Source organism: Achromobacter mucicolens (assembly GCF_902859725.1).
GTDB classification, from domain to species: domain Bacteria; phylum Pseudomonadota; class Gammaproteobacteria; order Burkholderiales; family Burkholderiaceae_B; genus Achromobacter; species Achromobacter mucicolens.
This window is the reverse complement of the sequence record NZ_CADIJP010000028.1, coordinates 1-55,811: the sequence shown is the minus strand read 5'-3', so window position 1 is coordinate 55,811 and position 55,811 is coordinate 1. Positions and strand designations below refer to the sequence as shown.

The following is a 55,811-nucleotide window of genomic DNA, read 5'->3' as shown; positions in this document are numbered from 1 at the left end:
GGGCGCGGCGGCCGGCACGAACGGCGGCGGACTGCTGGGCGGACTGGTGGGCGGCGTGAGCGTCGGCGCGGGCGCAGGGGCAGGCGCAGGCGCGGGTGCGGGGGCCACGACGGGGACGGGAGGAGCCGGCGGATCGGCGGGTGGCTCGGCCAATGGCGGCGGGTTGCTGGGCGGACTGCTGGTCGGGGTGACGGGCGGCGCGTCGAGCACCACCACGGGCGGCGCCGCCAACGGCGGCTTGCTGGGCGGACTGCTCGGCGGCCTGGCCGGAAAGAAGTGATTCCCCGCAACCGTCAGGAAAACCCATCATGCTGCAACAACAGACCTACTCTCATCACGAACCCATGACCGGCATGGCCGACTCCCCCAAGAGCGGCCGGCGGTCCGGCATGCTGGACGACATCGTCCAGCTGCTCGGCCGGCAATTTGCCGCCAGCCACGCGGCATGCCAGTCGGCACTGGCGGAAAACCTGGGCATGCCCCTGGCGGACCTGAAGGCGCTCGAGCTGGTCATGGCGTTCGATGCGCTGCCGACGGGGCATCTGGCGCGGCTGATGGGCATCAGTTCCGGCGGCGCGACGGCGTTGATCAACCGGCTGGAAGCCGCCGGCTACGTCGAGCGCGGCAGGCATCCGCTGGACCGCCGGGTCATCGTGATCCGGCCGGTCGAGTCGCAATGCCGGATGATCGCGAAGGAGCGGCAGTGGATCGCCGACGCCATCGCGACGACGTCGTGCGGCTATGACACCGCGGAGCTGGAAACCGTGCACGCGTTCCTGACGCGTTGCGGCCGCGGCGTAAAGCGCGACGCGCTTGAGTGGCTGGAAATGGGCGGCGCCCATCATCCGGGCCACCATTGCACGCATCACGCCGAGTGAACGGCGGCGGGGCCCAGCCCCGCCGCCGCTTGAACCGGATCAGGCCGCTTCGGGCGGCCCGAAGTGCAAGCGCGGCACCGCGGCCAGCAGGCGGCGCGTGACTTCCTGGCGCGGCGCCAGCAACACGGCCTCGGCCTGTCCCAGTTCGACAATACGGCCCTTGTCCATGACCGCGATGCGATCCGCCAGGTATTCGACCACCCCGAAGTTGTGGGTGATGAACAGATAGGCGATGCCCAGTTCGGCCTGCAGTTCGCGCAGCAGGTCCAGGATCTGCGCCTGCACCGATACGTCCAGCGCCGATGTGGGCTCGTCGCAAATCAGCACCTTGGGTTCAACGGCCAGCGCGCGGGCGATCGCGATGCGCTGGCGCTGTCCGCCCGAGAACTCGTGCGGATAGCGCGTGAGCGTGTTGGCCGGCAACCCCACCCGCTCGATGAGCTGCGCGGCGTGCTTCTCGCGGTCCGGCCGGCTCATGCCGCGCTTGAGCGACGCCAGCCCCTCGTCCAGGATCTCGCCGATGCGCATGCGCGGGTCCAGCGACGCATAAGGGTCCTGGAACACGATCTGGATGTCCTGGCGCAGGCGCTGCAACTGGCGCCGGTCGGCGGTAAGAAGGTCCTGGCCTTGCAGCATGGCGCGGCCCGACACGCGCGCGCCGTCGATCAGCCGCAGCAACGCCTTGCCGGTGGTGGTCTTGCCGCAGCCGGACTCGCCCAGCAGGGCCAGGGTTTCGCCCGCGCGCAACGTGAAGGTCACGCCGTCCACGGCCTTGACCCACGACACGATGCGGCGCAGCGGCCCCTTGCGCACCGGGTAATGGACTTTCAGGTCCTGCACGTCCAGCACCACGCCGCCCGCCTTGGCCGGTTCGCCCCGCGCGCGCTCCTGCGCGGCCGCGGCGCGACCGTGTTCGGTCAGCGGCACGCCGCGCTTGTCGAACGTGGGGATGGCTTCGAAGAGCTGCTTGGCGTAGGGATGACGCGGCGCGCGGAAGAATTCCTCGGCGCTGGCGCTCTCGACGATTTCGCCGCCGCGCATCAAGGCGACGTGGTGCGCCACGTTCTTGACCACGGCCAGGTCATGCGTGATCAGCAGTACGGCCATGCCCATTTCCTGCTGGATGGCGGCCAGCAGGTCCAGCACCTGCGCCTGCACCGTCACGTCCAGCGCAGTGGTGGGCTCGTCCGCGATCAGCAGCAGCGGCTCGGCCGCCAGCGCGATGGCGATCATGACGCGCTGCTTCTGGCCGCCGGAAAACTGGAAGGGATAGTCGTCGATGCGGCGCTCGGGCTCGGGGATGCCGACCCGGCGCAGCCAGTCGATGGCCCGCGCGCGCGCGGCCGCCACGCGCAGGGGCGTGTGCGCGGTCAGCGTCTCGATGATCTGGTCGCCCACCCGCATGACCGGATTCAGGCTGGTGGAGGGTTCCTGGAAGATGATGCCGATGCGCCCGCCGCGCACGCCGCGCATGGCGCTCTCGGGCAGGCGGTTGAGGTCTTCGCCGTCCAGTTCGATCTGCCCGCCCACAATGCGGCCGGCATCCGGCAGCAGCCGCAACAGAGCCAGCGCGGTCATGCTCTTGCCGCAGCCCGATTCGCCCACCAGCGCGAAGGTCTCGCGTTGGGAGATGGCCAGCGCCAGGCGCTTGACCGCGTGGGTGATGCCGGTCTCGCCCGCGACGTCGACATCCAGGCCCTGCACTGTCAGCAAAGGGGTGCCGTCGCTCATGGCGCCTCCCCGGTCTTGGAGGCGCGGCCGTCGGCCGCCAGCATGGCTTCCGGACGGCGGCCCATAAAGCCCAGGCGCGCGAGGCGGCTGGGCTTGTAGCGGCGTGTGCGCGGATCGAACGCATCGCGCACCGCGTCCGCAAACAGGTTGGCGGCCAGCACCAGCGCCAGCATGAAGATGAAAGCGGTCATCAGGTTCCACCAGATCATGGGATCGCGCGACATTTCCAGGCGCGCGCCGTCGATCATCGAGCCGAAGGAATTCATGCTGGGATCCACGCCGATGCCCAGATAGGACAGCACGGCTTCATACAGAACGAGCCCCGAGAATTCCAGCACCACGGTGATCAGGACCAGATGCGCCACGTTGGGCAGCAGGTGGCGCGTCATGATGCGCCAGTGCGAAACGCCAAACGCGCGCGCGGCCTGCACGTATTCCAGTTCGCGCAGCTTGAGGGTCTCGGCGCGCAGCAGGCGGCACAGCCCCGCCCAGCCCGTCAGCCCGAGAATCATGCACAAGAGGAACAGCCGCAGGTCGGCGCGCGCGGCGGACGTGTCGAAGAGATCGGAATGGTTGTCGATGTACACCTGCATCATCAGCGCGCAGGCCGCCACCAGCAGCACGCCGGGAATCGACGTGATGGTGGTGTAGAGGTATTGGATGGCGTCGTCGACCTTGCCCTTGAAATACCCGGCCGCGATGCCGAAGACGATGGCGGGCGGCAGCATCGCCAGCGTGGTGAGACTGCCGATGACGAGCGCCGTGCGGATGCTTTTCAACGCCTGCCACAGCACGTCGTTGCCGATGCGGTCGGTGCCCAGCGCGTGGTAACCGCTGGACAGGCCGGCCAGCGCACCCACGGACAGACATAACAGCGCGAAGGTGATCGTCATGGCGCGCCACGGGATGTCGGCCCGGCCGGCCAGCAGCTCCTCGGCGGCGTGGGACGCCGAACCGGTGGCGCGCGTCAGGCACGCGAAGAGCAGGACCGCGCCCGCCAGCGCGACGGCCAGCCCGGCGGCCAGGCCCCAACCCAGCCGCATGGCGATGTCGCCCGCGCGCTCCTTCTCCGGATCGGTCAGGTGCAGCGCCGCGCCGCGCAGCCGCGGAAAGTCGCGCACCGGCTTGTCATCGACCAGCATGGTCTCTTTGGTGAACTGATGCGCGGCCAGCGGCTCGGAATAGGTTTTTTCCGGGCGGGTCAGCACGGTGCCCGCCAACAGGCCGTCCAGCGCCGACCGCACCGCCGGCGCATACACCGGCGGAGCATCGGCGGCTGCGCCCGGCGCGGGCGGCAGCAGCGGACGGTAGTGCACGGAATCCAGCAGGCCGATCACCGAAAACGCGACCAGAATGACGGCCGAGCACATGGCGGGGGTGTCGCGCGCCACACGCGCCCAGGTCGCGCGCAGGTTGGGACTGCGGCGCACGCGCCAGACGTAGGCCAGCGCGCCGGCCACCATCAGCCACAGCGCGATATCGGTCCAGAGAAAGACGAACTTGGGCATGGCGGCTACTCGAAACGCACGCGGGGATCGGCCAGCGTGTAGGAAATGTCGGCCAGGATCAGCCCCACGATGTACAGGGCCGCGCCCAGGAACACCATGGCGCGCACGATCGAGAAATCCTGCGCATTGATGGCGTCGATGGTGTAGCTGCCCAAGCCGGGAATGCCGAAGAACGACTCGGCGATCAGGCTGCCCATGAACAGCAGCGGCAGCGCGGCCACGGTGCTGGTCAGGATGGGCAGCATCGCGTTGCGCAGCACATGGCGGAACAGCACCACACGTTCGGCCAGCCCCTTGGAACGCGCGGTGCGCACGTAATCCTTGCCGATCTCTTCAAGAAACAGCGTCCGGTAAAAGCGCGCCTCCGGCCCCAACCGCGAGACGATCGCCACCAGCACCGGCAGCGCCAGGAACTTGACCACGTCGAGGCCGCCCGAATAGCCCGAGAACGGCACCAGCCGCAAGAGCTTGGCGAACAGCCATTGGCCCGCAATGATGTAGAACAGGCTGGATATCGAGAGCAGCATCACGCACAGCACGACGCCCCAGAAATCCAGCCGCGTCGCCCGGAAGTACACCAGCGTGAGCGAAAACACGATGCTGGCGAACAGGCCCAGAAAGAATGTGGGCACCGCCAGCGCCAGGCTGGGTCCCATGCGCGTCTTGATCTCGCGCCCGATGTCGCGGCCGCCGTCGGAGGCGCCAAAGTCCATGACCAACAGCGGCACCGAGCGGCGGTAGAACACCGTGTCTGTCAATTGCGCCGTGCCCTGGGCCTGGGCGTTGAAGAACAGCGGCTTGTCGTAGCCGCGCTCGGCCTTCCATTTTTCGACGGCATCCTGGCTGACGCGCTGTCCGCCGATGGCCAGCCGCGCCATGTCGTCCGGCGTGTTCACGGCGAAAAACAGGATGAAGGTGAAGAGATTGACGCCGATCAGAATCAGCACGCCATACAGCAGCCGGCGGATCACATAGCCGATCATGATTGATGCTCCTTGCGTTCGGGCGGCACGAATGCCGTCTGGCGTTCACGCCGCTTGAGCGCCACGTACGAAGGCCAGATCGCCAGCGCCAGCAGCAGGATGAACACGCCGATGGGCCACCAGATGGGCGAATTCCATTCGTCGATCTTCTGCTGGCGCAAGGCCGGATCGATCTTCATGTACTGCAGCGTGTTGCGCACCATCTGCGTGGGCTTGGCGTTGCCGACCCACTGCTGGTAGGCCCCGCCCGACATCGGAAAGTAGCCGAACATCCACGGCGCATCGCGCTGGACGACGGCGATCATCTGGGCGATCAGTTCGGCCTTTTCGGGGCCGTCGTCCAGGAATTTCATCTGCTCGAACAGTTTGTCGAATTCCGGGCTGGCGTAGTTGGCCGCGTTTTCGCCGCCACCCTTGGCCTTGGCGTTCGGGCCGTAGAGCAGGAAGAGGAAGTTCTCGGCGTCGGGGTAGTCGGCGTTCCAGCCCCACAGGAAGATCTGCGCGGCGCCGCGCAGCATCTTGTCCTGGAAGCGGTTGTAGTCGGTGGCGCGCACGTCGAGCTGCACGCCGATCTTGGCCAATTGCCGGCGCATCCAGTCGAACTGCGGGTTGGACCCGCCGCCGCTCATCGAGTCGAAATACAGCACCAGCGGCGCGCCCGTCTGCGCGTTGCGGCCATCGGGGTAGCCGGCCTCGGCCAGCAAGCGCTTGGCCACGTCGATGGGCTTGCGCACGGGCTTGCCGTCGACCAGGTCATACACCACCGGATTGATGCCTTCGGGCGGGTCGCGGTAGCCCAGCACGCCGGGCGGCACCGGGCCGTACGCGACGGACGCCTGGCTGTTCTCGAACACGGCCACGTATTCTTCCCAGTCAAAGGCAATGCTGATCGCCTGGCGCAGCTTGCGGTTGCGCTCCTGTTGTTCGGGCGTGTCGCCCTTGCCCACCACCGGATCCAGCCAGTTAAACCCCATGTACCAGTTGGCGGTCTCGACCGTGGTGGGCAGCTTGATGCCGTGTTCCTGGTATTTGCGGGCCTTGTCCTGGCTGTCGCCGGCCGCCACCAGCATCGCCACGCCATATTCGCCGCGCTCGATTTGCGGCACGTCGTAATAGCCCTGCATGAACTTGCCGGTCAGCGGAATGGCTTCTTTTTCGACGCTGAACTCGGCGCGGTCGATGAAGGGCGTGGGCTTGCCGCAGTCGGCCAGAAGGCCTGCGGCCTTGTCGCCGGGCTCGCCTTCGCAGGGATAGGGCTCGCCGTGGTAATTGGGGTTGCGGCCCAGCACGTGGCGGCGGTTCTGCAGCGACTCGACCAGCATGTACGGGCCGGTCCCCACCGGCCAGGTGTTCAGCGACAGGTCGTGCGCGGCCATGCCGGGCTGGCTGTAGAAGCGGTCCGCCTCCCACGGAATGGGCGCGGTGAAGGTCATGGCCAGCCAGTACTTGAACTGCGGATACTTGCCGTCGACGCGGATGCGCAGCGTGTGGTCATCCAGCGCCTCGACGCCCTTGAAGCCGTTGTCCTCGCGCAGATCCAGCCAGGGCAGCGTGCCGCTGCCGCCCGGCACGTCGCGCCGCAGATCCTGGTCGCGCTGGCGCAGCCGGTCGCCGTAGTCCTTCAGACCTTGCACATGCTCGGCCATGAGCGAATAGATGGGCGACACCACCCGCGGGCTGGCCAGGCGCCGGAAGGCGTAGACGTAGTCGTGGGCGGTGAGCTCGCGGGTGCCTGTCAGGGGGAAATCGGGAATGTAGAACTTGTCGTCCAGTTCGCCCGGGGCGAGCGGATAGTAGGCGTAGCTGCCGTCCTGCTTGCGGGCAAAGGCCGGGTGCGGCGCAAAACGTATCCCGGGACGGATCTTGATGTCATAGACGCTTTGCGCGATCTGCTCACCCGGCGCGTCCTGGGGCAGCGGGTTGCCCGCCTTGTCCAGGTAGACCGGCGGATCGATCGACGCCGCCGCGCGCGGCACCAGCTCGTAGGGCCGCTTCAGGTAGTGATACCCATAAAGCGGCTCATAGATGTTGTAGGTGTAGGGCGTCTCGTCGCCGGAATAGGAGCTGGCCGGGTCCAGGTATTTGGGCGAGCGTTTGACGAAAGCGGAATACAGCGTGTTCTGGCTTTCGGCGCCGGATGGATAGGGGCTGTTGATGGGGCTTTCCTGCGAGCAGCCCGCCAACGCCAGCGACAGCAGCATGGCCGACGCCCAGAGCCGCTTCAGTACACCCATGGAAACCTTCCCGTCGTTTCGTAGCGACAGAGGATAGCAAAAGGGGGGCCGATGAAGTACCCCGGCATCCCCCTAGGGACGAAATACGGGGCGGTTGCGGCCTTCAGCCGCACTGGCGCTGGCGCCAGCAGTCGTAGCGCCATTTCCAGGGCTGCACGGGGTCAGGACGCGCCCACAGCCCGCGGCCAGCCGCCTTGGCCTGGCGCTGCAGGTCCGGCATGGCCTTGTCGCGCAGGTAATCGCCCTTACGGGCCGTGTAGGCCCAGGCGTAGCCGGCTTCGACCTGCACGCGGTTGGCCGAGCGGCCGTCGGCCAGGATCAGCGCGCAGACATCGCGGCCATATTGGTCCTGCTCGTAGCACTGCGCCGTGAGCGTCTTGCCGGCCACCAGATCTGCCAGGTGCTTGCGCGACGCCTCGGCGTCGGGCTGGCCGGGCTGGTCCGTGCCGTGGCCCTCCTCCGGCGCGTCGATGCTGTCCATCCGGATACGCCGCTGGCCGTCAGGCGCCCGCAACGTCACGGTATCGCCGTCCGCCACGTTCACGATCGTGCCGGTCAGGGTGAAGCTCCCCGGCGGCACACCACCCGCAGGCGCCACGGCCGACGGTTTGCCTCCGCCCGGCGCCGAGGGCTTGCCGCTTGCCGTCGGCCCCGGGCGCTGTGGGGCCGAATCCTGCGGTTCAAGCCAGTTCACGATGGCACCCGCCACCGCCAGAACCAAGGCAACGACAAGCGCGGTCAGCTTGCTGCCGCCACGAAAGGGAGATTTGCGGCGCATCACAACCAGCCGGACTTGCGGAACCGCCAGTACAGCACCGAGCAGATGGACGCGATGACGCCCAGCGTGATCGGATACCCCCACGGAGACTTCAGTTCGGGCATGAATTCGAAGTTCATCCCATAGATGCCCGCGATGGCGGTAGGCACGGCCAGGATGGCGGCCCAGGAGGCCAGTTTGCGCGTGGTGTCGTTCTGCGCCGCCTGCCCGATCATCAGGCTGGCTTCGAAGGCGAACGCCAGCGACTCGCGCAGTGAATTGAACAATTCATCCACGCGCAGCACACGGTCGGCCACTTCGCCGAAGTAGGGCCGCGCGTGCTCGTCGACGGCGGACATTTCGACCCGCGCCAGCCGGCGGCAGATCTCGGCCAGCGGCGAGACCACCGTATGGATGCGCAGCAGGTCGCGGCGTTGACGGTACAGCCTGCGGATATCCGAGTCCTTGGCGCCGCGGATCAGGAGCTTTTGCTCCGCGCCCTCGACGACGCTCTCGATCTTGACGGCCGCCGAGACATAACGGTCCACCAGCCAATCCAGCAATTCGGACGCCACATAATCGCTGCCGCGCTTGAGCAGGTCGGGCGAGGCCTCCAGGCGCTCGCGCAGCGGGCTGTGGCCCGCCGTGGCGCCGCGCCGCACCGTGACCAGAAAGCCGTCGCCGATAAGGAACTGCGTTTCGCCGAAGATGGGGCGTTCAGCCTCGACCTCGACCGTGATGGCGACGATCAGGATCATGTTGCCGTAGTCGATGATCTTGGGACGCCGGTGGGTTTCCAGCATCTCTTCCTGGTTCTTGTCGCAGGCGCCCAGTTCGCGCGCCACCTTGGCAAGCGTTTCGGGGCTGGGGTTGCGCAGGCCGATCCACAACATGCTCTGGCCCTGGCGCCGGGCGACGTACTGGCCGGCTTCTGCAATGGGGACCTCGCGGTCCCGCCGTCCGTTCACGTAGGCGATCGATGCCACGACCTCGCCCTTGGGCGCGTCGGCGGCTTGTGCTTCAGTAGACATAGACTTCCTCGGACAAATCGATCCCTGCCGCGCAGCGTGTGGTTATCGGCCGATGATAGCCCAGCCCGCTGACGGGCCGCTGGCTCAGAAAAGGCTGCGCACCCGCTTGGCCACGTCGATGCGCGGGGCCTGCGGCTCGCGCGGCTCGGCCCGTCCGGGCGGCAGGTCGGGCAGCTTGGGCAGGTGGTCAAAGAGCGGCAGCATCGCGTTGGTGATGAACCGCGTGCGCGACCCATAAACGTGGCGGTCGCCCATGCCCGTCTGCTGATGCACGTAAAAGCGCTGCGGCACGACGAGCTGAAGCCGTTCCTTGGCCCGCGTCATGGCCACGTAAAGCAGCCGGCGCTCTTCCTCGATCTCTTCGGCGGTGCCCGTGCTCATGTCCGACGGAATGCAGCCGTCCACGACATTCAGCACATACACCGCCTTCCATTCCTGGCCCTTGGCCGAATGGATGGTGGACAGGATCATGTAGTCCTCGTCGCGCAGCGGCGCGCCGGATTCGTCACTGGTGGCGTCGGGCGGGTCCAGCGTCAGCTCGGTCAGGAAGCGCTCGCGCGACGGGTAGCCCGACGCGATGCGCACCAGCTGGTCCAGATCGGTCTTGCGCACGCGCGCATCGTCGTACAGGCGCTCGAGCTGGCCGTTGTACCAGCGCAGCGCCAGGTCCACGTCGGCGGGCCACTTCAGGGTGGGGTCGCACAACGCGGCGTAGGTGTCGGCAAAAGCGCCCCACTCATCCTGGGCCGCCGCGCCGGGCTTGAATTCGCGCAGCGTGCGCAGCGGCTCGGCCGACGCGGACATGGCGTCCATCAGCTTGCCCGCCGTCGCTGGCCCAATGCCCGGCATCAGCTGCGCAACCCGGAACCCCGCCATGCGCCCGCGCGGATTCTCGGCCCAGCGCAGGATCGACAGCAGATCCTTCACGTGCGCCGCTTCCAGAAAGCGCAGCCCGCCAAATTTGACGAAGGGGATGTTGCGGCGGGTCAGCTCCAGTTCCAGCGCGGCGCTATGGCTGGCCGTGCGAAACAGCGCCGCCTGCGACTTGAGCGTCGCGCCGCCCTCGCGCTGCGCAAGCACCTGGTCGGCCACCCAGCGCGCCTGGCCGGCTTCGTCGCTGACCGTCACCAGCTCGGGCATCTGCGAGGACTTGCGATCGGTCCAGAGGTCCTTGGCGTAGCGTTCGGTGGCCTGCGCGATCACCGCGTTCGAGGCGTTCAGGATGGGTTGCGAGGACCGGTAGTTGCGGTCCAGCGTGATGACGCGCGCCGGCGCGGGAAAGAGGTTGGGAAAGTCCAGGATGTTGCGCACCGTGGCCGCGCGGAACGAATAGATGGACTGTGCGTCGTCGCCCACCACCGTCAAGCCCCGGCCGTCCGGCTTCATGGCCAAAAGAATGGCCGATTGCAGCCGGTTCGTGTCCTGGTATTCGTCAACCAGCACGTGGTCGAAGCGCGCGCCCACGTCGGCCGCGATTTCCTCGTCCGACATCATTTCGGACCAGTACAGCAGCAGATCGTCGTAGTCCAGCACCTGCTGGTCCTGCTTGGCCGCGACGTATGCGCGGAACAGGTTCTTGAGCTCGTCCTCCCATTGGGCGCACCACGGAAACGAGGTCTTGAGCACGTCGCCCACGGGCGTCTGGCTGTTGACCACGCGCGAATAGATCGCCAGGCACGTCCCTTTGAGCGGAAAGCGAGATTTGGTGGAGGACAGGCCCAGCTCATGGCGCACCATGCCCATCAGGTCCTCGGCATCGCCGCGGTCGTGGATGGTGAAGGCCTCGGACAAACCGATGCGTTGGGCACAGTCGCGCAAGAGCCGCGCGCCGATCGCATGGAAGGTGCCCGCCCACGGCAGCGCCGGCGCCTGCTGCGACGCGCGCAGGTTCATCACCCGCTGCAGCACCGATCCCACGCGCCGCTCCATTTCCAGCGCCGCGCGGCGCGAAAACGTCAGCAGCAGCATGCGCTGCGGGTCCGCCCCGTTCAGGATCAGGTGGGCCACGCGATGCGCAAGCGTGTTGGTCTTGCCGGACCCCGCCCCCGCGATGACCAGCAGCGGGCCATCGTTGCCGGGCGCGCCGGTCACGCCGAATTCGGCCGCCTCGCGCTGGGCGGGATTCAGGTCGGCCAACGGATCGGGCCGCTCGGCCGCTCGCGCGGCGGCGCTGTCGTTGTCGGGAGTATGCGAAAGAGGATCTTGGTCTGGCATGTAGCGGAGCCGCCGCGCTGCGGCCGCAAAAAGGAAGGAGCCAAGGCTGGCTCCGGATGAACACTGTATATTTATACAGAATTTTTTCGAATCCGTCTGAACCGCCCCGGCGCCATGCCCGATTTCCCCCGCATCCTGACCGGCACCGCCTCCTGGACCGACCCCACCCTGCTTGCCTGTGGCCGCTTTTATCCGCCCGACGCCCGCAGCGCCGAATCCCGGCTGCGCTTTTATGCGTCGCGCTTTTCGCTGGCCGAGGTCGACTCCAGCTTCTACGCAATGCCCACCCCCGACAACGCGCACCGGTGGGCCACGCGTACGCCGGACGATTTCGTCTTCAACATCAAAGCCTTCCGGCTGTTCACCGGCCACCAGACGCCGCTCTCCGCCCTGCCCGGCGACATCCAGCGCGAATTGGCCGATTGGCCGGATCCGGTCATCTACCACGACCGAATGCCCGCCGACCTGCGCGACGAACTCTGGCGGCGCTACCAGCTTGCCATCGAGCCCTTGCGGATGCCGGGCAAGCTGGGTGCGGTGCATTTCCAGTTTCCGCCCTGGATACGGCGGGACGCCCGGGGCATGGCGCGCGTGGCGGACTGCGCGCGGCGCATGGAGGAACACCTGGTGTCCGTGGAGTTCCGCCACCGCAGCTGGTTCGAGACCGCCGATGCGACGGCAGGCACGCTGGCCTTCGAGCGCGATCTGGGCGTGGTGCACACCGTCGTGGACGCGCCGCAAGGCTTTGAGAACACCGTGCCCGCGGTCTGGGAAAGCACCCATCCGGACCTGACGCTGCTGCGCCTGCACGGGCGCAATGCGGCCACCTGGAACGCTTCGGGCGCCGCGTCGTCGGGAAGGTTCCAGTACGAGTACTCGGAAGCGGAACTGGCCGAACTGGTCGCCCGCTTCACCCGGCTGGCCTCCCAATCGGGACAGGCCCACGCGGTGTTCAACACCAACTTCGAAGACCAGGGCATGCGCAATGCCGCCGCCTTTGCCTCGGCGCTGACGCTGCCGGGGCTGTGAACGGGTATCAGGCACCCGCCTTGGCGGCAGGCCGCGCCATGGGCCGTGCCACCTCGGCCAAACTCTCCAGCAGCACCTCGAACTTGCGCGCGATGTCGTGCTCCGGCACGCAGGCGTACCCCAGCAGCAGCCCCGGCCGGCGTCCTTCGTCGTTGACGTAGTAGCGCGAGAGCGCCCGCGTCAGCACCCCCTTGCTGCGGGCCACCTCGACCACACGCAGGTCGTCCATGTCGGGCGGCAAGGTCAGCACCAGATGCAGGCCGGCCATGCTGGCGTCGCGATGCAGCCAGTCCGGTCCCAGCCGCCGCTCGATCAGGTTGACGAGCATGGCGCGGCGGCGGCCGTACAGCATGCGCATGCGGCGGATGTGCGCCGCGTAATGGCCTTCGGAAATGAACGTCGACAGCGCCGCGTGCGTCATCAGGTGACCCTCGCGATAAAGCTCTGCGTGCGCGGCCTGGAATGCCGCGGTCAGCGGCTTGGGCAGCACCAGATAGCCCACGCGCAGGCCGGGGTACAGCGTCTTGCTGAACGTGCCCATGTAGATCACGGGCGCGTCGGACTCCAGGCCCAGCAGCGACGCGATCGGCCTGCCCGAGAAGCGGAATTCGCTGTCGTAGTCGTCTTCGATGATCCAGCTGCCGCATTGCCGCGCCACCGCCAGCAGTTGCCGCCGGCGGGCCAGCGACATGACCGGCCCCAACGGATACTGGTGCGAAGGCGTGACGAAGATGAACCGCGGCGGCGTGCCCACGGTGTCTGGCAGCCGCATGCCTTCTTCGTCCACGGGCAAGTGCACCGTGCGCAGTCCGTTGGCCTGCAGGATGGTGCGCGCGCCCCAGTAGCCGGGGTCCTCGACCCACGCCGTTTCTCCCGCTTCGCCCAGGATGCGCGTGGCCAGGTCGATGGCCTGGTGCGAGCCTTCGGTGATGATGATCTGTTGGGGATCGCAATCGATCGACCGGGTCAGCGCCAGATGCTGCGCCAGCGCCTCGCGCAGCGCCGGCAGCCCGCCGCCGTAGGCATAGGTCAGCAGGTCCGGCGCAGGGTTGCGCCACAACGCGCTGAAGATGCGGCCAAACTTCTTGTGCGGAAACTCGGTCAGGTCTGGCACCCCCGGCATGAACGCCCCCCATTGGTAGGGCGAGGCCGACACGCCATCGACGATGGCCGCGCCGCGCGGCGACAGCGAGGGACGCGAAGCCGCCTCGTGCGCCTGGCGCGCGCGGCGGCCGCTGGCCAGATAGGAGTCCGGCACCGACGCATTGACGAAAGTGCCATTGCCCTGCCGGCTGCGGGTATAGCCCTCGGCAAGCAGCTGGCTGTAGACGTGCACGACCGTGTTGCGGGCAATACCCAGCTCGGCCGCCAGGTCCCGCGTGGCGGGCAGGCGCGAGTCCGCGGCAATGGATCCATCCAGGATGGCTTCACGGATGCCGCGGTAGAGCCGCTTGTTCATGGGCTCGCTGGCGCCGTCGGCCAGGCGCAGCAGCAGCAAGTCACCAACGATGGACCGCAATTGGTTCTACCTGATTTATCAAAGTGGTTCCCACAAGTGGGGCCATCGTAGCATTAAATAGCTGCTTTACCGCCCATCACTCTCATCGAGACCGAGATGAAGAATCAGGATCTGAATACCCGCCGTTCCCTGGCCACGCCGCGCGGCGTCGGCGTCATGTGCGACTTCTATGCCGTGCGCGCGGAAAACGCCACGCTGTGGGATGCCGAAGGCAAGGAATACATCGACTTCGCAGGCGGCATCGCCGTGCTGAACACGGGCCACCTGCACCCGAAGGTCAAGGCCGCGGTCACCGCGCAGCTGGACAACTTCACGCACACGGCCTATCAGATCGTTCCGTACGAAGGCTACATCTCGCTCGCCGAACGCATCAACCGCGTGGCCCCCATCGATGGCCTGAAGAAGACCGCCTTCTTCACGACCGGCGTCGAAGCCGTCGAGAACGCCGTTAAGATCGCGCGCTCGGCCACCGGCCGCTCGGGCGTCATCGCCTTCTCCGGTTCGTTCCATGGCCGCACGATGCTGGGCATGGCGCTGACCGGCAAGGTCGCCCCCTACAAGCTGTCGTTCGGCCCCATGCCCGGCGACATCTATCACGTGCCGTTCCCCAACGCCACGCAATCGATCAGCGTGGCCGATTCGCTCAAGGCGCTGGACCTGCTGTTCAAGGTCGACATCGATCCGAAGCGCGTTGCGGCCATCATCATCGAGCCCGTGCAGGGCGAAGGCGGCTTTAACATCACGCCGCCCGAACTGATGACGGCGCTGCGCAAGGTCTGCGACGAACACGGCATCCTGCTCATCGCCGACGAAGTCCAGACGGGCTTTGGCCGCACCGGCAAGCTGTTCGCGATGGAACACCACACCGTGCAGGCCGACATCATCACGATGGCCAAGAGCCTGGGCGGCGGCTTCCCCATTTCCGGCATCGTCGGCCGCGCCGAGATCATGGACGGCCCCGCCGCTGGCGGCCTGGGCGGCACGTACGCCGGCAATCCGCTGGCCGTGGCCGCGGCGCACGCCGTGCTGGACGTCATCGCCGAGGAAAAGCTGTGCGAACGCGCCACCCAATTGGGCGACAAGCTGCGCGCCCACCTGGAAGGCCTGCGCGGCAAGGTGCCCGGCATCGCCGACGTGCGCGGCCTGGGTTCGATGGTCGCGCTGGAACTGAACGACGCGGCGGGCAAGCCCGACGCCGAAGCGGTCAAGCGCGTGCAGAAGCGCGCCCTCGACGCCGGCCTGATTTTGCTAAGCTGCGGTGTATACGGAAACGTCCTGCGCTTCCTGTATCCCTTGACCATTCCCGACGCCCAGTTCGCACGCGCGCTGGACATCCTGTCCGAGGCGCTTGCCGCTTGAGGCGCGAGCCCTGACTAACCGGTTATTCGGCCGGCGGGCATAACGATTGCGGGCGTAGCAGGTTCCCGGCTTGGATCTCAAGCCTGAACCCTGCCGCGCCCGTCGTCGCTTGGCCCGCCGCACCCATCAAGGAGACTCCCAAATGACAGCACTGTCCCATCCCCTCGCCCGTCCCGACCTGTTGCGCGACGCCTGCTACATCAACGGCAAGTGGGTTGGCGCCGGCGAAGGCGCATCGATCCCCGTCGACAATCCGTCCACCGGCAAGACCATCGTGTCGGTGCCCAAGCTGGGCCGCAAGGAGACCGAACAGGCCATCGCCAGCGCCGAGGCCGCTCTGCCCGCCTGGGCCGCCAAGACCGGCAAGGAACGCGCCGCGATCCTGCTGAAGTGGGCGCAACTGATGATGCAGAACCAGAAAGACCTGGCTGCCATCATGACGTCCGAACAGGGCAAGCCCGTCACCGAGGCTGCCGGCGAAATCGCCTATGCGGCCTCGTTCCTGGAGTGGTTTGCCGAGGAAGCCAAGCGCGTCGACGGCGACATCCTGCAAAGCCCCAAGGCCGGCCAACGCCTGATGGCGCTCAAGCAGCCCATCGGCGTCACCGCCGCGATCACGCCCTGGAATTTCCCGGCTGCGATGATCACCCGCAAGGCCGGTCCGGCCCTGGCCGCCGGCTGCACCATGATCGTCAAGCCCGCCCAGCAGACGCCGCTGACCGCGCTGGCGCTGGCCGTGCTGGCCGAAGAGGCCGGCGTGCCGGCCGGCGTCTTTCACGTCATCACCGGCAGCTCGCGCGACATCGGCGCGGCCCTGTGCGAAAGCGACGTGGTGCGCAAGCTGAGCTTCACCGGCTCGACGGAAGTGGGCCGCACGCTGATGGAGCAATGCGCGCCCACAATCAAGAAGCTGTCGCTCGAACTGGGCGGAAACGCGCCCTTCATCGTGTTCGACGACGCCGACCTGGACCGCGCGGTCGACGGCATTCTGGCCTCGAAGTACCGCAATGCCGGCCAGACCTGCGTGTGCGCCAACCGCATCTACGTGCAGGCCGGCGTGTACGAGGAAATCGCCAAGCGCCTGGTCGACAAGGTCAACGCCATGAAGGTGGGCGACGGCTTTGAAGACGGCGTGACGCAGGGGCCGCTGATCGACCGCAACGCGGTCGAGAAGGTGCAGGAGCACATCGCCGACGCCACCGCGCAAGGCGCCAAGGTCATCGCGGGCGGCAAGCCGCACGCGAAGGGCGGCACGTTCTTCGAACCCACCGTGGTGCGCGACGTGACGCAATCGATGCGCTTTGCCAGCGAGGAAACCTTCGGTCCGGTCGCGCCGCTGTTCCGCTTCGAGTCCGAGGATGAAGTCATCGGCATGGCCAACGACACCATCTTCGGCCTGGCCGCCTACTTCTTCACGCGCGACTACGCCCGCATCTGGCGCGTGTCCGAAGCGCTGGAGTACGGCATCGTCGGCATCAACACCGGCCTCATCTCCAACGAGGTCGGCCCGTTCGGCGGCGTCAAGCAGTCGGGCCTGGGCCGTGAGGGCTCCAAGTACGGTATCGAAGAGTACCTGGAGATCAAGTACCTCTGCGTCGACCTCGGCGCATGAAAACCGGCGCGCGCGGCGGCCCGCCGCGCGCGCCAGTCGACTGCGTGGCCGATGTGCGCGCCGTGTTCATTCCGATACCATCCAGGCGTGTTAGATTTGCGCGTTCCCTGGAAGAGTCCGTATGAGCAGAACCTTCACCCTTGAGGACACCCGCAGGCTGGCAGCCATCCTGGCGGAAACCGCGCAGGCGGAAGTCATGCCGCGGTTTCGCAATCTGCCCGAAGGCGCCGTGCGCGGCAAGACCTCCCCGCGCGATCTGGTCACCGACGCCGACGAGGCAGCCGAACGCCTGATCGCCACGCGCCTGGCCAAGCTGCATCCCGGCGCCGTGCTGATCGGCGAAGAAGCCTCGGCGCGCAATCCCGCCCTCTTGAACATGCTGGTCGACGCCGACCTCGCATTCCTCATCGACCCCATCGACGGCACGCGCAACTACGTCGCGGGCCTGCCACTGTTCGGCATGATGATCGCGGCCTGCCATCGCGGCGACGTGATCGCAGGCGTGATCTACGACCCGGTCAGCCGCGACAGCGCGCTGGCGGTGCGCGGCGAAGGCGCCTGGCTGGAATTCGAAAACGGCAAACGCGCGCCGCTGGCGGTTGCCAGCCCCGCGCCCCCGCATGACATGGATGGCATGATCTCCACCGGCGCCCTGCCCGAGCCGCTGCGCACCACCGTCAATGGCAACCTCTCGCAGCTGGGCAGCACGGCCTCACTGCGCTGCGCCGCGCACGAATACCGCATGCTTGCCGCGGGCCATTGCCATGTGGCGCTGTACAACCAGCTGACCGCGTGGGATCACGCCGCCGGCTGGCTGCTGCATCGGGAAGCGGGCGGCTATGCGGCGCATTTCGACGGTTCGCCCTACAAGCCCACCCACCGCACAGGCGGATTGCTGTACGCCCCGGACGCCGGAAGCTGGCATGCGGCGCGCAAGGCGCTGCTGGGGGACGCATTGGAATCCATCGAGACTTGACAGCGCGCTTGAAACCACCCCAAAAAAACTGGGGTTATCCCTAGGAGTTATCCCCAGTTCCTGTGGACAACCCTATGGAAAGGTCTGTAACCGGCCGAAAAAAGCGTTGCCGGGCAAGCACTTGCTTAGACCGCTCAAAAACCTGCCGACCCGCTTCTTCTTAAAGCGCTTCCAGCGCCACCGCGCAGGGCAGTTCCACTTTCAGGGTCAGCAGGCTGTCGGCGCGGGTGCGTCCCAGATTGATGGCGGCGATGGGCAAGCCGCCACGCGACGCGGCGGTGACGAAGCGGTAGCCCGAATACACCATCAGGGACGAGCCCACCACCAACACCGCGTCGGCGCTTTCAAGGCCCGCATTGGCGCGCTCCACACGTTCGCGCGGGACCGTCTCGCCGAAGAACACCACGTCGGGCTTGACGATGCCGCCGCAGCGCGGACAGGGCGGCACCTCGAACCGCGAGAAGTCGTGGCCGTCCAGGTCGGCGTCGCCGTCGGGCGCATCGCTGGCCTCCAGTTGCATCCAGTCCGGATTCAGCGCGTGCAGCTTTTCCTGCCAGTCGTGGCGGCCGCCCCGCCAGTCGCAGTTCATGCAGCGCACGGCGTCAAGCCGTCCGTGCAGGTCCACGACATCGCGGCTGCCCGCGGCCTCGTGCAGGCCGTCCACGTTCTGGGTCACCAGGATGTCGACGTTGCCGCGCGCCTGCAGGCGCGCCAGCGCCAGATGCGACGCGTTGGGCCGCACGTGCCCGAAGCGGCGCCAGCCCACCATGCTGCGCGCCCAATAGCGCGCACGGGCCAGTTCGCCGCCCATGAACATCTGCAGCGTCATGGGCGGCTGGCGCTTCCATTCGCCTTCGGTGTCGCGATAGTCAGGGATGCCCGAGTCGGTGCTGACACCGGCCCCGGTCAGGACGAAGAGCCGCGGATGGCGGTCGATGAAGCCGCGCAGCGCGGCCAGCTCCGGAACTGCTGTATCCAAACCTCGCTCCTTGAATTGCCACACCCGCGATTGCCGCGCCCGCCCGCCGCAGTTCGCGCCGCGCGGGCCGTGGCCCTCAGCCGCCCAGCCCGCAATCGGGCATGTCGCTGACCAGGCTGGCCTGCGTCACGTTGCTGCCCGGCGGCACGCTGCGCGTGAGCCAGACATTGCCGCCAATGGTCGACCCCTTGCCGATCGTCACGCGGCCCAGGATCGTGGCGCCCGCGTAGATCACGACGTCGTCCTCGATCAGCGGGTGGCGCGCCAGGCCCTTCTTGAGTTCGCCGTTTTCGCCGGGCGGGAAGCGCTTGGCGCCCAGCGTGACCATCTGATAGAGCCGCACGCGGTCGCCGATGATGGCGGTTTCGCCGATCACGACGCCCGTGCCGTGGTCGATGAAAAAGCTGCGGCCGATGGTCGCACCCGGATGGATGTCGATGCCGGTGTCGGCGTGAGCGATCTCGGCCACGATGCGCGCCAGCATCGGCACGCCCAGGCGATACAGGACATTGGCAAGACGGTGATGGATCATTGCCGCCACGCCCGGATAGCACAGCAGCACTTCGTCCACGTTGTGCGCGGCCGGGTCGCCCTGATAGGCGGCCATCACATCCAGGTCGAGCGCGGCGCGCACGGCCGGCAGCTGGGCGCCGAACTGGCGCACGATCTCCGTGGCGCGCTGTTGCGTGTCGGCGTGCAGGGCCGGGTCATGCCGGCCTTCGTACTGCAGTTCCAGACAGACCTGATGCAGCAGCGCATCGAGCGCGGCGCCGATGGTGTGGCCGACGTAGAAGTCCTCGACTTCCTCGCGCAGGTCGATGGGCCCCAGGCGCATCGGGAACAAGGCGCCGCACAGGTCCTTGATGATCTGGCGCAGGCTCTCTTGAGAAGGGAATTCGCGCAGGCCGGCGTCGTCGCGCAGGCGGCCGCGCGGGCCGCGCCAGGCGACGCGGGCCTCGCGCAGGCCGGACACGATGCCGTCCAGGTTCCAGTGTGCGGTGGGGAAATGGGTGGGGCCGCTCATTGCCGGACTCCGGACACGGAGCCGGCGGTTCCGGCAGTAGGATGGATAACGAACATGGGTTTGCCTCGCTGACGGTGCGAAGCCCCCGGGGCAAAGCTCCGGGCAATGCTGCTTCGCAATAATTCCGTCAACTGTAACCGCTCTGGCGCGCAGGCCGAAAGTCATCCGATATGGCGTTGGGGTTATGCCGTTGCCGGCTCGACCTCGTAGCCCTGCGGATTGCCCTGCTGCCAGCGCCACCCGTCCGCGCACATGGCGTCCACGCCGTGCGTGCTGGTCCAGCCCAACAGCGACGCTGCCAGCGCCGGATCGGCCCACATGCGCTCGACATCGCCCGGACGCCGCGGCAGGACGCGCAGCGGAATCTGGCAGCCATTGACGCGCTCGAACGCGTGCACCAGTTCCAGCACGCTGGTGCCCTGCCCCGTTCCCAGGTTGACCGCCACGAACCCCGGATGGGTGTCCGCATAGGTCAGCGCCTGCACATGGCCGCGTGCCAGATCCATGACGTGCAGGTAATCGCGCACACCGGTGCCGTCGGGCGTGTCGTAGTCGTCGCCGAACACGCGCAGAAACGGCTGGCGGCCCACCGCCACCTGCGTGATGAACGGAAAGAGATTGTTGGGCAGGTCGCGCGGGCTCTCGCCGATCAATCCGCTGGGATGCGCGCCGATGGGATTGAAGTAGCGCAGCGTGACGGCGCTGAACGCGGGATCGGCCACGCATACGTCCTTCAGCATTTCCTCGACCATCAGCTTGGTGCGGCCATAGGGATTGGCCGGCGCCAGCGGATGGGCCTCGGTGAACGGCAGGTATTGCGGTTCGCCATACACCGTGGCCGACGAGCTGAACACCAGCCGCGACACGCCCGCCTCACGCATGGTGCGCAAGAGGACGAGCGAACCCTGCACGTTGTTGTCGTAATACTTGAGCGGGTTCGCCACCGATTCGCCCACCGCCTTGCAGCCGGCCAGGTGCAGCACCGACTGCACGGGCATGCCCCGCGCCGCCGCCTGCGCCAGCACGCCGGCCACCAGCCCGGGCGAACGGATGTCGCCCTCGACCAGCGGGATCGGCGTGCCGCAAAGCTGCTCCACGCGGCGCACGGCCTCGCGGCTGCCGTTGCTGAAGTTGTCCAGCACCAGCGGCCGCAGGCCGGCGGCGATCATCGCCACCAGCGTGTGGGTGCCGATATACCCTGCGCCGCCCGTCACCAGCACGTGCGTGTCCGGCATGTCGATGCTCCGTCAGAGATGGGCCGCCATGCCCGGCACCCACGCATGGCGGGGACGCGGGGCCTGCGCATGGCTGCGGTAGCGGTCGATCCAGTACGACGTGGAGGCATCATGGCCCCAGTCGACCACGCCCGCCGACACCGGCACCGCCAGCTCGCGCTCGATGCCGCTGGCAAGCCGCTTGCCCAGTTCCACGCCGTATTGGTCGAAGGGGTTGATGCCCCAGACCACGCTCTGCACGAACACCTTGTGCTCGTACAGGGCCAGCAGCGCGCCCAGGCTGCGCGGATCGAGCTGGCGCAGGACGATCAGCGTCGACGGCCGGCCGCCCGGATGCACCATGTGCTGCGCCAACGTCAGCGCGCGCTCCTGGTTGTCGATGTGCGCCACGTCCAGCATCGCCTGCTCCAGGCTCTTGCCGCGCAACAGCGCCTGGCGCTGCGCAAGGCAGTTGGCCAGCAGCATGCGATGCGCATCGGGGCTGTCGGCATGCCCTTGCAGGCTGGCGATGAAGTCGACCGGCGCGCCTTCCTCGCTTTGATGCAGCCACTGGAAGAACGTGTGCTGGCCGTCGGTGCCCGGCATGCCCCAGATGATGGGCGCCGTCGGCACGCCGACCGCCGCGCCATCGCCCGCGACCCGCTTGCCCAGCGATTCCATCTCCAGCTGCTGCAGATAGGTCACCAGGTGCAAGAGGCGCCCGCTGTAGGCCGCGACGTTCAGCGAGTTGAATCCCAGCACGCTGCAATTGATCAGCCCGGCCAGCGCCAGTTGCACCGGCGCATTGGCCGCGAACGGCGTCTGCAGGAAATGCTGGTCCATCGCCTCGGCGCCCGCGCGCATGCCGATCAGCACGTCCACGCCCACCGTCAACGCGATGGACAGGCCGGCCACCGACCAGACGGAATAGCGCCCGCCCACCCAGTCGCACATCTTGAAGACCTGGCTGGACGGCACACCCAGCGCGCGCGCGGCCGGCGCGTTGGCGGTGACGGCCGCCAGATGGTCGGACACGTCGGCCACGCCGCCCTGCTTGAGCCATGCAATGGCGGCGCGGGCGTTATGCAGCGTTTCCGTCGTGGTGAAGGATTTGGACGACACCACCACCAGCGTGCGGCGCGGGTCCAGCCCGGCCACGGCGTCATGGAACGCATGGCCGCAGATGTTGGAGACAAAGCGGATCTGCCGGCGCTGCAGCGGTCCGCCGAAGGCCTGCACCGCCAGGCGCGGGCCCCAGTCGCTGCCGCCGATACCGATGTGCAGGACGGTGGAGAAGTCCGCCGTCTGGTCCACGCGCCGCACAAAGTCGGTCATGCGCGAATACTCGCAGACGGAATCCGCGTCCTGCCCTTCGGGCTGTTCGCGCGTGCGTCCCGCGCGCAGCGCGGTATGCCATGCCGCGCGGTTTTCAGTCCAGTTGACCGGTTCCCCGGCAAACAGCGCGCGGCGCGCCTCTTCCAGTCCGCGCGCCTGCAGCAGCGCCATTCCCGCGCCGTCCAGCGACGGCGACTGGCGCTGCATGGTCAGGTCCACGCACAACCCTGCCGCCTCGATCACCTTGAGCGCACTGGCGTCCAGTTCGGCATTCTGCGCAGCCTGCGCGAAAGCCATCCACTCGGGGCTGTTTGCCAGTCCGGAGTCTGCCCTTAACGCCTCAATCGCCTGTTGAGCCTTTCCCATCGCGTGATGCTCCTTAGAACGGTAAACGAATGTGAGGTGCAATGCGCTTGAACGCCTTGCGAAAGTCCTCCTCGATACGAGCCAGCGCGGCCACGTTGTCTCCTTCGAACCGGAGTACCACCGTTGGCGTGGTGTTGGACGGTCGCGCAAGGCCGAAGCCATCCGCGTAATCCACACGGATCCCGTCGAGCTCGTTGATCGACACTGCGCCGGGGAATTCCCCTTGGTCGCGCAGCGCCTGAACAAGCTCGACGCCTTCCGTGGTCTCCAGTTTCAATTCGGGGGTGGCGCAGGACTGCGGCAAGCTTTCCAGCAAAGCCGAGGGGTCCGGCGCCGACGAGAGGATTTCCAGCAGGCGGGCGGCGGCGTAGATGCCGTCGTCAAAGCCATACCAGCGCTCCTTGAAGAAAATGTGGCCGCTCATCTCTCCAGCAAGTAGCGCTCCCGACTCGCGCATCTTGGCCTTGATCAGGGAATGCCCTGTCTTCCACATGGTCGCCTTGCCGCCCGCCTCGGTGATGGCGCGGGCCACATGGCGGCTGCATTTCACGTCGTAGATCACCTCGGCGCCCGGGTTGCGCGCCAGCACGTCGCGGGCGAACAGGATCAGTTGGCGATCCGGCCAGATGATCTGTCCCGATTTTGTCACCACGCCCAGCCGGTCGCCGTCGCCGTCGAACGCCAGACCCACCTCGCAATCCGAATAGCGCAGGCAATAGATCAGGTCCTGCAGGTTGTGGGGATCGGCCGGATCCGGGTGATGCCCCGGAAAAGAGCCGTCCACTTCGCAGAACAGTTCGGTGACCTCGCAGCCAAGCGCCCGAAAGAGCCCCGGCGCCACCGCGCCCGCCACCCCGCTGCCGCAATCGATGGCGATCTTCATGGGCCGCGCCATGCGGATGTCGCCCACCAGGCGCGCCGCATAGCAGGGCGTGATCTGCATCTGTGTGCGCCCGCCGGGCACCGGCGCCGAATCGATCGGCTGGCGCATCGCATCGCGCAGCGCCGTCAGGCCCTCGCCGTACAACGAACCGCCCTCCATCACGATCTTGAAGCCGTTGTGCGTGGGCGGGTTATGGCTGCCCGTCACCGCAATGCCGGTGCCGGTGTCCATCAGCCGGGTCGTGAAATACACCATCGGCGTGGTCGCCATGCCGATATCGATGACGTGCATGCCCGCCGAACGCAGCCCCGCCTGCAGCGCCGCGGACAATTCGACGCTGCTCAGCCTGCCATCGCGGCCCACCACGATCGACCGCACCCCCTGCTCGTGGGCCTTGGCGCCCACCGCCATCCCCAGGCTATGGGCAAACCTTGCATCCAATTCGTCCGGTACTGTTCCCCGTATGTCGTAGGCCTTGAAAACCGCATCCAGAATCTGCGGCGTGTCCCAGCCAAAAGTTCCGTGCATGCCAGTTTCTCCGGGTGGCGTTCACTTGGGACCGTTGTGTTTGAAATCACCGTAGTACGCCGCACGGGAGTAGCGATAACCGCCGTACTTGGACCGGAAGCCAAAGCGTTCCGGCATCAGCTTCAAGCCATTGAAGAGCACGCCGTCCACCGGGGCGCCCGCCTGGATCAGGCGCTTGGCCGTCTCGCGGATCTCGCCCACCGTGTTCATGCCGGACCGCACCACCACCATGACGGCCGCGGCGTGCGTGCCGACCACGGCCGCGTCGGGCGAGGACAGCACGGGCGCCGTGTCCAGGATCACCATGTCGTACTGCGTGGCCAGTTCCCGCAGGGTTTCGCCGAAGACGGGCGAGGCCAGCAGCTCGGACGGGTCGAAGGTCACGGCACCCGTGGCGATGAAGTCCACGCCCTCGGACACGCTGTGCTTTCTGACGCGGCTGAGCGGGATCGTGCCGGTCAGCACTTCGAACAGGCCATCTTCCTTGGGCACGCCGAAGTAGCGGTTGAGCTGGCCCTTGCGGAAGTCGGCATCGATCAGCAGCACGCGCTTGCCGACGCCACCCTGGATGAAGGCAAAATTTGCCGACAGGAAGGATTTACCCACGCCCGCCACCGGCCCCGTAAACATGACCATGTTGTTGGCCGACTGGCGCAGCGAGGCCTGCAGCACGTTGCGGAACGACCGCAAGCTTTCGATCGGTGGCGAGTTGCCCTGGCTCTGGGCCAGCAGCGCGGGCACGGTGGCGTTCTTGCGCCGGCTGCGGCGCCAGAGCTTGTCCTGCACGTCGCTGTACGGAATGGCCGCCAGCACCGGCAGGCCGGTATGGCGCTCGACGTCTTCCGGCTCGGACAGGCCGCCGAACAGGGCGTTGCGCACGAACGCGCACAGGATGGCGAAGATCAGGCCAGCCGCGGTGGCCACGCCAATGATGATCGCGGCCTTCGGACGCACCGGCTTGTCGGGCTGCACGGCCGCATCCAGGATGCGCACGTTGCCCACCTTGCCGGCGCGGATCAGCTTGAGCTGTTGCGTGTTGTTGAGCAGCGCCGTGTACAGCTCGGTGTTGACGCGCACGTCGCGCACCAGGCGCACCACATCCTGTTCCAGATCGGGCAGCTGCTTGATGTTGTTGCCCAGGCGGTTGACGTCGCCCGTCAGCGATGCGATCTGGCGGTCGATGCCCACGATGCTCGGGTGCGTCGGCGCAAAGCGTGTGATCAGTTCCTGGCGCTTCTGGCGCAGTTCCATCACGCGGGTCTGCGCGTCCACCGACTGCGCGAGGATCAGCTTGGCTTCCTCGCTCAGGTCGATCGTGCCGCGCTTGTTGCGCAACTGGTTGTACTTGGTTTCCGCGGCGTCGAGCTCGGCCTTCAGTTGCGGCAGCTGCTGCTCCAGGAACACCAGCGACTTCTCGGCCTGGGCCGACTTGCGGTTCACGTTCTGCTGCACGTATTCCTGGCCGATCTGGTTCAGCACCGCGGTCGTCAGCGCCGGATCGTTGCCCTCCAGCGTGACGCCGATCACGCCCGAGGCGCGGCCGCGTTCAAAGATGCCCATGTGCGACTGCACGTTCTCGATGGCCGCCAGCCGCGAGCTGCGCGACACCGTGAACTCGGTGCCCGGACGGCCCGACAACGCGTCGACATGCACGTCCATGGCGCCGCCGCCCGGCAGCAGGAAGCGTTCGGGCTTGCCCACCGTGCCGGTGAACGTTGCGCCGGTCAGCTTGTCGCTAAGCGTGTAGCGGCCTTCGCCCAGCGTGGTCAGGCGAAACGGCTTGCCCAGCCATTCGTTGGGCACGTCCAGTTGCGAGATCGCGATGGTCTCGCCGCCCCACGCATAGCCGCCGCGCGGCAAACCGGACGGATAAGGCAGGCTTTCATAGCGCTGCGCGAGCCACTCGCCCACCACGGGGAAATAGCGCGGCTTGGCGTGGATGTAGAGCAGGAACTTGTCGACCGCGGGACCGACGACCATGCGCGAACGCAGCACTTCCATTTCGCCGGACGTTTCCGCCTTGGTGTCGAACATCGACGACACATCGCCCAGCAGGCTTCTCGCCTGCCCGTTCGGGAGCTCCTCCTCGACCTGCACGATGATGTCAGCCGAATAGACCGACGGCGTCACCATCACGTAGGCCAGCGCGCCGAGAAACGCAAACAGGGTGATCGCAATGATCATCCAGCGGTTGGAAAAAATGGCGTCCACGTGGGACGACAAGGGGGTTTCCTGCTGACGGGCCGGTACTGACGGCTCGAACGATTCGATGGGCAACGACATGCAGCTCTCCAGGAGAGGGCGCCGCCGCGGTTGCGGCGCCCCCAAAGGCGGGTTTTTCAGGCGGACTAATCGATGGACTTGACGGTCTGTACGGTTTGCGCGCTCGGGAACAGGTTGCTGATGAAGCGGTTCCACCGCACCAGGCTGGCCGTATCCACGAACACGACGTCTTTGGGTTGCAATTCAAACTTCGCGCCTACCGCAAGGGCTTGCGGCGACGCGGCGTTCAAGTGGTAGACCAAAGGCTTTGCCTCCTCCGTGGCGCGCACGACGAAAATTTGCGAAGGGTCGGCCGTGAGCTGGTTCGGCCCGCCCGCCAGGCCCAGTGCTTCGGTCAGCGACATGCGGCCATCGCGCATGACCGAGGCGCCGGGCAGGAAGACTTCGCCCATCACGAACACCTTGCTGTCGTCGCGCGGCGTGACTCTCACGATGTCCCCTGCCTTGAGCATGACCTGGTTCAGATCCTGGCCGCGCTCGATCAGCGCGGGAAGGTTCACGCGAGTACGACGGCCATCGCGGATCACATAGACCGCACTGCGGTCGCCGGTAGGCAGAATGCCTCCGGCCCTGTTGAGCGCTTCCAACAGGGTCATGGGAACATCGTTGATCGCAACCGTACCCGGCGTCGTTACCTCGCCATCGACGAAGATGCGCTTGCTGCGAAATCCCAGAACGCGTACGGTGATCTGCGGGTCCTGTATGTACTTGCCCGAACTATTGACTATGAGATTGCGCGCCTGAAGTTCAGTCAACCCCGCCACTTTCAGCAGTCCCGTATACGGAAACTGGATATATCCAGTGGATGAGACCGTATAGCCCGGAATGCCCGAGGCGGTATCCCCGATGGCTAATTCCGTTGCCCCTGATCCGATGGCGTAGGTTTGCGTCGGAAGCACGAGTTCGGGGTGATCCCACACGACGATCGACAGGATGTCTCCAGGCCCGATGAGGTAGGGACCGGGCTTGCCAACCAGGTGGCCAATGCCTTCGTTGTCGAGCAGCGCTTCACGCGCGCGCTGCTCATCGAGCACCAGCGACGGCGTGATTTCCTTGATGACAGCCTTGGAGTTCGGGTCCAGCGGATCCGCGAGTTGATTGGCGCTGAACGTCATGCCGGGAGACAAGGCGCAAGCGCTCAGCGAAGACACGAGCGCGATAGCGGCTATGGCTCGGCTCAACGTTCCGAAAAGTGTAGTCATGGCGAATCCACTGTGAATGACTTCGTTGCTTGGAAAGGAGCCCGATGCGTAACGGGTTGCGACATTCCACACGCTTTTCCTAGTCCCGCACATTCGACGGATGCCCTAAGCCTTCTCCTACATCGTTTGGAGGTTTCGGGTGAGTTGCGCTCTCAATAAGATTTTGTCGGTAGCCACATGCTTTGCGGCACTGCACAGTCGTTGCTTGCCGCAGGGTGCTTCCCCCCGAACAGGAGTGCGCGATGGACCCGTCCCAAACGGACACGTCGGCAAGGTTCAGCGGAGCAAGCTATCTGTATCGCTTGCTCGACGCCGCGATCGTCATCACCTGCGGCCTGACTGCCACCGGTTTGAAATTCTCGGAAGAGGCCTTGACGGATCCTCCGCAGATTCATCTGTTCCTGATCTACCTTTGCGGCCTGGGTGCGATCGCGATCTTCCCGGCCTTCCGCCTGTATGTGTCGTGGCGCGGACGCCTCCTGACCGATCTGGTGGTGCGCAGCCTGGCTGCGTGGGCCACCGTGTTCGCGTTGGGCATCTTCGTCAGTTTTCTCATGCACCAGACCGGCGCGATATCCCGCTTATGGGCTGCAACCTGGTTCGGCATGACGGCGCTGGCGCTGGCCGGCGTGCGCATCGCCGTGTATGCGGCGCTGGGCGCGGCGCGCGATCGTGGCATGGACAAGAAGCGCGTGCTGCTGGTGGGCTTTGGCGCGCTGGGCCACGACATGTGGCGCCGCGTGGAAAAGTACCGCGAGGCCGGCTACCAGATATCGGGGATCTACGCCGAACCGCATGAGATCCTGCCGCCGCAGGTCCGCCGTCTGCATGACCTGGACAACCTGACCACCTTCGTGCGCGAAAACAACGTGCGCGAAATCTGGATCGTGCTGCCGATGGAAGCCGGCCAGGAGTTGCGCGAGGTGCTCTATCACCTGCGCAACGACCTGGTGGACATCCGCTGGATTCCCGATGTCATGTCCATTCAGTTGCTGGGCCATCGCATCGGCGAATTCCTGGGGCTGCCCGCGATCCAGTTGAACAGTCTGCCGGCCGCCGGCGTGCGCGGCTGGGCCAAGGAGGCCTTCGACCGCAGCTTTGCGCTGTGCGCGCTGATTGGCCTGGCGCCCGTGATGCTGACCGTGGCCTTGCTGATCAAGCTGACCTCGCGCGGCCCGGTCTTTTTCACGCAGCCGCGTCTGGGCGTGGACGGCAAGGTGTTCCACGTCTACAAGTTCCGCACCATGACCGTGCACCAGGAACAGGGCGTGGTCACGCAAGCCACGCGCAATGACAGCCGCGTCACGCGCATCGGCGGTTTCCTGCGCCGCACCAGCCTGGACGAGCTGCCGCAGTTCCTGAACGTGCTGATGGGCGACATGTCGGTGGTGGGCCCGCGCCCGCATGCGCTGGAGCACAACGAAATGTACAAGGACCTGGTGCAGCGCTACATGATGCGCCATCGCGTCAAGCCGGGCATCACCGGCTGGGCGCAGGTCAACGGCTTTCGCGGCCAGACCGACACGCTGCGCAAGATGAGCGACCGCGTCGAACACGACATCTACTACATCCAGCATTGGACGTTCCGGATGGATCTGCTGATCATCGCGCGCACGGCGGTATCGGGTTGGACGGGCCGCAATGTCTACTAAACCGTTGGGATGGCCTGTGCGTGAAGCGCCGGCGCCGCGGGGTGGAATGCTGGCCCGCGCGGACTTCCGCCAGGCGGTGGAGATGCTGCCGCTGGTGTCGATCGACCTTCTGCTGCGCGACGGCGCCGGCAATTACCTGACCGGGCTGCGCGCCAATCCGCCCGCACAGGGCGCGTGGTTCGTGCCCGGCGGACGGATCCGCAAGAACGAGTCCCTGCGCCACGCGCTGCGCCGCATCGTCCAGGACGAGCTGGGCCTCTCGCTGCCCGATCTCGCCTGGACGCCGCGCGGCGTGTACGAGCACTTCTATGGCACCAATTTCGCGGGTGAGGCGGGCCGCTCCACCCACTACGTCGTCCTCGCCTACGAGGCCGAGCTTTCTCTGGATACCGCAAGCCTTCCCCTGGCGCAGCACAGCGGCTACCGCTGGCTGCCCGGGGAAGTGATCGCCGCCGATCCCGGCGTGCATCCGTACACCCAGGCCTACTTCAAGGAGTGAGAGCCATGACCAACCCCCGTCCCCCGTACCGGGCTGTGATTCTTTGCGGCGGTTCAGGCTCGCGCCTGTGGCCGCTGTCGCGCGAACTGCTGCCGAAGCAGTTCATCCGTTTGACCGATGACCGCAGCCTGTTGCAGAACACCCTGCGGCGGCTGGACTCGGCCGGCGCGCAGGCCCGGCCCATCCTCGTCTGCAACGAGGCGCACCGCTACATTGCGGCGGAACAGGCCGAGGAGCTGGGCATCAAGGACGCCGAAGTCATCCTGGAGCCGTTCGCGCGCAACACCGCGCCGGCCATCGCCGCCGCCACGCTGCGGGCGATGCAGGATGGCGAGGACCCGATCATGCTCATCATGCCGTCCGACCACGTGCTGGAGGACGGCGAGGTGTTGAGCGCGGCCTTCGCCCAGGCATACGACGCCGCCCGTCAGGGCGCGCTGGTCACATTCGGCATCAAGCCGACCGCGCCGCTCAGCGGCTACGGCTACATCCAGGCCGACGAGCCCGGCGCCATGGCGCCGGCGCGCCGCGTGCGCCGGTTCGTGGAGAAACCGTCGCCCGAGGTCGCCCAGCGCTTCATCGAAGACGGCGGCTATTACTGGAACAGCGGCATGTTCGCCTTCCAGGCCTCGGTCTTCCTGTCCGAACTGGGGCGGCTGGCGCCGAAGATCCTGGAGCAGGCCGAGGCCGCCGTGGCCACCGGGCATGGCGATAACGGGCTCTTCCATCTTGACGGCCCGGCGTTCGAAGCCTGCCCCAGCGACTCGATGGACTACGCCATCATGGAGCGCACCGACAGCGCGGTGGTCATCCCGCTGGCGGCCTCGTGGAGCGACGTGGGCGCGTGGGACGCCGTCTGGGGCATCGCCCAGAAGTCGGTGGAAGGCAACTCCACCACGGGCGACGTCATGGTGGAGGATTCGCGCAACTGCCTCATCCATTCGACCAGCCGGCTGGTCGCCTCGGTGGGCCTGGACGACATCGTCGTCATCGAGACCGCCGACGCGGTCCTGGTGGCGCACAAGTCGCGCTCGCAGGACGTCAAGCGCCTGGTCGAGGTCTTCAAGGCGCAGCACCGCAGCGAGCTCAACCACCACCGCGAGGTCCAGCGGCCGTGGGGGTCGTACGACTCCGTTGGCCAGGGGCCGCGCTACCAGGTCAAGCGCATCACCGTGAAACCCGGCGCGCGCCTGTCCTCGCAGATGCACCACCACCGTGCCGAGCACTGGATCGTGGTGTCCGGAACGGCCCGCATCTACAACGGCGACAAGCAGTACCTGCTGACCGAGAACCAGTCGACCTACATCCCGCTGGGTGAGATCCACAGCCTGGAGAACCCCGGGAAGATTCCGCTGGAGATCATCGAGGTGCAATCGGGCGCCTATCTCGGCGAAGACGACATCGTTCGATTTCAGGACATCTACGGTCGTGTCTGAGCAGGTTTCAGTTCCCTTCTGGCGCCCGGGCGTGGCAAGGATTTGCCTGCCCGCGGCGGCCCTGTTTTTCATCGTGCTGGTCACGGTGGGCAACCTGCCTGGGCTGGCGGCGGACATGTCCGATGCCTTTGGCGACAAGCGGCTGCACCTGGCCGCCTACGCCTGCCTGACCGCGCTGATCTACCTGTCGGTGAACCGGCGTCCCGCGCTGGTGGCCATGCTGGCGGTTACCGCGTTGGGCGCGCTGGATGAATCAATCCAATCCTTTTTTCCCTACCGGCAGGCGGATCTCTTAGACCTTTTGGCCGATATCTCAGCGGCTGGTGCAACAGTAATCTCTTTGCACATTGGTAACGCAGCCATCGGCTCCTTTCGTGCAGTCACTAAGTCTTAAGGACACAACCATGCCAAAACGGGCACTGATTACCGGCGTAACTGGCCAAGACGGGGCCTATCTGGCGGAGCTTCTGCTGGCCAAGGGCTACGAGGTCCACGGCATCAAGCGGCGCGCTTCGCTGTTCAATACCGCGCGGATCGACCACCTGTACCAGGATCCGCACGACCAGCCCCGTAATTTCGTGCTGCACCACGGCGACATGACGGATTCGTGCAGCCTCATCCGCATCGTCCAGTCGGTGCAGCCCGACGAGATCTACAACCTGGCCGCGCAAAGCCACGTGGGCGTCTCGTTCGAGGAACCGGAATACACGGCCAACGCCGACGGCCTGGGCACCCTGCGCCTCTTGGAAGCGATCCGCATCCTGAAGCTGGAAAACAAGACGCGCTTTTACCAGGCGTCCACGTCCGAGCTCTACGGCCTGGTGCAGGAAACGCCGCAGAAGGAAACCACCCCCTTCTATCCGCGCAGCCCCTACGCCGCCGCCAAGCTCTACGCCTACTGGATCAGCGTCAACTACCGCGAAGCCTATGGCATGTACGCCTGCAACGGCATCCTGTTCAACCACGAATCGCCCAAGCGCGGCGAAACGTTCGTGACGCGCAAGATCACCCGCGGCCTGGCGCGCATCGTGCTGGGGCTGCAGGAATGCCTTTACCTGGGCAACCTGTCCGCCCTGCGCGACTGGGGCCACGCCCGCGACTACGTCGAAATGCAGTGGCTGATGCTGCAGCAGGACACCCCCGAGGACTATGTCATCGCGACCGGCATGCAATACAGCGTGCGCGAGTTCATCAACACCGCGGCGCGCGAGCTGGGTATCCTGCTGGCGTGGGAAGGCGAAGGCCTGGAAGAGACGGCGACCGTGCTGTTCTCGCCGGTGCACGACGTCAAGGCGGGCCAGGTGATCGTGCGCGTCGATCCGCGCTACTTCCGTCCGACCGAGGTCGAAACCCTGCTGGGCGATCCCACCAAGGCCCGCGAGAAGCTCGGCTGGACGCCCCGCACCTCGTTCGCGCAGCTCGTCAAGGAAATGGTCGAGAGCGACCTGAAGGAAGCGCGGCGCGATGCGCTGGTCGAACAGAACGGCTACGAAATCTACGCCTACAAGGAGTAGCGCGCCATGACGAACCTGGACCAACGCGTGTTCGTCGCCGGCCACCGCGGGATGGTGGGCGCGGCGATCACCCGCGAACTGCACCGGCGCGGCTACGAGAACGTGCTGACCCGCAGCCGCGCCGAACTGGACCTGGAAAACCAGAACCAGGTGCACCGCTTCTTTTCGACCACGCCAGTCGATGTGGTGTACCTGGCCGCCGCCAAGGTGGGCGGCATCCTGGCCAACCAGACGCATCCGGTGGACTTTCTGTACAAGAACCTGATGATCCAGTGCAACGTGATCCGCGCCGCGTATGCAGCCGGGGTGCGCAAGCTGCTGTTCCTGGGTTCGTCATGCATCTATCCGCGCGAGGCGCCGCAGCCCATTCGCGAGGACGCGCTGCTGACGGGTCCGCTGGAATCGACCAACGAGCCCTACGCCATCGCCAAGATCGCCGGCCTGAAGCTGTGCGAAGCCTACCAGCGCGAGCACGGCGCGCGCTTCATCTGCGCCATGCCGACCAACCTGTACGGCCCGCACGACAACTACGACCTGCACAGCAGCCACGTGCTGCCGGCCCTGATCCGCAAATTCCACGAGGGCCGCGAGGCCGGCGCGGAAAGCGTGACGATCTGGGGCACCGGGGCGCCGCTGCGCGAGTTTCTGTATGTGGACGACCTGGCGCAGGCCAGCGTCATGCTGATGGAGCATCCGGACGCCGAGGGCATCTACAACATCGGCGCCGGCCAGGACATCTCCATCGCGGACCTGGCACGGCTGGTGGCGCGCGTGATCGGCTACGAGGGCAAGATCGTCTACGACACCTCCAAGCCCGACGGCACGCCGCGCAAGCTGATGGACTCCTCGCGCGTGCAGGCGCTGGGCTGGCGGCCGGAGATCTCCCTGACGCACGGCATCACGCTGGCCTATGGCCATTTCCTGCGCGAGCGCACGCAACAGGCGCTGCCGGTCGCCTGACGGCCGCGCCAGCATGACAGACAGGGTTACCGATGCTTGGATTCGTGAAGAAACACATCGCCGGCAATGCTTCCTTCTGGGGGCTGGTGGAATACGGCATCGGTCCCGTCGCGGCGCTGGTGGCGCTGCCGATCCTCTTTCGCCAGCTCGGCACGGTCGGCTTCGGCCAATATTCCATGATCATCGCGCTGGCCGGGTTCGGCAACGCGGCGAACCTTGGCGCGGCGGTGACCGCGACCAAGCTCGTATCCGAGAGCGTGCACGAGCCCGGCGGCGCCTATCGCGCGGCCGGCGTCAGCATGTCGCTGATCGGCTGTGCGCTGGCCGTCGTCACCTTGGCCGCCGTGCTGCTGTGGGGCGTGGTGGGGCTGGGGTGGCCGGACGCCACCTTTGGCGGCGTGGCCGTCACGATGCTGGCCATGCCCGCCCTCGCCATCTACCTCACGCAGCAGTATGACCAGCTCTTTTCCGGCTGCCTGAAGGGACGCGAGGACTTTCGCGCCACCGCGCTGTGCGAGGTCTTCAGCCGCACCGGCACGATGGCGCTGGCCTGCGCGGCCGCCTGGTACACCGCCTCGCCCACCTGGACCGGCCTGGCGCAGGCCCTGGGACTGCTCATCGCGGGCAGCGTGAAGATGCGCGTGTTCTCGCGCGCCTATGACCGATTCATCGTGCGGCCCGTGCGCGACCGCGGCGCCATGATGGCCGCCTTCCGCTTCTCGCGCTGGTCATGGCTGAACAGCCTGAGCGCGCTGGCTTTCGGCTCGGTCGACCGGGTGCTGGTCGGCAGCCTGATGGGACCGGCGGCGCTGGCGATCTATACCGTCGGCGTGCAGGTCGGCCAGATCATCCATACGGCGTCCGTCGCCATCTTCCAGAAGGCGATGCCGCGCGTGACGCGCCTGTCCGTGTCACCGCCCTACCCCGGCGCCGCGGAACGCGAAATCCGCCGCATGATGCTGTGGAACCTGGCGCTGTCCGCCAGCGCCACGCTGGCCGTGCTGGCGGTCAGCAAGCCGCTTCTGAACGTGCTGCTGGGCGAGAACGTCGCCAGCGGCCATCTGGGCACCTTCCAGTTGCTGATCGTGGCGTCGGGCCTCTTGTCCCTGAACGCCGCGGCGCACTTCTCCCTCCTGGGGCTCGGCAATTCCCGCGCTGTCGCAATCCTGAACGGACTGGGCGGCCTGGCGATGCTGTGCGTCATGGCGGGACTGGTTCACGTGGCGGGGGAACACGCCGCAGCCTGGGGCCGCATGGCCTACGCGGCGATCACGCTGGCCGGCGTGGCCCTCGCCATCCGTCAATCCCGCCCCGACTTTCCGGGCGCCATGCCTGCGGCCACCCGATAACCAACATGCTGAGGTCCTACATGCGCAAGCGCCATAACGAGTATTCACGCCAGCTCATCGACTTCGTCCGCGAGCTTCGTCCGCCGGCGCCCATCGCCAGCGGGCTGCTGCCCAAGGTGACGATCGTGACGCCCTCGTTCAACCAGGCCAAGTTCCTGGAGCGCACCATCCTGTCCGTGCTGAACCAGGGGTATCCGCGGCTGGAATACATCATCATCGACGGCGGCTCCACCGACGGCAGCGTAGACATCATCAAGAAATACGAGCGCTACCTGTCCTATTGGGAAAGCACCCCGGACCGGGGCCAGTCGCATGCGATCAACAAGGGGTTCGAACGCGCCACGGGCGACTACGTCGGCTGGCAGAACTCGGACGACCTGTACTTCCCGGGCGCGCTGCGCAAACTGGGCGCCGCCGCGGCCAAAGGCCGCGCGCCGATCGTCAGCGGCAACCTCTTCGTGGCGGATGCCGACAACCGCATCTTCCGCAAGATCCACTACACGCCCGTCAACCGCGGCACGCTGACGGTGGTCAAGGCCTCCATCCCGAACCAGTCCGCCATCTTCCGCCGTGACCTGCTGCGCAAGTACGGCCTGCTGCAGGAAAGCATGCGGTACTGCATGGACCTCGAACTGTGGAGCCGGCTGCTGCGCGAGGGAAAGAACCTGATCGTTCCCGACGCGCTGGGCGTGTACACCGCCCACGACGAGACCAAGACCGCGCTGATGCAGGACGTGCTGCTGGAAGAGCGCGAACAGATCGTCAGCCGCATCCGCCGGACCGAGCCGGGGTTGGGAAAGCTGTTCGAACTGTCGTGCCGCGCCTCGAAGGTGGCCGCGCATGCCCGGCAGGGGGACCTGACCTACCTGCTGGAAAAGCTGACCACCAAGATCTTCGGCCGGGACGACTGGGCCGCGCACTAGGCAGCCCTCACTGATACGGAACCGCAATGACCACGCGCCGCCTTTCCACCCTGCATCTCCTGGGCCTGTTCGTCTTCACCGCGCTGGCGCTGAACGACGACAGGTTCATCGTAGGGGTGGGCAGCTTCAAGCTGTCGCCCTTCGATCTGCTGTTCGTGGCCATGCTGGGCGTCAAGGCGCTGCGCCTGGCCCACCCGGGCGCCTACGCGCTGCCACGCGGCGCGCTGGGCGTGTTGCTCGGCATCCAGGCCATTTCGGTGATCTATCTGCTGGTGGTCTCGGCCCACCATCCCGGGATCGAGACCGGCGACGTGGCGCGCGATCTGCGCATCGTCTTCTATTTCCTGTGCACGCCGTTCCTTTGCTACAAGGACATCGACAGTCCCCACGCCTATGCCATCCTGCAGAAGTACATCGTGGCGGCCAGCCTGGCGGTCGCCACGCTGATGCTGCTGGAACAGGCGACCGGCTTCAGCGTCGCCAACCCGCTGCGCAACGTGCGCCTGGGCGTCTGGGCGATTCCGATGGGCGTGGTGTCGCTGCTGTACTTTCGGCGCACACTGAACGTGTCGGGCCCCAAAGCCTACGCGCTGACGCTGTACATGGTGATGGCGCTGGTGTTCTCGCTGAACCGCAGCCAATACCTGCAGCTTGCCATTTCCGTGGTCATCGCCGTGCTGCTGGCAGGCAATGCCGACATCCGCCGCCGCGCCATCATGATCTTCGCGCCCGCCGCCGTGGCCGGCGTGCTGATCTTCGCCAGCATCGGCTACCTGGACGTGCTGACCCAACGCATCTTCAGCGTCGAACGCCTGGACGAAGACTCCAGCTACGGCGCGCGAGTGCAGGAAATGGAAGGCCAGATGCAGTTCTTTGCCGAAAGCCCCGTCTTTGGCAAGGGCGCGGGTTTTCGCAGCTGGGTGATGGGCGAGAACGGCTTTGAACTGAGCACGTTCGCGCACAACTCCTGGGCGTTCTACCTGATGAAGTTCGGCGTGGTCGGCACGATCATGATCATGCTGCCGCCGCTGCTCATCCTGCTGTTCTCGCTCTTTCGGCGCTACGCCCATCCCGGGCTGGAGATGCACCGGCGATACCTGCTCGCCACCGCGCCCATCTACATCTTCATCGACTCGATGTCCGGCGGCCTGGCCTATGCGCCCAAGACCGCGTTTACCGGCTTTCTGCTGTGTTACTGCCTTTCGCTGATGCGAAATGCCCAGATCATGCCCGTGCCTCGCCAAGAATCTCCCGCTCCCAGCCCCCGCCCGGATATCGTGCGCCGGGCGCCACCCACGCGAGTAATACCCCATGTCTGATGTCTTGTTTGTCGCACCGGACTTGCATGGCGGCGTCGGAAGATGCGTCGCCTTCATTGTGGATGCGTTGCCGGAACAGGGGGTGGACTCCGCCCTGTTCCTGCTGCGCTCGCGCAACCGCGAGTATCCCATCGCCAACCCCAAGGTCACCCGCGCATTTCCGATCATCGAGTCTCCCACCAAGCTGCGGCTGGCGCTGCCCGTGGCGTTCTTCAAGCTGCTGCAGCACATACGCCGCGAAAAGCCCGCCATCGTCTGCTCGCACGGCCTTTTGTGCAACATGCTGGTCGTGCTGGCCAGAAAGATCCTGCGCGGCAACTTCCGCACGGTGGCCTTCGAACACAGCAGCCCGGCCATCCACTACGGCGCCTCCAAGATGCGCCGCCTGAAGTGCTGGCTGGTCAGCCAGACCTACCGGCGGCACGACGCGGTGGTCGGGGTGTCGCGCGGCGTCAAGGAAGACCTGGTCAGCATGTTTCCGCCGCTGCGCGGCAAGGTGCACACCATCTACAACGGCGTGCCGCTGGACAACGTGCGGCGCCAGGGCGCCCAGCCGAAGACGGCCGATGGCGGCGACTCGCCCTATCACGTGGTGGCCGTGGGCCGGCTAGAAGCCGTCAAGGACTACGCCACGCTGATCGACGCGGCCGCGCTGCTCGACGACCCGAGCATTGCGTTCACGATCCTGGGCGAAGGCTCCGAGCACGCCGCCCTGCAAAAGCGCATCGACGACCGGCCGTCCCGCACGCAGGTCACGCTGGCCGGCCACATCGACAATCCGTTTCCGGTCATCGCCGGCGCCGGCGCCTTCGCGCTCACCTCCGTGCGCGAGAGTTTCGGCAACGTGCTGGTCGAGGCCCTGTGTCTGGGCGTTCCCGTCATCTCCACCGACTGCCCGCACGGCCCCGCCGAGATCCTGGACGCCGGCCGCTACGGCCTGCTGGTGCCGGTAGGCGACGCCGAGGCGCTGGCCGAGGCGGTGCGTCGACTGGCCTACGACGGCGAGATGCGCGAGAAGCTTGCGGCCCAGGGCCCCGAGCGCGCGGACGCCTTTTCCCTCGAGCGGCACTGCCGCAACGTCATCGATCTCTTCCGCCCGCTCATGCAGCGCGGAACGCCCTGAACAGGACAGCATCATGCAGAAGATACCGGTATCCGTCGTGGTGATGACCAAGAACGAGGAACGCAACATCGCGAAGTGCCTGAAAGGGCTGGCGGAGTTCGACGAAGTCTTCGTCGTGGACTCCAACAGCACGGACGCGACCTGCTCGATCGCCACGGCGATGGGCGCGCGCGTTTCGAATTTCCAGTGGGACGGCAAGTATCCGAAGAAAAAGCAGTGGTGCCTGGAGCAGCTTCCCTTCACGCACCCCGTCGTGCTGTACGTGGACGCCGACGAAGAAATGACGCCGGGCCTGGCCGCCGAGATCCGCGAGGTCCTGCCGCGCTTTGCCGCGGGGGCTGGCGGCGCTTTCGTGCCCTTTGACTACGTGTTCTGCGGCAAGAAGCTGGAACATGGCCATCGCGTCTACAAGCTGGCGCTCCTGGCGCGCGACCGCTCGCGCTTTCTGGACTACGACGACCTGGACGTGGCCAACATGTGGGAGGTCGAGGGTCACTACCAGCCGCAGGTCCAGGGCGAGACCTTTGCGCTGCGCCAGCGTATGGTGCACAACGACCACGACTCGCTGTATCACTACTTCGACAAGCACAATCGCTATTCGGACTGGGAAGCGAACCTGCGCACCAAGGGCCTGATGAACGATCCGCGAGAGGCCAACGTCGGCGGCCGCGCCCTGCTCAAGCGCATCTTCCAGGCCATGCCGTTCAAGGCGCCGATCTCGTTCCTGCACTCCTATGTCTTCAAACTGGGATTCCTGGATGGAAAGGCCGGCTACGACTATGCGGTCGCGCGCGCCATGTATTACTGGCAGATCCGCATCAAGACCGAAGAGATCCTGAAGGCGCGCCAGGCCAGCGAGGCCGCATCGCGGCGCGACGCCGTTGCCGGAGCGGCCAAATGAGCACCTTGCAACGGCTGGACCAGTTCGCACTGGCGCCGGGTCAGCGCGGACGGTCGGCGCTGACCGTGCAGTTGTGGTGGATGGTGCAGGGCACCCTGTTCCGCTGGTCGCCACAGGTAGCCTACGGCTTTCGCCGCTGGCTGCTGCGCCGGTTCGGCGCGCGCGTCGGGCACAAGGTGCTGATCCGGCCCACGGCCACGGTCACCTATCCCTGGAAAGTGGAGATCGGCGACTACGCCTGGATCGGCGACGACGCCGTGATCTACAGCCTGGGCCCCATCCACATCGGCGCGCACGCCGTGGTGTCGCAGCGCAGCTATCTGTGCGCAGCCGACCACGATGCCGGCCGGCCCGACTTTCCGCTGCGGGAACGCGCTGTGCGTGTCGAAGACGGCGCATGGGTGGCCACGGACGTGTTCGTCGGTCCGGGCGTGACCATCGGACGCGAGGCCGTGATCGGCGCGCGCAGCTCGGTGTTTCGCAACATGCCCGCCGCGATGGTGTGCCACGGCAACCCGTGCCGCCCCATCCGGCCACGCACCGCCACGCCAACATGAAAATACTCATCTATGGCATCAACTACGCGCCCGAACTGACCGGCACTGGCAAGTACACCGCTGAACTGGCCGAGTGGCTGGCCGCGCGCGGGCACGAGGTCAGCGTGGTCACCGCCCCGCCCTACTACCCGCAATGGCGGGTCCACGACGGCTACCGCGGCACACGCTACACCAAGGAAACGCGCCGGGGCGTGACCGTGCGGCGCGCGCCCTTGTGGGTTCCCGAAAGGCCGGGCGGCGCCAAGCGGCTGGTGCACTTGGCCAGCTTCGCGCTGTCCAGCCTGCCGTCGCTGCTGCGCGCAGCGATGCGGCGGCCGGACATCATCCTGGTCGTGGAACCCGCCCTCTTCTGCGCCCCGGCCGCGTGGCTGACCGCCCGCCTGACCGGTGCCCGCGCCTGGCTGCACATCCAGGACTTCGAAGTCGACGCGGCGTTCGAACTGGGGCTGCTCAAGGGCGGCGTCCTGCGATCGATGGTCAAGCGCGCCGAACGCTGGCTGATGCGCAGGTTTGACCGCGTGTCCACGATTTCAAACCGCATGCTGGACCTGGCGCTTTCCAAAGGCATCGACCCCGCCCGCGCCGTGCTGCTGCCCAACTGGATCGACGTCAATGCCATCACGCCCCTGGCCGAAGGCGGCGACTATCGCGCGCAGCTCGGCATTCCGGACAACGCCATCGTCGCACTGTATTCGGGCAACATGGGCGGCAAGCAGGGCCTGCAGATCCTCGCCGACGTGGCACGCCGCCTGAACCGCGAAGACCGCCTGTGGTTCCTGTTCTGCGGCCAGGGCCCCGAACGCGCGGCGCTGGAAGACAAATGCCGCGGCCTGACGCGCGTCATCTTCCTGGACTTGCAACCGGCCGAACGCCTGGGCGCGCTTTTAGGCACGGCCGACATCCACCTGCTGCCGCAACGCGCCGGCGCGGCCGACCTGGTCATGCCGTCCAAGCTGACAGGCATGCTGGCCACCGGCCGCCCCGTCGTCTGCGGCGCGGCGCGCGGCACCGAGCTTGCCAACGTGGTGTCGCGCTGCGGCCTGCTGACCCCGCCCGAAGATGCCGCAGCGATGGCCGAAGCCGTGCGCAAACTCAGCTACAACGCACAGATCCGCGAAACCCTGGGCGCCGCCGCCCGGCAGTATGCGATGGCGCACCTGCATGTGGATGCGGTGCTGGGTGCGGCGGAGCGTGAGTTCATGGCAATTGCGAAAAACAAGGGCCGCGCGACGCCGGCGGGAACGCGGGCGAGTGAGGGGGATGTTTGAGGGTGTTTGTGAGGGACTTCGCGCAGGTGTTGGCGGGTGCGGGGCGCATCGAGAGCGACTTGCCCCGCGCTTCTTGCTTAGCCCGTTGAAAAACCACAATGTCGATTGTTCTCTTCCGGAAATTGGATCTCCGGATACAGAAGAACAATTAGTTGCGGCAAGCTCCAGGACGGCATGTACAACAGCAGAATCGAGAGATCAACCCAGATCATCAAAGGCAACCATAACCGCCCCTGCTTTGTAGTCAAGGACCATGTGATCCAGCGGCCACCATAACGCATCAGCACATCAATCGGCCTTTGAAAAAGCGTGATGATCTTTGGTGGAGGTAGGTCTTCAACGTTATCCATGAAACGATGAAGCCAAGCCCAGATATGGCTCGCCCAAATCTCACCGTTATACATTACGGGTATCTTCACCAACTGAGGCTCCGGCAAGTTGCAGGTATAACCAACAAGGTAGAGATACGGTTGCGATCTACCTGTTGTCCAATCAATGCCCTGCAATTGGCCCCAATCCAGTTCCCATATCGCGTCCAAGCTTTCCTCTGGATAAGGGAAGTAGTACACGCGCCGGGAACGGCGGTCAAAACGCACTTTCGAAGAACGGTATTTATATCGCGGCAGCAACACGCGCGGAAGGAAAAACCCCAAAAGCCCTATGATCGGAAGACCTAGTATAGGCACCCAAATCAGTCCAAACCAATCGTCGACGCCCACGATTAATGCAATAAAAAGAACAACTAGCCCAAATAAAGTTCGCAGTCGAAGACCCACTCCCTCAAGTTCCACTTGCAGCGTGTCGGAAACCACTTCGATGCAATTTTCATTTAAACGCGTCGCTTGGATAGCTGGTACTTCGTGAGCGGCAGGATCCAAAGGCAATAACGTACTTGCGAAGCGAAATAGCCGCCACTTTTCCTGGATCTTCCTAAACGACGGGCGCGGCTGTCGGGCTTGCTTGGTGGCTTGCATGACTCAGGCTTCTGGGCGAGGGAGGGGAAATACTTGAAAATGGCGTGGGCCGGGTTTTGTGCAGGCGTTGGCGGTCGCGGGACAGCATGCAATTCGTCGCCCTTACCTGCCATTCATGTTCAATCCGCAGAAAAACCACAATGTCGATCGTTCTCTTCCGTGAATCGGATCTCCGGATACAGAAGAACGATCAGTTGCGGCAACGCCAGGACGGGCATGAATATCAGCAGAATCGCCAAATCCACCCAGATCATCAAAGGCAACCATAGCCGTCCCTTCTTTGTGGTGAGGGACCATGTGATCCAACGACCGCCGTAGCGCATAAGCACATCACGCGAATTTTGAGGGAACGCGATAATTTTGGGTGCGGGCAAGGCTTCGACCTTGTCCATAAAACCGTGAAGCCAAGCCCATATGTGGCTTGCGAAAATTGTCTCATTAAACATTATGGGTATCTTGACCAATTGAGACTCAGGCAGGTTGCAGGTATAGCCCACAAGGTAAAGATACGCTTGCGCTTGACCTGTGGACCAGCTGATGCCCTGAAGCCGATCCCACTCAAGTTCCCATATTGCATCCGAGCTTTCCTCAGGATATGGAACGTAGTAGACGCGACGGCTACGGCGGTCAAAACGTACTTTCGAACAACGGTATCGATAACGTGGCGCCAAAAGGCATGGCAAAAAAAACCATATAAGCCCCATGCAAGGTAGACCGAGTGAAAGTATGAGCACACCTGCAGACCAGCCACCGAATACTCCGAACACTGCCAAAAAAAACGAAAGCAGTCCAAAGAAGGTGAAAAGTCGAAGTAAAAATCCCGCACCTTCAGTTTGCAACGTATTGGAAACGACCTCGATGCAATGGTCGTTCAACCGTGTTGCTACGATGGCGGCGGGTTCCTGCGTATCGGGCAGCGCTGGCAACAACGTGCTCGCGAAGCGAAACAGCCGCCACTTGCTCTGAATCTCATCGAACGAAGGGCGGGACTGCCCCGACTTTTTTACAGTCCGCATTATTTAGGCTCCTGGACTGGAGCGACCAATTTTTCGTCAATGGGATCTGTGAGCCACGTACCGCGCGTAAAGACAAGCGGTTCCCGGAGCGGGAAAAATGCAAGACTAGACTGATTCACGATATCTGGCCTGTAGCAGTAGTCCAGCATCACCTCCGTGTCCTGGCGCATAGTAATTCGCCAACTCAACTGGCGGGTGCCATCGTGAATGAGGTCCTTGGCAATGACCATGCATTCCGTGTCATAAGGAAAGCGGTAGCCCGGAGCGGCGGCGATGGGGCCTTCTACCATATTCAGGATTTGGCCGCCGCGCTTAGCTTTCAGCGTGTATTTGAATACATCGGCGTGCCTTAAGAGCGTCGTGTCTTCGCCCAACGCGGGATAGCCAGGCAGAACCACAGAGAGCGAAAGTATCCCTACGCCTTCCTTGCCGATAGCGCGTTTTAAATCAACGCTGTCTGACCAGAGCCCGTAAATTGGGATGCTGCGAACTACGATGTCGCTTGCTGACCTCGAAGGTGTCTCCCAACTCGCTACAGCGCGGACGCCGTAAACGGCACCGTGAAATGCGGTGATTTCCTGGTCCAGCGATTTATATCGGTATGTTCTATCACTTACACTCCAATAGCTGTGTGCCAACCAAATTTCGTCGGGCTGAAATTTGGCGTGCGCGGCCTGGAGGCCGAAATATGCCACTCCGACGGTGGCAATGAACGCCAGCACAAACCAGCCGACAGGCCCGATGAAGGCGAGGACTGTGCCTGAGGCGCTTAGAAACACCCCCGCAGCCGCCAAGACCCCACATCCGGCAGACGCAAGATACATCCGACCCGCTTCGGCATTTTGTTGCGTCGTGAAGGCGTGGCCAGCGCGTAATCCGTCCGCGAGGGCCGCAAGAGCGGCTGTTGCCGCGCCGGCCCATGCGGCTAGTACTCGAGAAGCAAATGCAGCAACTCGCGCTTGGGCAAGCGACTTCCCTTTCGCCAATGCGCGTAATTGGAGCAGGTCGCCCTTCATCAAATAAACGGAGCTAATGACACCGGATACTGCCGCAAAAGCACTGGCGACGTTGGCGGCGCCATTAAATGATCGGTCAACCTTTCCACTGGCGATATCTCGAACGGACGACCGAAGTGCCATGATGGCGGAAATGGCGGCCAGGCCTGTGAACCCATATTCCCCGCGTACGATCCCAGTCTGCGCGGCGCCGTAGGCTTTACTTTGACGAACCTGATCCAGCATCCGCTTGAAAACATTGCCTTCAAGTTGGAACGGCTGCCGATTGTGCACAGACGGTTGGGCAGGAGAAATACGGGTTGCTTGATCACCGATGCGCACTGTTTCGTAAAGGAGCACCGTCGCTGGCTGATTGCGCAATGGCTGCTTGACGGTAATACCCCACTTCCTTAGTTGTTCGGTGTTCATGCTTCGTTCACCGTGGAACTGGGAGTATTGAAAATTCGCCTCGGCGCTAGACACGCGGTACGTGACAATGGTGTTGCCAACACGGACTTCTGCATACAGGCGTAATCGCCGGACGATGCTGCTGGCTGTAGCCTCGGGCAAACGCGTATCACCAAGCTGAGAAAGCATCTGGCTTACGAGTACATCTGAGGACTGGGTCGCTGGATAGGAGACATTCAGTTGAAAGATGGGCGCAAAGGCCGCAACCCCAACGTCCAGCACGTTCTTCAGCGGCGGAGGGTTGGCGAAATTGGCGCGCAACTCAGGGATGCCGTGCGCTAGCGCCAACCAGACAGGACTTCTTTCAGGTGGGGCCAACAACAAACTTCGGTACGTCGATCGACCACTTTCGCTATGAGTCAGGTTACCCACGCAGTGGGCAACAACGCGCTCGTAGTCCTGTGCATTCTCTTTTGCACCCAAGTCAAAACAGGACAGCACCTTGCCAAACCATCCATCCTGCCAATCCTTGGCGATGGCGCTGCCGCCAGTCCTGATCCAGCCTTCAAGGTCCTTCACCAGTGTGTCAATGTCGGCCTGTTTTCGTCTGACTGTCTGTTCATAGGAGAGCATGTATGGAACAGCATTGCCAAGGAAGCGGTCCGCGTCATCGTTCGCGTCAAAGCGAACCAGGTCTCGCCTTTTGGCATAGGCTTCTGGGGTCGCACGCTTCTGAACACTCTGCAAGTACTGTTTTATGACGGTGGCGCTTGTGTAGGCATGATTGTTATCGATTTCATAAGCTTGCCGATCTGCCGCCGCAACTGCGACAAGATGCGCCAGTTCACTCATGACGCCGATCGGGTCGTGCAGCACGACTGCCAGAGGAACGATATCCTTGATCGGAGCCAGCTCGACGTGAGCGCCCGGAATGACGGTTTCGTAGGTGGGGAACGACTGCGGCGCTGATATCTCGCTCCATGTGTAGTACCCCGACTTGCCACTCAAGTCGGGTCGTCGCAGTTCCGGCGTCGCGTAAGCAAGCAACGCGATGTTGAACACGTGGGGTTGCTCAACACCACCAGCGGGCCTGACCTTTGTCGCCAACCTGGAGCGGATGCCGCCCGTATCGTTTTCGATGCTCCAGAGCCTGGCATGGGTCAGCATCGTTTCGCTGGTCAGCAGGTAGACGACGTCTGCTTCTTTGGTCGCTGGGGCAGATAGATAAGGTTTGGCGCTGACCGTTTCGGGGCGAGCGAGCCGTCCGGGGATGGCATCCTCTTCGTCTGCAGGAGTCCACCAGATGCGCGCAAATCGCATGTCGTCGGTGACTTGATAATGCTGCGTCCACATCCGGCCGTTCTGGAAGTAGCAGAGGTAAACGTAGGTGCCTGGACGCAGCACGCGCAGACCGTACGCTTTGCCAGCGGCCAGCGCGGGATAGCCCTCAGCGCTGAGCGTGGGAAACACGCCTTTATCCCAGGTGCGCTCTGCAACGCCGTAGCGCAAAGGGTAGATGGGCACACACCGCTGACACGATGGCGGTGAGATGGCCTTGCCCAGTTGTTTTTCATTAGGGCGGTCGGGACCCAGCGCTTTCTTGTGGGGCGTTGTCATAGCGGGGGCCTCATGGCCCACAGGCAACACGAAGGCCTCGGACAGACGTTCCCGCAAGGTGTACACGACGACGTCGAAGGACTTGTCGTCGATGGCAAATGCGAAGCGAAATCGGACTGGATAGGAATGTCGAGCTCCCGGGAACCACAGGCCTTCCACGCCACCAATGCGTGCCCTGCCTGCGCGCGCCCATTACGGCACGCCTGCCCAGGCTTGGGTATCAGACAAGTACGATTTTGAAGTTCGTCTGCTTCTATTGCGACAACTGTCAGGCGCACAAAAAAGCCAGGGCCTGTGCGGGCGGCAGCGCCACCCGCACAGGCCCTGACTCACGTCCTCGTCTCAGCTCGCGTCGCCCTTGGCGGGCGCAGGCTGCCCATTCGAGCTGCGCACCAGTCCCATCTGCACCGCGATGTACGCGGCCTCGGCCTGGTTGCGTGCGTTCAGCTTCCAATAGAGCGTGCGCGCGTGGCTCTTGACGGTGGCGACCGAGATGCCGACCTGCTGGCCGATCTCGCGCATGGTCTTGCCTTGCACGAGCAGCTGCAGGATTTCCTCCTGCCGCTGCGTGAGCTCGCGCAGCTCTTGCACGGACGCGTGCGCGGTGCTGGGCGGCCGGCCGGCGGGTTGCGGGTAGCATTCGCCGCCCGCAATCACCAGGCTGACTGCCGCGGCCAGCGCGTCGGGGCTGGAAGCCTTGGGCAGATAGCCCGCAACCCCGGCGCGCGCACACGCGGCCATCACGCTCTGGTCCAGCGCCGAATACAGCACGAGCACCAGCCTGGGCATGAAAAAGGCCATGGCCTGCGATAGAAGTCCGATGTCCTCTTCCGCGGTGCCGCTGCAACCGATCACCAGCAACTCCACTGGCTTGTTGATCGAGCTGGACATATTGAGTAGGTGGGCTGGCGAGATGGCCAGGATATCGTCGGCGTTGCGCACACGTTCCAGCACATGCTGAATTGCGACACGAAGCAGAGCGTAGTCTTCGATCAGTACGGTTGTCATCCCGGGAAGAACCTTGTGACGCATGGCCCATTACGGTTCCCATGACGCTGGCGCGACGCCGCGCAATGCGCGGGTTCACGCGCGTCGCCAGGTTCAGGGGAATCCTGTCCGCAGCCTTGGGATTGCAGTGACGAGACTAAGTGATTCGCCCTATCAATCCATGCTTGCGGACACAACTCATGCTATCAGCGGCTACGTTCGCTGAATCTCGTTCAGGAGGATGATTGGTGGCGGAAAGCGAGGCGACAGCGACGTGAACACCTGCTTTCTATGCCTTAGCCGTATTGGCTATGCGCGGTCCCGGCAGCGTTGGAACGGGCGTTCCTGCTGCCGGGCAGGCAGCGCAAACCTTGCTTAGCCGAGCTTGCGCCCATAGATCTGCCCGGCATCCACTTCACGCCCGTTCGGTTCATGCCATTCAAGGGTCGCGCCGCGTTGCAGCGCCGCGTACACGGCTTCGCCCTTGTTCTTGACATGCAGGCGTTGGTACAGCGTGCACGCGTGCGTCTTGGCAGTTGCCACCGAGATGTTCAACATCCGGCTGACGGTCTTGATGGGATAGCCCCTTGCAAGCAACACCAACACTTCGTACTGGCGCGGCGTGATCTGCAGGAGCTGTGCGCCCGCGCTGACCGGCATGGCGCCCTTCGCACCACCTTCTTCCGCATCCCGCGACGGCAAGGCGCATACGGTGGAGGCCGGAGCCTGCAGCGCCTGTTCGCTGGGGAAGCATTGCCCGCCCGCCATCACCAGGCGGATGGCGGCCTCGAGGATCTCGACCGAAGCCGTTTTCATCAGGCAACCGTACACACTGGCGCCAGGCAGGCCTTGCACCGGCATGGGCAAGGGCATGACATCCGTCAGAAGCAGAATCCGCTTGGGCGTCAGCACACGCTGAATCTCGTGCAAGGCGCTCCATGCTTCATCGGTATCCACTGGCAATCCATAGATCAGAAGATCGGCGCCCGCGTGCACGCCGTCGGCCTTGGACACGTCCGCAAGGCCCATCCCCTCGATCTCCCACACATCATCCAACTTGCTAAGAATTTGCCACAACCCCAACCGCAGTAGCGGATGGGCTTCAATCAGGACCATCTTGGCCATGGTGTCCTCCCGGTTTTTCGACGGGCCTAGAAGGGATCTTCGCTGTGCTGAAGATATTATTTATCCAGCCTTGCGGGGGTGGTCCGCATATCCCGGAATATCTAATGAAGCTGAACCGGGACGTTTAGGCTGGTCGACTTTGGTAGCCAACATAACGGATGGCATGGAACCCATCTTATGGTTCGGATTTGTCAAAATCAAGACGTTTCAGGGCGATATAATCCGACAAAATCAGAAATCAATCGTTAGCCTTAATCATGTTCCTAAATAGGGATGAGGAACCTCATCTCGTCCTTTTTACCGCTAGGGTTTTCACCAGCATCACCCCATTGCACCCGCGGTTCTCCCTATGACGCGGCCTCGGTTTGCCGGCCTGCCACGCCCGGAACGCCCGTGTTACAGACGAAAAAAAGCCGCGTCGTGGCATCTGCCTGACGCGGCCTTGGGGTGCCGGATGGGGAGGGAAAGCTGTCAACTTGTATCTGTCGACACATCACGCCGGTGAGCGATCCCTGCAATCGAAATAACGGTAACATTTTTATTTTTACGCCCGCAGGCGTATTTACTCCATATAGGCGAAGTCAAATACCGTATGCCCCCCCTGATGATGCCAATGGTGCATTGAAGCATGGCGTTTTCTCAGGAAGTTAGCGTAGTGGATCTCGCCATCGGTTTCGACATAGGTGGAAGGCGAAAGCTCCTCAATCTTGTTCAGCGAGACGCCCTTGCCGTAGTGACAGAAGCCTTGGTACTGGGCGCACCGGATCACATCTCCGCCAGGCGAGACAACGATTCCGGCGTTGCGGGCGCGCATCGGGTTGCGCACGATCGGGTTGCAGGCGTGTGGCGTCCAGGTCGTCGAGCGAGGCGAATCCGAGAAAAACGCGAACAGCTCGTCGCAGTGGCTTTGGCCGTCAGTCCGGTCGATATTTGTTAATAGCCACCAGTATTCCCCGTGTTTAAAAATAATCGTATCCACGGCAGAAATATTGGTCATCAGATTAACATCAAGCTCCCATTTCAGCGGAAATTCCGTGCATTTCCATAGCTCGATACTGCGATTTCCGCACGTTTCCGGAACCATGTATGTCACGCCTTCGTGTTCAAAAATATACGGAAATGAAAGGTGATAAGGCAGGTTCAGCGCGGTGCCCAACAGCCGGAAAGCCCCGTCGGAGTAGGTCGCGACGGAGATCGTGCCCTTGCGGGACGTAAAATCATAGTCTTCGAAAAATATATACGGTTTTTTGTCGTGCGTATAAACAAAAGGATCTGCGAAAAACCGCCCCTTGGGCGGCTGCAATACCATCGCCTCCGATACGACCGCCTGCTGCCGCGCGGAGGGAAACATACCGATCCGCCACCGGACATTGCGTTTCATGATGCGGCGCACAACCAGGTCCGACATTAACCACGCCTGGCGCGCAATATATGCGGCGCTGTCCCACTCTGCCGGATCGGCGCGGCGCGGACCGCTCATGATCTGCATGGCGGGCGGCGCGACGCCCGGCCGGTCATGGGCCAGCGCCTGCAAGGCGTCATAGACCATGAAGTTTCCCAAACTGAAAGCGCGGGCCTGATTCTTCAGCCAGAACACTTCCGTGTTGAAACTGCGCTGGTCCAGGAGTTCGTCATCTTCCTGCCGCGCGCCGATGCGCCAGAGTTTCACGGTGGTGTGATCTTCGCGCTGAAAGACCTCCCAGAAGCCGGCATAACGGCTGGTTGCCACCGCAATATCCGAATAGCTCAATTGCCACACGCCCAGCCGCGACCAGCTGGCAAGTTGCGAGCGCGTGGCGAGCGAGGCGCCCAGCGTGATCACCAGGTCCAGCCCCAGCGCCTGCACCTCGCGGCGCGCCTGCGGGTCCTCATCGCCGGGCGCAAGCGGAATGACCGCCGTCCCGGCCTGCTGCAGGCCGTCGCGCATGTCGCGGCAGGCCAGCATGTCGCGCTGCTTCTGCGGCAGCAGCTTGCCTTCCAGGCGCGACAGCGTGCCGAACAGCGCCTTCACGCTCAGCCTCGGCGCACTGTCGGCGACCTCTCCGTTCATCACCAGCAACGCCGTGAGCTCGAACTCCTGGCTGTGGAGTAGCCACTCAACCATCTCGTGCATCCAGCCGGGTTGCTCATACCCGTCAACCAGCAATCCCACCTTGTACGTCGTCATTTCTCGTGCTCCTGTATCAGGGCGATTGGCCTGCCGCGCCGTGACTGCGCAGAGCCTCACCCGGCACACACCCGGGGCAATGCTTTCATGTTCTCGCGCTGATACTGCGGGCTTTTGAGCGTGCGTTCCAGAGCGCATTCATCCTAGGACTGGTGTCCGAGGACATTCGGCTAAACCTCAACCTCCCGAGCGGCCCGCGCCTCATGCTTCTTCCCGGCAGGGCCTCGTCCGTACGCACGATGCAAAGCGCGCATGCGGCAAAAGCGACACCACGGCCGCCGACGGTTAGGGGTAAACCCTATTGGGGATAGCAGAGGCTCGCCTCTCATCCAAGGCTCCCGCATAATGCATTGAAACAAACGTTTGAATTCAACCTTATGCAAGAAATCCGCTCCACACCCACGAGAGAAGCCATCCTGGACACCGCCGAGTCCCTGTTCGCGCAACAAGGACACGAAGCGACGTCGATGCGACAGATCACCGGCGCGGCCGGTGTGAACCTCGCTTCGGTGAACTATCACTTCGGCTCCAAGGAGTCACTCGTGCAGGCGGTGCTCAAACGCCGCCTGGAAGTGCTGAATCGCGAGCGCATGCGCCTTCTGGACGAACTTGAGGCGCAATCCGGCGGCAAACCCCTGAAGCCCTCGCAGATCGTCGATGCGTTCTTCGGCACGCTGCTGCGCCTGGCCGCCGATCCCGCGCAGGCCGGCAGCACGTTCCTACCGCTGCTGGAACGCACGATGACCGATCCCACGGATTTCATCCGGGCCCTGTTCGCCGAGGAATACGCCGACGTGCTCGCGCGCTACCGCAACGCGCTGTTCGCCGCCCTGCCGGACGTGCCCCGCGCCGAGATCATCTGGCGTTTCCAGTTCATGCTGGGCGCGACGTCGTACGCAATCATGGGCACCGACCTGCTGCGCTCGGTCACCGGCCTGGCCGGCGACGAAGCCGAGCAGCCCAACGACCGCGAACTGCTTCTGCCGCGCCTGATGAGTTTTCTGCTGGGCGGGCTGCGCTCGCCCTTGCCGCACGTGAACGCAAGCCCCGGAGGCGCCTGACCGCCGTCCACCGTCCGCCCGGCCGGCGCGCCCTCCTTCGAAGGCCGCCACGCACCTGAAGAACAACGAGGAGACAAGAAAATGTACGCAGTCATCGTCGCGCTGGTTGTCATTGCGCTCCTGGCCGCCGTGTTGCTGGGCGTGCGCCCCATCCGGCGGGCGCTGTTGTCCGCGCCGATCTTCAACCTGTATCGCAAGGTGTTGCCGCAGATGTCGGACACCGAGCGCGACGCGCTCGAGGCGGGCACCGTCTGGTGGGAAGGCGAGCTCTTTCGCGGCCGGCCCGACTGGAGCCGTCTGCTGGCCTATCCCCGCCCGCAACTGACCGACGAAGAGCAGCGCTTTCTGGACAACCAGGCCGAGACCGCCTGCCGCATGGTCAACGACTGGAACGTCACGCAAGAGCGCTTCGACCTGCCCGCCGACGTCTGGAACTATCTGAAGACCGAGGGTTTCCTCGGCATGATCATTCCCAAGCAGTACGGCGGCCTTGCGTTCTCCGCCTACGCCCATTCCGAAATCGTGACCAAGCTATCCACGCGTTCTTCCGCGCTGGCCGTGTCGGTCATGGTGCCGAACTCGCTGGGTCCGGCCGAACTGCTGCTGCATTACGGCACTGAGGAACAGAAGAACCACTATCTGCCGCGCCTGGCCCGCGGCGAGGAAGTGCCGGCGTTTGCGCTGACCAGCCCGTGGGCGGGTTCGGATGCGGCCGCCATTCCAGACAGCGGCATCGTCTGCAAGGGCGAATGGCAGGGCCGCGAGGTGATCGGCATGCGCGTCACCTGGGACAAGCGTTACATCACGCTCGCGCCCGTCTGCACGTTGCTGGGCCTGGCGTTCCGCCTGTACGACCCGGACGGCCTGCTGGGCGGCAAGAAGGACCTGGGCATCACCTGCGCGCTCGTGCCGCACGACCACCCCGGCGTGGACACCGGCCGGCGTCACTTCCCGCTGAACGCCATGTTCATGAACGGCCCGACGCGCGGCGCCGACGTCTTCATGCCGCTGGACTTCATCATCGGCGGTCCCGCCATGGCCGGCCAGGGCTGGCGCATGCTGATGGAATGCCTGGCCGCGGGCCGCTCGATCTCGCTGCCTTCCTCCAATACCGGCATGTCCAAGCTGACGGCGCGCGCCGTGGGCGGCTATGCCCGCGTGCGCAGCCAGTTCCGCATGCCGGTCGGCAAGTTCGAAGGCGTCGAAGAGGCGCTGGCGCGCATTGGCGGACACACCTACATGATGGACGCCGCGCGCACCATGACGGCCGGCGCGGTGGACCTGGGCGAAAAGCCTTCGGTCGTGTCGGCCATCGTCAAGTATCACGTCACGGAGCGCGCGCGCCAGGTCGTCAACGACGGCATGGACGTGATCGGCGGCAAGGGCATCTGCCTGGGACCGTCCAACTTCCTGGGCCGCGCCTACCAGCAGATCCCCATCGGCATCACGGTCGAAGGCGCCAATATCCTGACGCGCAGCCTCATCATCTTCGGCCAGGGCGCGATCCGCTGCCACCCCTACGTGCTGGCCGAAATGCAGGCCGCGCAATCGCCGGACCGCAAGCGGGGGCTGGATGATTTCGACGCCGCGTTCTGGGGCCACGCGGGCTTCGTCGTGCGCAACACGTTCCATGCGCTGGGCACGTCGCTGACCGGGGCGCGCTTTGTCGCCGTGAACGCCGACGTCTCGCCCGACATGAAGCGCTACTACCAGCTGCTGAGCCGTTATTCCGCGGCGTTCGCGATGCTTGCCGACACCTCGATGCTGGTGCTGGGCGGCAGCCTGAAGCGGCGCGAGCGCCTGTCGGCGCGGCTGGGCGACGTGCTGTCGCAGATGTACCTGATCAGCGCCACGCTCAAGCGTTTCGAGGACGAAGGCCGGCAGGCCGCCGACGCGCCGCTGGCGCACTGGTCCATCCAGGACGCGTTTTGCAAATTGCAGGAAGCCTTTGACGGCGTGCTGGACAACTTCCCGAACCGGGCGGTGGCCTGGATCATTCGCCGCATCGTGTTTCCGTGGGGCCACAGCCAGATCCCGCCATCGGACCAGCTTGGCCAGGACGTGGCCCGGCTGCTCATCAGCCCCAGCGCCACGCGCGACCGCCTGACCGCCGGCTGCCATCTGCCCGCCACCGCGGACGAGCCCGTGGGCGCAATCGAGCAGGCGCTGGCCGCCACGCTGGACGCCGAGCCGATCGAAGCCAAGATCCGCGAACTGGAAAAGCGCGGCGTGCTGGACGGAAACCCGCAAGCGAATGTGCGCGACATCGCCGACGCGGCGGTGGCCATCGGCGGCATCACCGCGGAAGAGTACGCGGTGGTCAAGCGCCGCAACCGCTTGCGCGACACCGTGGTGAAAGTGGATGATTTCCCCTTTGACCTCGGCGCCGCCGACGCGGACCGGCCCACGGCCGAACGCAAGGTCGCCTGAGGGAGGTAGCGGATGGCATTCAAACCGGTTTACGTCGTCGACGGTTCACGCACGCCCTTCTTGAAGGCCCGCACGGGCCCGGGCCCCTTCTCCGCCGGGGATCTGGCGGTGCAGGCCGGCCGCGCCCTGCTGCTGCGCCAGCCCTACGCGCCCACCGACCTGGACGAGGTCATCGTGGGTTGCGCGGCGCCCTCGCCCGAAGAAGTCAACATCGGCCGCGTGATTTCGCTGCGGCTCGGTTGCGGCGATCGGGTGCCAGGGTGGACCGTCATGCGCAACTGCGCATCGGGCATGCAGGCGCTGGATTCGGCCATTGCAAACATCCAGAACGGTCGATCGCACCTGGTGCTGGCCGGCGGCACCGATGCGCTGTCGCGCGCGCCGGTGCTGTTTTCGGACGGCATGGTGCGCTGGCTGTCGCGCTGGTACGCCGCGCGCGGCCTGGGCGCCAAGCTCAAGGCGCTGGGCGGTTTCCGGCCCAAGCACCTGGCCCCCGTCATCGGCCTGCTCAAGGGCCTGACGGACCCGGTCGTGGGCCTGTCGATGGGTCAGACCGCCGAGAACGTCGCCACGCTGTTCAATATCGACCGCGCCGCCATGGATGCATACGCGGCGCGCAGCCACCAGCGCGCGCTGGCGGCCCGCGCCGCCGGCATGCCCGAGGTCACACCGGTCATCGACATGCAGGGCACGCTGCACGCCGCGGACGACGGTGTGCGCGAAGACTCCACGCCCGACAAGCTGGCCAAGCTCAAGCCGGTGTTCGACAAGCCGTGGGGCAACATCACTGCAGGCAACAGTTCGCAGGTCACCGACGGCGCGGCCATGCTGGTGCTGGCCTCTGAAGAAGCCGTGCGCAAATGGAACCTGCGCCCGCTGGGCCGCATCGTCGATTCGCAATGGGCCGGACTGGATCCCGCGATCATGGGGCTAGGCCCGGTGCATGCGGCCACGCCGATCTTGCAGCGCCATGGACTGGGCTTGAATGATCTGGACTTGTGGGAGATCAACGAAGCCTTCGCGGCGCAGGTGCTAGGCTGCCTGGCCGCGTGGCGGGACGAGGCCTACTGCCAGGAAAACTTCGGCACGCCCGCCTGGGGCGAACTGGACCCCGCGCGGCTGAACGTCGACGGCGGCGCCATTGCCATCGGGCACCCGGTGGGCGCCTCGGGAGCACGCATCGTGCTGCATCTGCTGCATGCGCTCAAGCGCCGCGGCGCCCGGCGCGGCATGGCGGCCATCTGCATCGGCGGCGGCCAAGGCGGCGCGATGCTGGTCGAAACCCTGGACGAGGACCGCCCATGACGACATTGGATACGCTTTCCCACTGGCGCCTGGACCACGACCCCGACGGCGTCGCCTGGCTGACCTTCGACCGCGCGGGCAGCGCGGTCAACGCCCTGTCGGCCGACACCATGGCCGAACTCTCGGTGGTGCTTGACGCGCTGGACCGGGATCCGCCCCAGGGCCTCATCATCCAGTCCGGCAAGGCGACGGGCTTCATCGTGGGCGCCGACGTCAACGAATTCGCGACGCTGGATACGCCCGAACAGGCACGCGGGCTGGTATCGCGCGGCTGGAATCTCATGAACCGCCTGGCTGGCGTGCGCTACCCGACGCTGGCGCTGATCCAGGGGCATTGCCTGGGCGGCGGCCTGGAACTGGCGCTGGCTTGCCGCTACCGGCTGGTGGCGGACCAGCCCGGCGCCTCGCTGGCGCTGCCCGAAGTCATGCTTGGCATCTTTCCCGGCTGGGGCGGCATGCTGCGCCTGCCGCAGGTGATCGGCGCGCCGGCCGCGCTGGACATGATGCTGACCGGCCGCGGCGCCGATGCCCGCCGCGCGGCCGCGTTGGGCCTGGTGGACGCGCGCGTGCCGCCGCGCCT

Annotated in this window: 43 protein-coding genes and 1 pseudogene; 23 read left to right on the top strand and 21 right to left on the bottom strand. The window is 65.1% G+C overall.

Going from position 1 to position 55,811, the window contains the following annotated elements; all coding sequences use genetic code 11:
- Together HV786_RS25540 and HV786_RS27500 are read left to right on the top strand one after the other, a co-directional pair.
- Nucleotides 1-280 (top strand): annotated as a pseudogene (locus tag HV786_RS25540) (collagen-like triple helix repeat-containing protein); the annotation flags it as partial.
- 28 nt (nucleotides 281-308) lie between these two features.
- Complete coding sequence (locus tag HV786_RS27500) at nucleotides 309-878, top strand: MarR family winged helix-turn-helix transcriptional regulator (RefSeq protein WP_128827502.1); 570 nt, start codon at nucleotides 309-311, stop codon at nucleotides 876-878.
- A 39-nt stretch (nucleotides 879-917) separates the two neighbouring features.
- Here HV786_RS27500 and HV786_RS25530 read toward each other — a convergent pair whose 3' ends face one another.
- The 7 genes from HV786_RS25530 to HV786_RS25500 all read right to left on the bottom strand — a co-directional run bounded on the left by HV786_RS25530 (nucleotide 918) and on the right by HV786_RS25500 (nucleotide 11,336).
- Nucleotides 918-2,609 carry an ABC transporter ATP-binding protein gene (locus tag HV786_RS25530; RefSeq protein ID WP_175212008.1) on the bottom strand — a complete coding sequence of 564 codons (1,692 nt, stop codon included), beginning with the start codon at nucleotides 2,607-2,609 and terminating at the stop codon, nucleotides 918-920.
- On the bottom strand, nucleotides 2,606-4,117 hold the full coding sequence (locus HV786_RS25525; RefSeq protein ID WP_175212007.1) for an ABC transporter permease: 1,512 nt from the start codon (nucleotides 4,115-4,117) through the stop codon (nucleotides 2,606-2,608). The genes HV786_RS25530 and HV786_RS25525 overlap by 4 nt, the downstream gene beginning before the upstream one ends.
- Nucleotides 4,118-4,122: 5 nt before the next feature.
- On the bottom strand, nucleotides 4,123-5,100 hold the full coding sequence (locus HV786_RS25520) for an ABC transporter permease (RefSeq protein WP_128828649.1): 978 nt from the start codon (nucleotides 5,098-5,100) through the stop codon (nucleotides 4,123-4,125).
- On the bottom strand, nucleotides 5,097-7,334 hold the full coding sequence (locus HV786_RS25515; protein WP_128828650.1) for an ABC transporter substrate-binding protein: 2,238 nt from the start codon (nucleotides 7,332-7,334) through the stop codon (nucleotides 5,097-5,099). Before HV786_RS25515 ends, HV786_RS25520 begins: the two co-directional genes overlap by 4 nt.
- 103 nt (nucleotides 7,335-7,437) lie before the next feature.
- Complete coding sequence (locus HV786_RS25510; RefSeq protein WP_128828651.1) at nucleotides 7,438-8,112, bottom strand: thermonuclease family protein; 675 nt, start codon at nucleotides 8,110-8,112, stop codon at nucleotides 7,438-7,440.
- Nucleotides 8,112-9,122, bottom strand: coding sequence for a magnesium and cobalt transport protein CorA (locus tag HV786_RS25505; RefSeq protein WP_128828652.1), 1,011 nt, complete (start codon nucleotides 9,120-9,122; stop codon nucleotides 8,112-8,114). Before HV786_RS25505 ends, HV786_RS25510 begins: the two co-directional genes overlap by 1 nt.
- Nucleotides 9,123-9,206: 84 nt before the next feature.
- Nucleotides 9,207-11,336 (bottom strand): ATP-dependent helicase, encoded by a 2,130-nt coding sequence (locus HV786_RS25500; protein WP_254599517.1) that lies wholly within the window; start codon nucleotides 11,334-11,336, stop codon nucleotides 9,207-9,209.
- 114 nt (nucleotides 11,337-11,450) lie between these two features.
- Here HV786_RS25500 and HV786_RS25495 point away from each other — a divergent pair, with 114 nt between their 5' ends.
- A complete protein-coding gene (locus tag HV786_RS25495) occupies nucleotides 11,451-12,365 on the top strand; it encodes a DUF72 domain-containing protein (protein ID WP_128828653.1) in 915 nt (304 codons plus the stop codon).
- A gap of 7 nt (nucleotides 12,366-12,372) precedes the next feature.
- Here HV786_RS25495 and pdxR read toward each other — a convergent pair whose 3' ends face one another.
- Nucleotides 12,373-13,884 (bottom strand): MocR-like pyridoxine biosynthesis transcription factor PdxR, encoded by a 1,512-nt coding sequence (gene pdxR, locus HV786_RS25490; protein ID WP_420809660.1) that lies wholly within the window; start codon nucleotides 13,882-13,884, stop codon nucleotides 12,373-12,375.
- Nucleotides 13,885-13,980: 96 nt separating this feature from the next.
- On the opposite strand from pdxR, the gene HV786_RS25485 reads away from it, so the two are divergent.
- The 3 genes from HV786_RS25485 to HV786_RS25475 all read left to right on the top strand — a co-directional run bounded on the left by HV786_RS25485 (nucleotide 13,981) and on the right by HV786_RS25475 (nucleotide 17,831).
- Nucleotides 13,981-15,243, top strand: coding sequence for a 4-aminobutyrate--2-oxoglutarate transaminase (locus HV786_RS25485; protein WP_056323744.1), 1,263 nt, complete (start codon nucleotides 13,981-13,983; stop codon nucleotides 15,241-15,243).
- Nucleotides 15,244-15,385: 142 nt separating this feature from the next.
- A complete protein-coding gene (locus HV786_RS25480) occupies nucleotides 15,386-16,855 on the top strand; it encodes an NAD-dependent succinate-semialdehyde dehydrogenase (RefSeq protein WP_128828654.1) in 1,470 nt (489 codons plus the stop codon).
- 121 nt (nucleotides 16,856-16,976) lie between these two features.
- Entirely contained in the window at nucleotides 16,977-17,831 is an 855-nt protein-coding gene (locus HV786_RS25475) for an inositol monophosphatase family protein (protein WP_128828655.1), read from the top strand.
- 160 nt (nucleotides 17,832-17,991) lie between these two features.
- On the opposite strand, the gene HV786_RS25470 is transcribed toward HV786_RS25475, so the two are convergent.
- The 7 genes from HV786_RS25470 to HV786_RS25440 all read right to left on the bottom strand — a co-directional run bounded on the left by HV786_RS25470 (nucleotide 17,992) and on the right by HV786_RS25440 (nucleotide 27,645).
- The gene (locus HV786_RS25470) at nucleotides 17,992-18,810 is read right to left on the bottom strand and encodes an NAD-dependent protein deacetylase (protein ID WP_128828656.1); all 819 of its coding nucleotides are present in this window, start codon (nucleotides 18,808-18,810) and stop codon (nucleotides 17,992-17,994) included.
- 76 nt (nucleotides 18,811-18,886) lie between these two features.
- Nucleotides 18,887-19,834, bottom strand: a complete 948-nt coding sequence (gene epsC / locus HV786_RS25465) for a serine O-acetyltransferase EpsC (RefSeq protein WP_175212005.1) — start codon at nucleotides 19,832-19,834, stop codon at nucleotides 18,887-18,889.
- A 182-nt stretch (nucleotides 19,835-20,016) separates the two neighbouring features.
- Complete coding sequence (gene galE / locus HV786_RS25460) at nucleotides 20,017-21,069, bottom strand: UDP-glucose 4-epimerase GalE (protein ID WP_128828657.1); 1,053 nt, start codon at nucleotides 21,067-21,069, stop codon at nucleotides 20,017-20,019.
- A gap of 12 nt (nucleotides 21,070-21,081) precedes the next feature.
- Nucleotides 21,082-22,749, bottom strand: coding sequence for a glucose-6-phosphate isomerase (gene pgi, locus HV786_RS25455; protein WP_128828658.1), 1,668 nt, complete (start codon nucleotides 22,747-22,749; stop codon nucleotides 21,082-21,084).
- Nucleotides 22,750-22,762: 13 nt separating this feature from the next.
- Nucleotides 22,763-24,160: a phosphomannomutase/phosphoglucomutase gene (locus tag HV786_RS25450; RefSeq protein ID WP_128828659.1), complete on the bottom strand. Its 1,398-nt coding sequence runs from the start codon at nucleotides 24,158-24,160 to the stop codon at nucleotides 22,763-22,765.
- A gap of 21 nt (nucleotides 24,161-24,181) precedes the next feature.
- On the bottom strand, nucleotides 24,182-26,443 hold the full coding sequence (locus HV786_RS25445) for a GNVR domain-containing protein (RefSeq protein WP_062839162.1): 2,262 nt from the start codon (nucleotides 26,441-26,443) through the stop codon (nucleotides 24,182-24,184).
- Between the two features lie 65 nt (nucleotides 26,444-26,508).
- Nucleotides 26,509-27,645, bottom strand: coding sequence for a polysaccharide biosynthesis/export family protein (locus tag HV786_RS25440; RefSeq protein ID WP_128828660.1), 1,137 nt, complete (start codon nucleotides 27,643-27,645; stop codon nucleotides 26,509-26,511).
- A 242-nt stretch (nucleotides 27,646-27,887) separates the two neighbouring features.
- Between HV786_RS25440 and HV786_RS25435 the strand changes: the two genes are divergently transcribed.
- From HV786_RS25435 to HV786_RS25375, 13 genes are read left to right on the top strand one after another with little or no spacing between them, the layout of a single operon-like run.
- Nucleotides 27,888-29,297, top strand: a complete 1,410-nt coding sequence (locus HV786_RS25435) for an undecaprenyl-phosphate glucose phosphotransferase (RefSeq protein WP_056323712.1) — start codon at nucleotides 27,888-27,890, stop codon at nucleotides 29,295-29,297.
- A 46-nt stretch (nucleotides 29,298-29,343) separates the two neighbouring features.
- Nucleotides 29,344-29,796, top strand: a complete 453-nt coding sequence (locus HV786_RS25430; RefSeq protein ID WP_128828838.1) for a GDP-mannose mannosyl hydrolase — start codon at nucleotides 29,344-29,346, stop codon at nucleotides 29,794-29,796.
- Nucleotides 29,797-29,801: 5 nt separating this feature from the next.
- Entirely contained in the window at nucleotides 29,802-31,232 is a 1,431-nt protein-coding gene (locus HV786_RS25425; protein WP_128828661.1) for a mannose-1-phosphate guanylyltransferase/mannose-6-phosphate isomerase, read from the top strand.
- Nucleotides 31,233-31,263: 31 nt separating this feature from the next.
- Complete coding sequence (locus HV786_RS25420; RefSeq protein WP_056324604.1) at nucleotides 31,264-31,626, top strand: VanZ family protein; 363 nt, start codon at nucleotides 31,264-31,266, stop codon at nucleotides 31,624-31,626.
- Between the two features lie 10 nt (nucleotides 31,627-31,636).
- A complete protein-coding gene (gene gmd / locus HV786_RS25415; RefSeq protein WP_056323703.1) occupies nucleotides 31,637-32,746 on the top strand; it encodes a GDP-mannose 4,6-dehydratase in 1,110 nt (369 codons plus the stop codon).
- Nucleotides 32,747-32,752: 6 nt separating this feature from the next.
- A complete protein-coding gene (locus tag HV786_RS25410) occupies nucleotides 32,753-33,706 on the top strand; it encodes a GDP-L-fucose synthase family protein (RefSeq protein ID WP_062839166.1) in 954 nt (317 codons plus the stop codon).
- Nucleotides 33,707-33,750: 44 nt separating this feature from the next.
- The gene (locus HV786_RS25405; protein ID WP_235512728.1) at nucleotides 33,751-35,055 is read left to right on the top strand and encodes a lipopolysaccharide biosynthesis protein; all 1,305 of its coding nucleotides are present in this window, start codon (nucleotides 33,751-33,753) and stop codon (nucleotides 35,053-35,055) included.
- Between the two features lie 5 nt (nucleotides 35,056-35,060).
- The gene (locus HV786_RS25400) at nucleotides 35,061-35,978 is read left to right on the top strand and encodes a glycosyltransferase family 2 protein (RefSeq protein WP_226846353.1); all 918 of its coding nucleotides are present in this window, start codon (nucleotides 35,061-35,063) and stop codon (nucleotides 35,976-35,978) included.
- A gap of 26 nt (nucleotides 35,979-36,004) precedes the next feature.
- Nucleotides 36,005-37,297 (top strand): O-antigen ligase family protein, encoded by a 1,293-nt coding sequence (locus HV786_RS25395; protein WP_128828662.1) that lies wholly within the window; start codon nucleotides 36,005-36,007, stop codon nucleotides 37,295-37,297.
- Entirely contained in the window at nucleotides 37,290-38,420 is a 1,131-nt protein-coding gene (locus HV786_RS25390; protein WP_128828663.1) for a glycosyltransferase, read from the top strand. The genes HV786_RS25395 and HV786_RS25390 overlap by 8 nt, the downstream gene beginning before the upstream one ends.
- Before the next feature lie 13 nt (nucleotides 38,421-38,433).
- The gene (locus HV786_RS25385; protein WP_128828664.1) at nucleotides 38,434-39,321 is read left to right on the top strand and encodes a glycosyltransferase family 2 protein; all 888 of its coding nucleotides are present in this window, start codon (nucleotides 38,434-38,436) and stop codon (nucleotides 39,319-39,321) included.
- On the top strand, nucleotides 39,318-39,878 hold the full coding sequence (locus HV786_RS25380; protein WP_056323682.1) for a putative colanic acid biosynthesis acetyltransferase: 561 nt from the start codon (nucleotides 39,318-39,320) through the stop codon (nucleotides 39,876-39,878). The genes HV786_RS25385 and HV786_RS25380 overlap by 4 nt, the downstream gene beginning before the upstream one ends.
- Entirely contained in the window at nucleotides 39,875-41,146 is a 1,272-nt protein-coding gene (locus tag HV786_RS25375; RefSeq protein ID WP_175212004.1) for a glycosyltransferase WbuB, read from the top strand. The genes HV786_RS25380 and HV786_RS25375 overlap by 4 nt, the downstream gene beginning before the upstream one ends.
- A gap of 77 nt (nucleotides 41,147-41,223) precedes the next feature.
- Here the strand turns inward: HV786_RS25375 and HV786_RS25370 are convergent, their stop codons facing one another.
- From HV786_RS25370 to HV786_RS25345, 6 genes are all read right to left on the bottom strand, one after another.
- Entirely contained in the window at nucleotides 41,224-42,120 is an 897-nt protein-coding gene (locus HV786_RS25370) for a voltage-gated chloride channel family protein (RefSeq protein WP_128828665.1), read from the bottom strand.
- 119 nt (nucleotides 42,121-42,239) lie between these two features.
- Nucleotides 42,240-43,136: a hypothetical protein gene (locus tag HV786_RS25365; RefSeq protein WP_128828666.1), complete on the bottom strand. Its 897-nt coding sequence runs from the start codon at nucleotides 43,134-43,136 to the stop codon at nucleotides 42,240-42,242.
- Nucleotides 43,136-46,315 carry a toxin VasX gene (locus HV786_RS25360; RefSeq protein WP_128828667.1) on the bottom strand — a complete coding sequence of 1,060 codons (3,180 nt, stop codon included), beginning with the start codon at nucleotides 46,313-46,315 and terminating at the stop codon, nucleotides 43,136-43,138. Before HV786_RS25360 ends, HV786_RS25365 begins: the two co-directional genes overlap by 1 nt.
- 183 nt (nucleotides 46,316-46,498) lie before the next feature.
- Nucleotides 46,499-47,164, bottom strand: coding sequence for a helix-turn-helix transcriptional regulator (locus tag HV786_RS25355; protein ID WP_056323669.1), 666 nt, complete (start codon nucleotides 47,162-47,164; stop codon nucleotides 46,499-46,501).
- 354 nt (nucleotides 47,165-47,518) lie between these two features.
- Entirely contained in the window at nucleotides 47,519-48,268 is a 750-nt protein-coding gene (locus HV786_RS25350) for a response regulator transcription factor (RefSeq protein ID WP_062839173.1), read from the bottom strand.
- 562 nt (nucleotides 48,269-48,830) lie between these two features.
- Complete coding sequence (locus HV786_RS25345; RefSeq protein WP_128828668.1) at nucleotides 48,831-50,435, bottom strand: glucosamine inositolphosphorylceramide transferase family protein; 1,605 nt, start codon at nucleotides 50,433-50,435, stop codon at nucleotides 48,831-48,833.
- A 377-nt stretch (nucleotides 50,436-50,812) separates the two neighbouring features.
- On the opposite strand from HV786_RS25345, the gene HV786_RS27400 reads away from it, so the two are divergent.
- The 4 genes from HV786_RS27400 to HV786_RS25330 all read left to right on the top strand — a co-directional run.
- Nucleotides 50,813-51,496 carry a TetR/AcrR family transcriptional regulator gene (locus HV786_RS27400; RefSeq protein WP_056323661.1) on the top strand — a complete coding sequence of 228 codons (684 nt, stop codon included), beginning with the start codon at nucleotides 50,813-50,815 and terminating at the stop codon, nucleotides 51,494-51,496.
- Between the two features lie 81 nt (nucleotides 51,497-51,577).
- The gene (locus tag HV786_RS25340) at nucleotides 51,578-53,926 is read left to right on the top strand and encodes an acyl-CoA dehydrogenase (protein ID WP_128828669.1); all 2,349 of its coding nucleotides are present in this window, start codon (nucleotides 51,578-51,580) and stop codon (nucleotides 53,924-53,926) included.
- A gap of 12 nt (nucleotides 53,927-53,938) precedes the next feature.
- Nucleotides 53,939-55,231 (top strand): acetyl-CoA C-acetyltransferase, encoded by a 1,293-nt coding sequence (locus tag HV786_RS25335; protein ID WP_175212003.1) that lies wholly within the window; start codon nucleotides 53,939-53,941, stop codon nucleotides 55,229-55,231.
- Nucleotides 55,228-55,811: enoyl-CoA hydratase-related protein (locus HV786_RS25330; RefSeq protein WP_175212002.1), on the top strand; the 584-nt coding region annotated here is incomplete at its 3' end. The genes HV786_RS25335 and HV786_RS25330, both read left to right, overlap by 4 nt.

Coding starts and splice junctions, on each gene's coding strand:
- pgi (WP_128828658.1), bottom strand. CDS start 22,749: ATGGGAAAGGCTCAACAGGCGATTGAGGCGTTAAGGGCAGACTCCGGA.
- HV786_RS25410 (WP_062839166.1), top strand. CDS start 32,753: ATGACGAACCTGGACCAACGCGTGTTCGTCGCCGGCCACCGCGGGATG.
- HV786_RS25495 (WP_128828653.1), top strand. CDS start 11,451: ATGCCCGATTTCCCCCGCATCCTGACCGGCACCGCCTCCTGGACCGAC.
- HV786_RS25505 (WP_128828652.1), bottom strand. CDS start 9,122: ATGTCTACTGAAGCACAAGCCGCCGACGCGCCCAAGGGCGAGGTCGTG.
- HV786_RS25345 (WP_128828668.1), bottom strand. CDS start 50,435: ATGACGACGTACAAGGTGGGATTGCTGGTTGACGGGTATGAGCAACCC.
- epsC (WP_175212005.1), bottom strand. CDS start 19,834: ATGAGCGGCCCCACCCATTTCCCCACCGCACACTGGAACCTGGACGGC.
- HV786_RS25365 (WP_128828666.1), bottom strand. CDS start 43,136: ATGCGGACTGTAAAAAAGTCGGGGCAGTCCCGCCCTTCGTTCGATGAG.
- HV786_RS25500 (WP_254599517.1), bottom strand. CDS start 11,336: ATGCCAGACCAAGATCCTCTTTCGCATACTCCCGACAACGACAGCGCC.
- HV786_RS27500 (WP_128827502.1), top strand. CDS start 309: ATGCTGCAACAACAGACCTACTCTCATCACGAACCCATGACCGGCATG.
- HV786_RS25380 (WP_056323682.1), top strand. CDS start 39,318: ATGAGCACCTTGCAACGGCTGGACCAGTTCGCACTGGCGCCGGGTCAG.
- HV786_RS25445 (WP_062839162.1), bottom strand. CDS start 26,443: ATGTCGTTGCCCATCGAATCGTTCGAGCCGTCAGTACCGGCCCGTCAG.
- HV786_RS25375 (WP_175212004.1), top strand. CDS start 39,875: ATGAAAATACTCATCTATGGCATCAACTACGCGCCCGAACTGACCGGC.
- HV786_RS25520 (WP_128828649.1), bottom strand. CDS start 5,100: ATGATCGGCTATGTGATCCGCCGGCTGCTGTATGGCGTGCTGATTCTG.
- HV786_RS25385 (WP_128828664.1), top strand. CDS start 38,434: ATGCAGAAGATACCGGTATCCGTCGTGGTGATGACCAAGAACGAGGAA.
- HV786_RS25510 (WP_128828651.1), bottom strand. CDS start 8,112: ATGCGCCGCAAATCTCCCTTTCGTGGCGGCAGCAAGCTGACCGCGCTT.
- HV786_RS25390 (WP_128828663.1), top strand. CDS start 37,290: ATGTCTGATGTCTTGTTTGTCGCACCGGACTTGCATGGCGGCGTCGGA.
- HV786_RS25485 (WP_056323744.1), top strand. CDS start 13,981: ATGAAGAATCAGGATCTGAATACCCGCCGTTCCCTGGCCACGCCGCGC.
- HV786_RS25335 (WP_175212003.1), top strand. CDS start 53,939: ATGGCATTCAAACCGGTTTACGTCGTCGACGGTTCACGCACGCCCTTC.
- HV786_RS25340 (WP_128828669.1), top strand. CDS start 51,578: ATGTACGCAGTCATCGTCGCGCTGGTTGTCATTGCGCTCCTGGCCGCC.
- HV786_RS25355 (WP_056323669.1), bottom strand. CDS start 47,164: ATGACAACCGTACTGATCGAAGACTACGCTCTGCTTCGTGTCGCAATT.
- HV786_RS25530 (WP_175212008.1), bottom strand. CDS start 2,609: ATGAGCGACGGCACCCCTTTGCTGACAGTGCAGGGCCTGGATGTCGAC.
- gmd (WP_056323703.1), top strand. CDS start 31,637: ATGCCAAAACGGGCACTGATTACCGGCGTAACTGGCCAAGACGGGGCC.
- HV786_RS25400 (WP_226846353.1), top strand. CDS start 35,061: ATGCTGAGGTCCTACATGCGCAAGCGCCATAACGAGTATTCACGCCAG.
- HV786_RS25350 (WP_062839173.1), bottom strand. CDS start 48,268: ATGGCCAAGATGGTCCTGATTGAAGCCCATCCGCTACTGCGGTTGGGG.
- HV786_RS25435 (WP_056323712.1), top strand. CDS start 27,888: ATGGACCCGTCCCAAACGGACACGTCGGCAAGGTTCAGCGGAGCAAGC.
- HV786_RS25475 (WP_128828655.1), top strand. CDS start 16,977: ATGAGCAGAACCTTCACCCTTGAGGACACCCGCAGGCTGGCAGCCATC.
- HV786_RS25515 (WP_128828650.1), bottom strand. CDS start 7,334: ATGGGTGTACTGAAGCGGCTCTGGGCGTCGGCCATGCTGCTGTCGCTG.
- galE (WP_128828657.1), bottom strand. CDS start 21,069: ATGCCGGACACGCACGTGCTGGTGACGGGCGGCGCAGGGTATATCGGC.
- HV786_RS25430 (WP_128828838.1), top strand. CDS start 29,344: ATGCTGGCCCGCGCGGACTTCCGCCAGGCGGTGGAGATGCTGCCGCTG.
- HV786_RS25440 (WP_128828660.1), bottom strand. CDS start 27,645: ATGACTACACTTTTCGGAACGTTGAGCCGAGCCATAGCCGCTATCGCG.
- HV786_RS25395 (WP_128828662.1), top strand. CDS start 36,005: ATGACCACGCGCCGCCTTTCCACCCTGCATCTCCTGGGCCTGTTCGTC.
- HV786_RS25525 (WP_175212007.1), bottom strand. CDS start 4,117: ATGCCCAAGTTCGTCTTTCTCTGGACCGATATCGCGCTGTGGCTGATG.
- HV786_RS27400 (WP_056323661.1), top strand. CDS start 50,813: ATGCAAGAAATCCGCTCCACACCCACGAGAGAAGCCATCCTGGACACC.
- HV786_RS25450 (WP_128828659.1), bottom strand. CDS start 24,160: ATGCACGGAACTTTTGGCTGGGACACGCCGCAGATTCTGGATGCGGTT.
- HV786_RS25425 (WP_128828661.1), top strand. CDS start 29,802: ATGACCAACCCCCGTCCCCCGTACCGGGCTGTGATTCTTTGCGGCGGT.
- HV786_RS25480 (WP_128828654.1), top strand. CDS start 15,386: ATGACAGCACTGTCCCATCCCCTCGCCCGTCCCGACCTGTTGCGCGAC.
- HV786_RS25370 (WP_128828665.1), bottom strand. CDS start 42,120: ATGCAAGCCACCAAGCAAGCCCGACAGCCGCGCCCGTCGTTTAGGAAG.